We start from the raw sequence: 56,251 nt of genomic DNA, 5'->3' as shown, positions 1-56,251 counted from the left end.
ACCGCGCTGGCGTTCCTGCCGGCGGGCCTGCTCGTGGCGGTCACCTCGACCAAGATGGGCGACTTCGCCGACCGGTTCGGCACCGGCAAGCTCATCGTCGTCGGCGCGGCCGCGCTGGCCGGCGGCTACGCGATGTTCCTCGGCATCTCCCGCACGCCCGGCCTCTTCACCCTGGTCATCCCCGGCATGCTGCTGCTCGGCATCGCGTTCGCGCTGTCGTTCCCGGCGCTCAACATCCAGGCCACCAACGGCGTCTCCGACGACGAGCAGGGCCTCGCCTCCGGGCTGCTCAACACCTCCGGCCAGGTCGGCGGCGCGATCGTGCTCGCCGTGGTGACCGCGGTGCTCACCTCCGGCGGCGGCGAGATCTCCATCGGCTCGCTGCGCGCGGCCATCCTCGTCTCCCTGGTGCTCGCCGTCGCCGGACTGGCCCTTTCGGCCGCCGGACTGCGCGACCGCAAGCGGGCCGCCGCCGTGCCCGAGGCGAAAGCGTACGAGGTGGTGTGACCCGGACATTCGCCTGACGTCGGCCCATGCCGATCCGTTATCGGTGCGAGCTTCGCGCGGCCGTCCCCGGGAATCTTGGTGGCATGAACGCGTCACCGGGATTGAGGGCGGCCGCGGCGTGTGTGTGCGGGCTGATGCTCGTGGCGTGCGGCGCGCGGGGCACGGGCACGGGCACAGGCACGGCCACCGTGGAGCCGCCGTCGAGCCAGGGGAGCTCGGCGACGGCCACGTCCGCCGCGGCCGACCTGCCGACCAGCACCTCCGAGGTGGCCGTCGACCGCGCCGGGGCCCAGCCCGCGCTCGTCACCGGGGTGCGCGCCGGGCGCCACGACGGGTTCGACCGGGTGGTCGTCGACTTCGCCGGCTCGCTGCCCGGCTACACCGCCCAGTGGGCCGACGAGCTCGTCCAGGACGGCTCCGGCACCCCCATCGACCTGGGCGGCGGGCTGGCCCTGCACCTGCTGCTCACCCCCGCCGACGCGCACACCGAGGACGGCACGCCCACCTGGACCGACGGGCCCGACGCCGGGTCGCTGGAGGCCGTCACCCGCATCGTCAAGACCGGCGACTTCGAAGGCCGCGTCGGCATCGCGCTGATCATGCCGGGGCGCACGGCGTTCCGCGTGAAGGAATACTCCGGGCCCAGCCGCCTGGTCGTGGACGTGCGACACTGACCTCGTGGTGAGAAAGATCGAAGGACCCACCCGGATCCCGGTGCCCGGCGGCAAGACCATCGACGAGCACGTCGGCCGCGTCAACAGCGGCGACGAGGCCGTCTCCATCGCGCACATGGTCGCCCCGCCCGGCTGGGACGAGCCCGCCCAGACGCCCGCCTTCACCGAATACACCGTCGTCCTGCGCGGCACCGTCCGCGTCGAGCACGACGGCGGCGTCACCGAGGTGACGGCCGGGCAGACGCTCGTGACCGAGCCGGGCGAGAAGATCCGCTACAGCACCGGCGACGAGGGCGCCGAATACATCGCGGTCTGTCTGCCCGCCTTCAGCCCCGAGTCCGTCAACCGCGACTCCTAGCCCCATATCATGGGCGGATGAGCCCCACGTACGAGGAGATCCGGCGCGCGCCCAAGGTGCTGCTGCACGACCATCTCGACGGTGGTCTCCGGGCTGAGACCATCGTGGAGCTGGCGCGCGAGAGCGGTTACGACCGGCTGCCGGCCGACGACCCTGACGAGCTGCGGCGCTGGTTCGAGGAGGCGGCCGACTCCGGGTCGCTGGAGCGCTACCTGGAGACGTTCGCCCACACCGTCGGCGTCATGCAGACCCGCGAGTCGCTGGTGCGGGTGGCCGCCGAGTGCGCGGCCGACCTGGCCGACGACGGCGTCGTCTACGCCGAGGTGCGCTTCGCGCCCGAGCAGCACACCACCCGCGGGCTGAGCCTCGACCAGGTCGTCCAGGCCGTCCTGGACGGGTTCCGGCAGGGCTCCGAAGGGCGCGGCATCCGCATCGGCACGCTGCTGACCGCGATGCGCCACCAGGCCCGCTCCATGGAGATCGCCGAGCTGGCCGTGCGCTACCGCGACGTGGGCGTGGCCGGGTTCGACATCGCCGGCGCCGAGGCGGGCTACCCGCCCACGCGCCACCTCGACGCGTTCGAATACCTCCAGCGGGAGAACGCGCACTTCACCATCCACGCCGGCGAGGCGTTCGGGCTGCCGTCGATCTGGCAGGCCATCCAGTGGTGCGGCGCCGACCGGCTCGGCCACGGAGTGCGCATCATCGACGACATCACCGTGGCCGGCGACGGCTCCGCCAAGCTCGGCAGGCTCGCCGCCTACGTGCGCGACAAGCGCATCCCGCTGGAGATGTGCCCCACCTCCAACCTGCAGACCGGGGCCGCCGACTCCATCGCCGAGCACCCGATCGGGCTGCTGCGCCGGCTCCACTTCCGGGTCACGGTCAACACCGACAACCGGCTGATGAGCTCCACGACCGTCTCGCGGGAGTTCGCCAAGCTGGTCGAGGCGTTCGACTACGGGTGGGACGACCTGCAGTGGTTCACGGTCAACGCGATGAAGTCCGCGTTCCTGCCGTTCGACGAGCGGCTGGCGCTGATCAACGGCGTGATCAAGCCCGGGTTCGCGCGGCTGAAGTGGCAGCCGTGAAAGAGGTCTTCCGGTCCAAGACCGCGTTCGTGCTCGGCTGGGTGTGGGTGGCGTTCGTCGCCTTCAACGTGTGGGACCTGACCGCCCGCTACAACGGCAAGGCGTCGATGGTGGCGCTGGCCGTGCTGGGCGTGCTCACCGCGCTCGTCTACGTCGTCGCCATCCGCCCCGCCACCGTGTTCACCGAGCAGGGGCTGGTCGGGCGCAACCCGCTGCGCACGACGGTGGTGCCGTGGGCGTCGGTGCGGGAGGTCACGGTCTCCCACTCGATCAACGTCGACCACGGCGAGGGCCGCGTGCTGCGGCTGTGGACCCCGATGAGCTCGGCCCGCGAGCGCGCCAGGGCCCAGCGCCGTGGCCAGGCGGTCAAGCAGCGCGGCCGGTTCAGGACCGAGCCGACGCTGACCAAGGGCGAGCAGGCCGCCGCCCAGGCGTTCTCCGGCAAGACGCACGCCGACTGGGTGGGCGAGCAGATCAGCGACCGCGCCGACAAGGCCAGGATCCGCAACGAGGAGCCCGGCCCCGCCCGCGCCACCTGGGCCTACGACTCGCTGGCGATCGGCGTCGTGGCCCTGGTGCTGGTGGTCGCCGCCCTGCTCGTGCCCTGACCGGCCGCGCTCACCGCCTGCGCCGGTTGACGAAGCGTTCCATGCCCGCCCGGGCGATCCCGGAGTCCTCGACCTGGCGGGCGGCCCGCGTCTCGGCGGCGAAGGCGCGCTCGACCTCCTCCAGCGACGGGCGCAGCAGCCTGAGGTGCACCTCGGTGGCCGTACCGGGCAGCGTCCAGCGGTGCACCAGGCCGATCGCCGTGTCGACCAGCGTGTCCGCCTCGACGACCTGGTCCAGCAGGCCGAGCGAGTGAGCCTCGGTGGCGCTCAGCCGCGCCGAGCCGAGCACCAGCCCCAGCGCCCGGCCGCCGACCAGGCGGCGCAGCAGATGGCTGGCGCCGTTGGAGATCGACAGCCCGATGTGGTTCTCCGGCAGGAAGAACTCGGCCGACGGCGTGCCCAGCCGGGCGTCGAAGCAGAGCGTCCACTCCGCCGCGCCGCCCACGGCCAGCCCGTTGACGGCCGCCACCACCGGCACCCTGGTCTCCAGCACGGCCCTGGTCAGGTCGTGGAAGAGCTCGACCTCGTCGATCAGCGACAGCCCGACGGCCTGGTCGATGTCCTCGCCCGCCGAGAACGCCCGCCCGGCGCCGGTGACGACGACGCCCCGGGCCGCCTTGCCATCACCGTGCTCGCGCACCGCCGCGGCGAGCTGCCGCCGCATGCCGGCGGTCAGCGCGTTGAGCTTCCCGGGCCGCTGGAGGGTGATCACCGCCACCTCGTCCCGTACGGTCACGTCGATCATGCTCGCTCCTTGTCCGACGGCAGGGTTACGCGGAACGCGCCCGTCCGCTGGTCGGGGCGCATCAGGTGGCGCTTCTCGATCCGCGCCGAAGGGGTCAGCCGGAAGCCGTCGACGAACTCGACGAACGCCGGCACCTTGAACGGGGCCAGCCGCCGCGCGGCGTGCTCGGCCACGCTCGCCGCGGTCGGCCCGCTCGCCTCATAGCCCGGCCTGAGCTGGACGAACGCCTTGGGCAGCTCGCCGAACAGCTCGTCCGGCACCGGCACCAGGGCGACGTTCAGCACCGCCGGGTGCTCGCCCAGCACCCGCTCGACCTCGGCGCAGGAGATGTTCTCGCCGCCCCGGCGCACCATGTCCTTCAGCCGCCCGGCGTGCCGGATCTGCCCGTCGGGATTGCGTACGCCCAGGTCGCCGGTGTGGTACCAGCCGCCGCGGAAGGCGTGCGCGGTGGCCTCCGGGTGGTTCCAGTAGCCGGTCATCATCGGCTCGCCGCGCACCAGGATCTCGCCCGTCTCCTCGTCGAGCGTGACCTCCTTGCCGGGCGGCGGCAGGCCCATCGAGCCGGTGCCGACCTGGTCGCGGGCGTCCGGGGCGGACAGCAGGTCCGGGCCGCTCTCGGTGGACCCGTACAGCTCCCGCCAGGGCGCGCCCCAGCGCTCCTCGAAGGCGGCGTGCAGGCGCGGGGCGATGCCCGAGCACAGCACGAGGCGCATCCTGTTGTGCCGGTCCAGCGGGTCGGGCGGCTGCTTGTACATGAGCATGGGCATCGTGCCCAGCACGTACGTGAGCGTCGCGCCGTGCTCGCGGGCCGAGCGCCAGAAGCCGGAGGCGGAGAAGCGGGGGAGGACGACCTGCGGGATGCCGCCCATCAGGCACAGCAGGGTCGTCCACTGGGGATCCATGTAGGAGTACGCCTGGGCGATCAGCATCACGTCGTCGTCGCGCAGGTCCACCAGGTCGGCGACGACCCGGGCGGTGCGTAACCAGTAGGCGTGGGTGAGCATGCAGGCTTTGGGAAAGCCGGTGGTCCCCGACGTGTACTGAAAATTCGCCACATCGTTCGGGCTGGGCGATATTTCGGGGGCAGGGTGGGAGCCGGCGAGCGCGTCCAGGGTGTGCGCCACATGGCCGGCGCGCGAGACGTGCCCGGCGTGCTCCGCGCTGGTCACGGTGGCGACGGCGCCCGAGTCGCGGAGCACGTGCTCCAGGTCGGCCGCCCGGTAGCGGACGTTGACCGGGACGGTGACGGCCCCGGCCTTGAGGACGGCCAGCCAGCTCAGCGGCCAGCCCGGGACGTTGTCCAGCATGACGGCGACCCGGTCGCCGGGCCGGACGCCGGTGGCGGCCAGGGCCCCGGCCAGGCGGTCGCTCTCCGCGTGCACCTGGGCGAAGCTCAGCGAGACGTCGGGGAAGCGGAGGAACTCGCGGTCACCGAAGCGGGCGGCGGCCCACCGGACCAGGGCGGGGACGGTGTCGGGAACATCGGAGCGACGGTCAGCCATGCGGCGGCTCCCAGGGGAAGTCGGGCAGCAGGGAGAAGTCGGGCAGCAGGGACAGTCCGGGTGCGCGGACGGCGGCCAGGCCGATCGCCACGAACTCGGCGCACACCTGCTCCAGCGTGGAGTCGCCGTCGGGGCGGTACCACTCGCCGGTGCCCGTGCACATCGACATCAGGGCCAGGCGGGTCAGCTTCTGGTCGGCGACCCGGAACACGCCCGCCGCGACGCCGTCGGCCAGCGCCTGCCGCCAGAAGTCCTCGTACGCGTCGCGGAGGGCGATGATCTCGTCGTGGGCGGCACCGCCGGGGGTGAGCGAGCGCAGTTCGCCGTCCATGACCCGGGTCGTCATGGGGTTGAGCGCGTGGATGGCGGTCAGTGAGCCGATGAGCAGCGCCAGCCGTTCGGCCGGGCCGCCGACGCCGGCCAGGAGGCGGCGGGTGGCGTCGATGAGGCCCCGGTGCCCGGCCTCCATCAGGTCGGCGAGCAGGGCTTCCTTGCTGGAAACGTGGTAGTAGACGCCGGCGTTGGTGAGGTTGACGGCCCTGGCCAGGTCCCTGACGCTCGTGGCGGCGTAGCCCTGCTCGGCGAACAGCCGCACGGCCGCCGCCCTGATCCGCAGGCCGGCATCGACATCCCGGGCAGTCTTCATGGGACCTACCGAACGTTCGGTTACGGTGATATTTCGCAGCATAACCTGTAGAGGTGGACTCTGACACCGTGTGAGGCCGTACATCTGGAGAGGTCATGTTCAGCATCGGAGACTTCGCCAGGCTCGGGCTCGTGTCGGTGCGCATGCTGCGGCACTACGACGCGATCGGGCTGCTGCGGCCCGCGCACGTGGACCCGGCCACCGGATACCGCTCCTACCAGGCCGCCCAGCTCGCGCGGCTCAACCGGCTCGTCGCGCTCAAGGACCTCGGCTTCACGCTGGAGCAGGTCAAGACGATCCTCGACGACAAGGTGAGCACCGAGGAGCTGCACGGGATGGTCCGGCTGCGCCGCGCCGAGCTGGAGGCGCGGATCAGCGCCGACCTGGCCAGGCTGCGCGGCGTCGAGTCGAGACTGCGCAGCATCGAGACCGAGGGCCGCATGGGGAGCGTCGAGGTCATCGTCAAGGAGGTGGCCCCGGTCCGGGTCGCCCAGCTCAGCGGTGTGGCCGCCAGTTACGGGCCCGAGCACGTCGGGCCCGTCATCCAGCCGCTCTACCAGGAGCTCTGCGACCGGCTGGAGGCCGCCGGGCTGCCGATCGCCGGCCCGGGCATCGCCCACTACCAGGCCCGCGAGGACGGGACGGTGCTGACGCACGCCGCCTTCCCCGTGGCGGCCTGGCCCGGCACGCACGACGGGCTCCAGGTCGTGGACCTGCCCCGGCTGCCGGCCGCGGCGACGGTCATCCATCATGGTTCGATGGACCAGGTCGGCACCACCTACCAGGAGCTGGCCCACTGGATCGAGGACAACGGCCACCGCGCGCTCGACCTGGGCCGCGAGGTCTACCTGCACTGCCCGGACGACCTGGCCGAGTGGGTGACGGAACTGCAGATCGGGATCGAACCACATGGACCTGGACGGCCACCGCGCTGAGCTGACCGGCTACTGCTACCGGATGCTCGGCTCGGTGTACGAGGCCGAGGACGCGGTGCAGGAGACGCTGGCCAAGGCGTGGCGCGGCCGTGACCGGTTCGACCCGCTCCGGGGGCCGCTGCGGGCATGGCTGTTCCGCATCGCCACGAACGTCTGCCTCGACATGCTGCGCGGCAGCCGGCGCCGGGCCCTCGCCGCCGGCCTGGGCCCGGCCGCCGAGCCGGGCACGACCCTGGGGGAGCCGCTGCCGATCGAGTCATGGGTCTACCCGGTGCCCGACCGGCTGCTGGACCCGGCCGAGCTGGCGGTGTCGCGGGAGAGCGTGCGGCTGGCGTTCGTGGCGGCGTTGCAGCACCTGCCGCCCCGGCAGCGGGCCGTGCTGATCCTGCGCGACGTGCTGGGCTGGTCGGCGGCCGAAGTGGCCGGCCTGCTCGGCGCCGGCGTCGCGGCGGTCAACAGCGCCCTCCAGCGCGCCCGCGCCGCGCTGCCCGTCACCGAGCCGGGTGACGACGCCGTGGACGAGAAGCTGCTCGCCCGCTACGTCGACGCCTTCGAGCGCTACGACGTCGAGACGCTGGTCGCGCTGCTGCACGAGGACGCCACCTCGTCGATGCCGCCGTTCGCCTGGTGGCTGCGCGGGCGCGAGGACGTCCGCCGGGTGCTGGCCGCCGCCGGGGCGCCCTGCGAGGGCTCGCGCCTGGTGCGCACCGCCGCCAACGGGCGGCCCGCGTACGGGCAGTATCTGGAGGGCCGGCCGTTCGCGCTCGTGCTCGTCGAGACGGCGGGCGGCCTGATCACCGGCATCACCACGTACCTGGACCCGGGGCTGTTCTCCTTCTTCGGACTCGCCGATGAGTTCCGGGGCGCCGATTCGTAGTAATGGGTGAAGGAGGAAAACATGCCAGAGATCATCGAGTGTCCCGAGCGTCACTACCTCGGGATCCGCAAGACCATCACCATGACGACCTTCCACCTGGTCGCCGACCGGATCGGCGAGCTGTACGGCCGGCTGGCCGAGCGGGGCACGCCGCCCGCCGGCGGGCCGTTCTTCCGCTACCTGGTCATCGACCTGGACGGCGACCTGGTGGTGGAGGCCGGGGTGCCGGTGCACGAGCCGGTGGCGGGCGAGGGCGAGTTCGTCGCCGGGGTGCTCCCGGCGGGCCGTTACGTCCGGACCACCCACGTCGGCCACCCCGACAGCCTCATGGCCGTCACCGGCGAGCTGCTCGACTGGGCGCGTGAGCGGGGGCTGCGCTTCGCCATGAGCGAGGAGCCGGACGGCGAGCACTGGGACAGCCGCCTGGAGCTCTACCACACGAACCCGGAGGAGCAGCCCGACATGAACAAGTGGGAGACCGAGCTGCAGTTCAAACTGGCCTGACGGCTTCCAGACCCTAGGCCGCAAAATTCTCTTTGCAAAATTTGCTTTGCGGTCTAGGGTGACGGCATGGACGACGTGTGCCGCCGTTACGCCCTCGTCAGCTTTCTCACCTGGCTGCCCGCCGGGCTGATGATCGCGCCGCTGGTGCTGCTCATGCTGGACCGGGGCCTGACCATCGTGCAGGTCGGCGTGGTCATGACCGTCTACTCGCTGGTCATCGCCGGGCTGGAGCTGCCCACCGGCGGGCTGGCCGACGTGGTGGGGCGCCGGGTGGTGCTCGCCGCCTCCGCCGCCTGCACCGCCCTGGCGCTGGTGCTGCTCGCGGTGGCGGGCACCTGGTGGGCGTTCACGGTGGCCGGCGCGGTGCTGGGAGTGGCGCGGGCGCTGTCCAGCGGGCCCGCGGAGGCGTGGTTCGTGGACACGCTGCACGCCGTCGAGGGGCCCGGCGCCGACCTGCGGCCTGGCCTGTCTCGGGGGCACGTCATGGAGGACGTCGCGCTCGGCGTCGGCGTGCTGGCGGGCGGCTTCCTCCCGCTCGCAGCCGAAGCCGCCGGGATGGACAGCGGCATGGGGGCCGGCGTGGGGACCGGCATGGCGGGGGCCGGGTGGCTTGACCCGCTGGCGTTGCCCGCGCTGCTCGGGGCGGTCGCCGCGCTGGTGTGGCTGGTGGTCGTGCTGATCGCCATGCCGGAGCCGCCCCGGCCGCCTGCCTCGGTGGCGGTGGTGCTGCGCGGCGTGCCGGTCACGGTGGCAGCCGGGGTGCGGGTCGCGGTGCATGACGGGCCGCTGCGGCGGCTGGTGCTGGTCGCGGCGGTGGTCGGGATGGCGCTCACCTGCATCGAGCTGCTGGTGCCCGGCCACCTGGCCGAGCTCACCGGCTCGGGCGAAGGGGGAGCCACCGCCTACGCGATCGTGTCCGCCCTGGGCTTCGCCGGCAGCGCCCTGGGCAGCGCCCTCGCTCCTACCCTGGCCCGCCACCTCACCCCCACCCGCCCAGCTACGACCGCCCTCCCCCCAACGACCGCCCTCCCCGCTACGGCCCCCGATCCCGCTACGGCAGCCGACGTCGCTACGGCCCCCGGCCCCGTTACGGCGGCCCACTGCCCTGCGGGCGGTCCTGCCTCTGCGACTGCCGACCCCGCTACTGCGGTCCAGAGGGGCACGGAGGCTGGGGACGGCACGGCAGCCCAGGACAGCGCGGCCACCCGGAGCGCCGAACTGGACGGGGACGGTGGGGCTGCTCGGGGCGGAGCGGCTCCGGACGCTGGGGAAACCCGGGAGGGTGAGCCCGCCGGGAAGGGCGGCGCGGCACCGGAGGGCGGGACTGTCCGGGGCGAGGACATGGTGCGGGGGACGGTGCAGGGGTCGGTGCGGGGGTCGGTGCGGGGGGCGGTGGGTGGGTTGCTGGTTGCGGCGGTCGCGCTGGGTGGGCTGGGCGGGGCGGCGGCCGTCGGTATGGGGGGAGTGGCGGGGGTGGTGCTGGCGGGTGTGCCCTACGTGGGGTTCTTCGTGGGGTTGGGAGCGTACGGCGTGCTCAGGGCGGAGCTGGCTCACCATCGAGTCGGCTCGGACGAGCGGGCCACCGTGGCCTCGGCCTCGTCGTTGGCCGGGTCCGGGGGCGCGGCTCTGGCGAATCTGACGCTGGCGCCGCTGGCCATGAGCCTCGGGGCCGGGGCGGCGTGGTGGGTGGTGGCGGCTGTGGTGCTGGCCGCTGCCGCGGGGTTCGCCCGGCTGCCTGAGCGGGCGCCGAAGGCGTGAGCATGGGAGCCCGGGAGGGGGCGTTCACCAGTGCCGGTGCACGGCGCACGTTCAGCCGGGAGGTCAGCTTGGTGGCGCGCCGGACCCGCTCGGCCATCGCCAGGAACTCGGGGCTGTGGACGCGTATCAGCCGGTCACCGGGCATGGCCCACCTCCTCGTGCGTCGCAGCGGCCCAGGACGGCAGCCAGGCGGGCTCGGGCGGCCCCGGCAGGCTCGCGAGGTGGGCGATGATCCCGTGCAGTCCGGGGTGCGGATTGGCCCGGGGGAGGATGAGCGAGAGCGGATACACGAGGGCCGGGCCGGCGATGGGGATGCGGCGCAGGTCGTGGCCCGCCGGCCACACGTACCGGTCGCGCACCCCGACGAGGGTGGCCACGTCGGCGGAGTCGGCGAGGGCGTCGAGCAGCACCTCGTCGCCGAAGTGCGGGCCCGCCGCGTCGATCCGCAGGTCGAACGCGGTGGCGAGCTCGTCGTAGAACTCCGACCACTCGCTGCGCGGCGCGATGCCGGGCATCCAGATCCGGTGCTTGCGCAGTTGCGCCGGCGTGAGCCGGCGGGCGGCGGCGAGCGGGTGGCGCGGGCCGGTGAGGAGCTGCAGCGGTGAGGAGAACGCGTGGATCATGCGCAGGTCGCGCGGCAGCGCGGCCGGGTCGGTGACGGTGCGGAACGAGGCGTCCACCTCGCCGGCCTCGACGGCGGCGGCGGCCGCGCGCGGGTCGTCGACCCGGAGCGTCACCACGTCGAGGTCGGTCCCGGGGCGGGCGCGCCAGTAGTCGTGCAGGACGACGGCCTGCGCGCTGCGCCTGCCGAGGACGTCGATCCGCAGGGCGCGCGAGCCCGGCCTGACCGCGGCGACGGCGCGGTCGATCCCGGCGACGACGCCGCGCGCGTGCGGGAGGAACGCCTGGCCGTCGAGCGTCAGCTCGACCCCGCGCGGGGTGCGGGCGAACAGCCGGACCCCCAGCTCGCGCTCCAGGGCGGCGATCCGTTTGGAGACCGCCTGCTGGCTCACGCCCAGCTCGTCGGCGGCCTGCTGCACCTGCCCGAGCTCGGCCGCCCGGACGAACGATCGCCATGCCTCGGTGTCCACGCGGACACCCTAGGGGCGCACAACCGATGGTTGTGTCCGGCTGTGCACCGGTTGTGCGCGCCCCGGGGTCAGAGGCCCAGCGCCTCCGCCACGTCGGTCTTCAGCGCGGCGAGGTCGCGGTCGGCCTCGGCGCGGGCCTCGGCGACCTCGCCGGTCACCGGGACCACCACCTCCAGGTAGCACTTGAGCTTCGGCTCGGTGCCCGACGGGCGGACCACCACGCGGGCGTCGCCCGACAGCGTGAACCGGAGCCCGTCCGTCGGCGGCAGCCCGCCGTCGCCCCGGCTCAGGTCGTCGACCCGCGTCACCGTACGGCCACCGAGCTCGGACGGGGGCGCGGCGCGCAGGCGGGACATGGCGCCGGCGATCAGCGACAGGTCGTCCACCCGGACGGAGAGCTGCGAGGTGGCGTGCAGCCCGTAGCGGCGGGCCTGGTCGTCGAGCAGGTCCAGCAGGGTACGGCCGGCGCGCTTGGCCTCGGCGGCCACGGCGGCGACGGTGAGGGCGGCGCCGATGCCGTCCTTGTCGCGCACCGGCAGCCCCTCGGCCGAGCCGACGCTGTAGCCGATCGCCTCCTCGTAGCCGAAGACCAGGCCGGGACCCGCCTTGATGATCCACTTGAAGCCCGTCAGCGTCTCGCCGTAGCGGACGCCGTGGGCGTGGGCGATCTTGGACAGCAGGGTCGAGGAGACGATCGTGGTCGCCACCATGCGGTCGCCGGTGGTGTGGGTGATGACGTGCTCGGCGAGCAGGCCGCCCACCTCGTCGCCGGTCAGCATGCGGAACGCGCCGTCGCCGAGCGGCACGGCCACGGCGCAGCGGTCGGCGTCGGGGTCGTTGGCCAGCACCAGGTCGGAGCCCAGCTTGCGGGCCAGGGCGACGGCCAGGTCCATCGCGCCCGGCTCCTCCGGGTTGGGGAACGCCACGGTGGGGAAGTCCGGGTCGGGGTTGCGCTGCTCCTCGACGGCCATCGGGGTCTCGAACCCGGCCGCGAGGAAGGCGCCGGTCAGCGTGGCGGAGCCGACGCCGTGCAGCGGCGTGTAGGCCACGCGCAGGTCGCGGGCGTCGCCGAGCGGCAGCGCGACGACCGCGTCGATGTAGTCGTCGACGATGGAGTCGCCCAGCTCCGTCAGCGAGCCGGGGCCGTGCAGCGGCAGCTCGTCCACCGGGCCGACGGCGTCGATGGCGGCGGAGATCTCGCTGTCGATCGGCGGCACGATCTGGGAGCCGTCGCCCCAGTAGACCTTGTAGCCGTTGTCGCGCGGCGGGTTGTGGCTGGCGGTGACGGTGACGCCGGCGTCGGCGTCGAGGTGGCGCACGGCGAAGGCGAGCACCGGCGTGGGCAGCGGGCCGGGCAGCAGCGAGGCGTGCAGCCCGGCGCCGGTGAGCACGGCCGCCGTGTCGCGGGCGAACACGTCGGACTTGTGGCGGGCGTCGTAGCCGATCACCACGTGCTTGCCGGGGCCGAGCACCCGGGCGAGCCCGGCGGCGGCGCGCATGACCGTGACCCGGTTCATCCGGTTGGGGCCGGCGCCGAGCTCGCCGCGCAGCCCGGCGGTGCCGAACTCCAGCTTGGCGTCGAACCGGTCGCGCAGGGCCGCGGTGTCGCCGCGCTCCAGCAGGGCCGACAGCTCGGCGCGCGTGTCGGGGTCGGGGTCCTGCGCCAGCCAGGCGCGGGCCCGGTCGGTGAGGCTCACAGCCGGTCGACCACCTTGGCCAGCAGCTCGCCCATCCGGGTGGCGGTGGCGCGGCCGACCTCCAGGACCTCCTCGTGGTCGAGCGGGTCGCCCGCCAGCCCGGCCCCGGGGTTGGTGACGAGGGAGACGCCGAGCACGTCCAGCCCGGCCTCGCGGGCCGCGATGGCCTCCAGCACGGTGGACATGCCGATCATGTCGCCGCCCAGCGTGCGCAGCATGCGGATCTCGGCGGGCGTCTCGTAGGTGGGGCCGCGGAAGGCCACGTAGACGCCCTCGTCGAGGCTCGGGTCGATCTCGCGGACCAGCTCGCGCAGCCGCTTGGAGTAGACCTCGGTCAGGTCGAGGAACGTGGTGCCGGTGATCGGGTTGACGCCGGTCAGGTTGATGTGGTCGCTGATCAGGACGGGGTCGCCGACCTTCTGCGTCTCGGGCCGCAGCCCGCCGGCCGCGTTGGTCAGCACGACCGTGCGCACCCCGGCCGCCGCGGCGGTGCGCACGCCGTGGACGACGGAGTCGACGCCGCGGCCCTCGTACAGGTGGCTGCGGCCGAGGAAGACCAGCGCGTGGCGGCCGCCGTCGGTGCGGATGACGCGGATCTTGCCGCCGTGCCCGGCCACGGCGGGCGCCGAGAAGCCGGGCAGGTCGGTGAACGGGATCTCGGCGACCGTCGCGCCGATCGCGTCGGCGGCCGGCACCCAGCCGGAGCCCATCACGAGGGCCACGTCGAAGGTGTCGAGACCAGCCGCGGCCTTCAGCGCCGCGGCGGCCTCCCCGGCCAGGGTGTACGGGTCGTTAGTCACCCTTAGTAGTTTAGGAGGAGCCTGTCCAGGACCCGCACCCCGAACTGCAGGGCCTCGACCGGGACCCGCTCGTCCACGCCGTGGAACATCGAGGCGAAGTCCATGTCCGCGGGCAGCCGCAGCGGCACGAACCCGAACCCGCGCACCCCCAGGTCGGCGAAGAAGGTCTTGTTGTCGGTGCCGCCCGACATGCAGTAGGGCACCGCGCGGGCGGTCGGGTCCTCGGCCTTGAGCGCCTCGATCATCGACTCGACCAGGGCGCCGTCGAACGTGGTCTCCAGCGCGATGTCGTGGTGCACGAACTCGCGGCGCACCTTCGGCCCGATGAGCGTGTCGATGGTCTTGAAGAAGTCGTCCTCGTGGCCCGGCAGGAAGCGCCCGTCGACCACGGCGGTGGCCTGGCCGGGGATGACGTTCGACTTGTAGCCGGCGTCGAGCTGGGTCGGGTTGGCGGTGTGGTTGAGCGTGGCGCCGACGAACCGGACGAGCGGCCCGATCTTGTCCAGGATGGGCGCCGGGTCCGTCTCGTCGAACGGCAGCCCGAACGCGTCGGCGACCTCGGTGAGGAAGCGGCGCACGGTCGGCGTGAGGGTGATCGGCCAGTCGTGGGCGCCGATCCTGGCCACGGCCTTGGCGATCTCGGTGACCGCGTTGTCGGAGTTGAGCATGGAGCCGTGGCCAGCGGTGCCGTCGGCGATCAGCTTCATCCAGGCCAGGCCCTTCTGGGCGGTCTCGATGAGGTAGAGCCGCAGCGACGGGTCGACCTCCAGCGAGTAGCCGCCGACCTCGCTGATCGCCTCGGTGACGCCCTCGAACAGCTCGGGGTGGTGCTTCGTCAGGTGCTTGGCGCCGTAGACGCCGCCGGCCTCCTCGTCGGCGACCCAGGCGAACACCAGGTCGCGGCGCGGCCTGCGGCCCTCGCGCTTGAGCTGGCGCAGCACGGCCAGCATCATCGCGTCCATGTCCTTCATGTCGACCGCGCCCCGGCCCCAGATGTAGCCGTCGCGCACCTCGCCGGCGAACGGGTCGACGGTCCAGTCGGCCGCGTTGGCGGGGACCACGTCGAGGTGGCCGTGCACGAGCAGGGCCGGGAGCGACGGGTCCGAGCCCTCGACGCGGGTGATCACGTTGCCCCGGCCGGGGGCGCTCTCGATGTAGGTGGCCTCGACGCCGACCTCGGCCAGCCTCGCCATCACCACCTCGGCCGCGGCCCGCTCGCCGGGGCCGGAGCCGTCCCCGTAGTTGCTGCTGTCGACGCGGATGAGCTCCACGCAGAGGTCGGCTACCTCGTGCTCGGCAGGGGTCATGGTGTTCTCTCCAAGGTGAGCAGGCCGGACTTGTGCAGATGCCCGCGCTTGTAGGCGCGGGTTATGAGAGTGACATTGACGTCGGTGACCTCGTCGAGCAACCCGACGACGCCCGACAGGAACCGGTACAGGTCGGCCTCGTGCGCGGTGGCGACCTGGACGATCAGCGCGTGCGTCCCGGTGGTGGCGGCGCAGTAGCGCACGTTGGGGTGCGCGGCCAGCGTCTGCCCGACCCGGTCCAGCCCGTACGGGCGGACCTTGAGCCAGAGCTGGGCCTCGACGGCCAGGCCGATCAGCGCGGGCTCGACCTCGGCCCGGGGGAGCAGCACCCGCCGTTCGAGCAGGGAGGCGACGCGGCGCCTGGCGGTGGGCACGGACAGGTCGAGCCGTTCGGCGATCGTGGTGAACGCGATCCGCCCGTCGGCGGCCAGCAGTTCGGCGATCTCCTGCTCCAGCGGGGACAGGCCGTCCTCGTCGGGCAGGCACTCGGCGGGCGGCGGGGGCCGCAGCTCGGCGACCTCCTGCTCGGTGAGGTAGGGCGCGTGCCATTCGGCGACGGTGCGGAAGGTGTGCAGGACGACCTGGGTCTGCGTCTGGGCGACGCCGTCGATGGCGCTGATCTGCGCGGACAGGATGTCGTGCAGGTCCTCGCGGGAGGGGGCGACGAGCTCGCTGCCGACGTCGGTGGCGCCGGTCAGGGAGTAGACGGACCGGGTGTCGGGCCGGGCGGCGAGGGCTTCGGCGACCTTGCGCGCCATTCCGGGGCGCACCTGGGCGTGCAGGTGGACGGGACGGCCGTGACCCGAGCGCAGGTCGTCGTAGATGGCGGTGACGCGCACCACGCCCTCGGCCAGGAGCCGTTGCAGGCGGCGGGCGACGGTCCGTTCGTGCTCGCCGATCGCCCGGCCGATCTCGCCCCAGGGGGCGCGGGGGCTGACCTGGAGTGCGGCGATCAGCCGCCGGTCGAGAACATCCACAGAGAGCCTTATCTGTGTCGGGTTCGTAAATATATGGCGAGATATTTGACTGTTTCGGTCGTCCGAATGCACAGTAGGCCATCTCCGCTCTGTTCAGCAAAGGAGCCCACGTGGCGACCTCCCCCCTTGCCTCTTCGCCCATCGGCATTCCGAAGAGCCGCGTCCGCCAGTTGTTCGCCGCCAGCGTCGGCAACGTCGTCGAGTGGTACGACTGGTACGCGTACTCGTTCCTGGCGGTGTACTTCTCGCAACAGATCTTCCCCGACAGCGGCAACCCCCTGGTCCCGGTGCTCAGCGCGTTCGCCGTGTTCGCGGTCGGCTTCTTCATGCGCCCGCTGGGCGGCCTGCTGGTGGGCGCGTTCGCCGACCGGTTCGGCCGCAAGGCGGCGATGACGTTCACGATCATCCTGATGGGCGTCGGTTCGCTGATCCTCGCCGTGACGCCCACGTACGCGCAGGCCGGGGTGCTCGCGCCGATCATCCTCACGCTGGCGCGGCTGATCCAGGGCCTGTCGGTGGGCGGCGAGTTCGCCGCCGCCACCACGTTCCTCGTCGAGTCGGCGCCCTCCGGCCGCCGCGGCCTGTTCTCCAGCTTCCAGTACGTGAGCACCACCATCGGCCAGCTCCTCGCCTCCGGCCTGGCCGCGCTGCTCGCCACGCTGCTCGCCGAACCGGCCATGGACTCCTACGGCTGGCGCATCCCGTTCCTGTTCGGCGCGCTGATCAGCCTCGTCGGCCTGTGGATCCGCAAGGGCGCCGAGGAGACCAGCACCGTCGCCACCGACATCCAGGAAGGCCGGGCCGAGCGGCCCAAGCTCTTCGAGTTCCTGGTGCGCTACCCGAGCAAGGCCGCGCTCATCGTCGGCATCACGATCGCCGGCACCGTCGCCTACTACACGTGGACCACGTTCCTGCCGACCTACGCCCAGCAGAACGTGAACTTCGACAAGGCCGACTCGCTCACCGTGGGCACGATCTCGCTGGTCTTCTTCATGGTGCTGCAGCCGCTGCTCGGCATGCTGTCGGACAAGATCGGGCGCAAGCCGATGCTGATCACCTTCGGCCTCGGGTTCACGATCCTGCCGGTGCCGCTGCTCGGCCTGCTGACCGACGCGTTCGCCAGCCTGCTGGTCATCCAGCTCATCGGCATGGTCTTCCTCGGCTGCTTCACCTCGATCTCGGCCGCGGTGAACTCCGAGCTGTTCCCGACCCGGGTCCGGGCGGCCGGCGCGGGCTTCCCGTACTCGCTGACCGTGGCGATCTTCGGCGGCACGGCGCCGCTGATCGGCACCGCGATGAAGGACGCCGACGCCTCCTACCTGTTCCCCTGGTACATGTCCGCGCTCGCGCTGATCTCCACGCTGGTGTACGTGTTCGCGCTGAAGGAGACGAAGGACCAGCCGCTCAGCTAGGCGAGCTCTTGCAGGGCCGGCCGCGCAGCTCTTTGACGTAGTCGTCGGGCGCGCCGGCCCGCTCGGCGGCGTCGGCCAGCACGCCGAGGTAGCGCGCCGACGGCAGGCCGCCCTCGTAGCCGTCGAGCACGTAGACCCAGGCCACGACCTCGCCGTCGAGCGTCTGCACCCGCAGCCGCACCTTGTGGAACAGGCCCCGCGAGGCGCCCTCCCACTGGTCGAGCGAGGTCTCGTCGAACTCCGGCACGTCATAGAGGACGACGAAGACGTGGTCCTCCGGGTCCTCCACGATGGTGGCGATCGCGCCTTCCCAGCCGAAGATCTCCCCGCCGAAGGTCAGACGCCAGCCGGGCAGCCAGCCCACGCCCCGCACCGGGGAGTGAGGGGCGCGCATGGCCATCTGCTCCGGGTCCATGTTGCTGCCGTAGGCGGCGTAAACAGGCACAGCAGCCAAGAGTAGCGCGCGGTGGCCCGCCCCGTTCGTCAGCAGCTCAGGCGATGCGGGACAATGGGAACGTGACGAGGATTGCGATCATCGGTGGCGGACCAGGCGGCTACGAGGCGGCGCTGGTGGCCGCGCAACTAGGCGCGCAAGTCACGATGGTCGAGCAGGACGGCCCCGGCGGCGCCTGCGTGCTGACCGACTGCGTGCCCTCCAAGACGCTGATCGCCACCTCCGTCCGCAAGCAGGCGCTGCTCGACGCGCCGTCGCTGGGCGTCGCCTTCACCGGCGGCGCCGACGGCGACATCGGCGCGGCGCACGTCGACCTGCCGCTGGTCAACAAGCGCGTCAAGGAGCTCGCCCAGGCGCAGTCGGCCGACATCGCCACCCGCGTCCAGGCCGAGGGCGTCGAGATCATCAAGGCCCGGGGCCGGCTCGTCGACCCGCAGGTGGTCAAGGCCGGCGACCGCACCATCCGCGCCGACGTGGTCCTGATCGCCACCGGCGCGACCCCGCGCATCCTGCCGGGCGCCGAGCCCGACGGCGAGCGCATCCTCAACTGGCGCCAGCTCTACGACCTCGACAAGCTGCCCGAGCACCTGATCGTCATCGGGTCCGGCGTCACCGGGGCCGAGTTCGCCGGCGCCTACCGCTCGCTCGGGGCCGAGGTCACGCTGGTCTCCAGCCGCGACCGCATGATGCCCAACGAGGACGCCGACGGCGCCGAGGTGCTCGAAGAGGTCTACCGCCGCCGCGGCATGAACGTCATGGGCCGCACCCGCGCCTCCTCCGTCAAGCGCACCGCCGACGGCGTCGTCGTCACCCTGGAGGACGGCCGCACCGCCGAGGGCTCCCACGCGCTCATGACCGTCGGCATGGTGCCCAACACCGGCGGCATCGGCCTGGAGGAGGCCGGCGTCCAGCTCGACCGGGGCGGGTTCGTCAAGGTCGACAAGGTCTCGCGCACCTCCGCGCCCGGCGTCTACGCGGCCGGCGACTGCACCGGCGTGCTCATGCTCGCCTCCGTCGCAGCCATGCAGGGCCGCATCGCCGTGTGGCACGCGCTCGGCGAGGCCGTGCAGCCGCTCCGGCTGGCCACGGTGGCCTCCAACATCTTCACCGACCCGGAGATCGCCGCCGTCGGCGTCGCCCAGCGGGCGATCGAAGCCGGTGAGATCGAGGCGAACGTGGTCAAGCTGCCGCTGGCGACCAACGCGCGGGCCAAGATGTCGGGCTTCAACGACGGCTTCATCAAGCTGTTCTGCCGCCCGCACACCGGCATCGTGCTCGGCGGCGTCGTCGTGGCGCCCCGGGCCTCGGAGCTGATCCTGGCCGTGTCGGTGGCGGTGCAGCAGCGCCTGACGGTCGGGCAGCTCGCCCACACGTTCGCCGTCTACCCGTCGCTGTCGGGCTCGATCACCGAGGCGGCCCGCCGGCTCATGCAGCCCGAGGCGTCCATCGGCATCTGACCCCCGGCCCCCGAAGCCTGGATGAATGACGCCATAGGGGGGAATGTCCAGGTCACAGTCTCTGCGCAGGCAGGGGCGGAAGACTTCGGGGGGAGTCATGACTTATCAGAGCAGGCCCGTGACGGGCTGGGTGGGCTGGGTGTGGTTCGCCGGCCTTCTGATGATCATGTCGGGGGTGTTCAACATCATCGGCGGGCTGTCGGCGGTCATCAACGACGACGTCTACGTGCGCACGCCGCTGCGGCTGCTGCTGTTCGACGTGTCCACCTGGGGATGGCTGCACCTGCTCTTCGGCATCGTGCTGTTCTTCGCCGGGCTGGCGGTGACCGTCGGGCAGACGTGGGCCCGGGTGGTCGCCGTGGTGCTGGTCATGCTGAACGCGATGACCCAGCTCACCTGGATCGGCGTGAACCCGTGGTGGTCGCTGGCCGTCATCGCGGTCGACGTGCTGGTCATCTACGCGCTGATCGTGCACGGCCGCGAGGCCAAGGAGATCTGACCTCCGGGTTCACGGCCGTCGTAAGGCGCCCTGAAGGGAAGCGTAAGCGGCGTCCGGCAGACTTCAGGTGTCACAAGGAAACGCGACACGGACCTGGAGAACAGCCATCATGCGCAAGCTCATCAGCTCGACCTACATGTCCCTCGACGGCGCCATCGAGGACCCCTCCTTCACCATGCCGTACTTCGACGAGGAGGCCGGCGCGCTCGCCGGTGAGCAGACCGCGGCGGCCGACGCGCTGCTCATGGGCCGGCGCACCTACGAGGGCTTCGCCGCGACGTGGCCCGAGCGGGACGAGAACGACCCGGAGACGGGCGCCGCCTACTTCAACAACGTCAAGAAGTACGTGGCCTCGACCACCCTCACCGACCCGGCCTGGAAGAACACCGAGGTGCTGCAGGGCGACCTGGTCGAGGCGGTCACCGCGCTGAAGGCCCAGGAGGGCGGCGACATCCTCATGTACGGCTACGGCGAGGTCACCCACGCCCTGGTCAAGGCCGGGCTGGTGGACGAGGTCCGGCTCTGGATCCACCCGGTGTTCGAGGGCGGGCCGTCGCTGTCCGCGCCGCTGAGCGACGTCCGCACGACGTTCGAGCTGATCGACGCCAAGGTGATGAAGAGCGGCGTGATCGTCGCCACCTACCGGCCGGTCGCCAAGTAGCGTTTCAGCACCCCGGCCAGCGGCCGCTCGGCCAGCACGTGGATCGCGTACGCGACCAGGCCCATCAGCGCGATCGTGCCGCCCAGCAGGACGTACGGCGGCACGCGGTCGCCGAGCCCGGTGAAGATCACGAAGCCGACGTGCGCGTGGACGAGGTAGAGCGGGTACGTCAGCGCGCCCGGCACGGCGAACCAGGGGCGGCCCAGCGGCCGGGTGACGCGCAGCGCGATCAGCGTCATCACCACGAAGATCGCGACGATGACGGTCACCACGACGACCGGCGCGATCTCCGTGCCGTAGCGTTCGCCGACCTTGCCGGCGAAGGCGACGCCCCGGTGGAGCGCGTTGCCCAGGCAGAGCCCGATGATCAGGCCGAGCTGCGGCGTCAGGCCGTCGCGGTAGACCAGGCACAGGGCCATGCCGGCGATGAAGTAGTGCGCGAACTCCGACTGCACCACCAGGTCGGCGACCGGGGGCAGCACGCCGGCCTGCACCAGGAACGTGAGCGCCAGCCAGCCCCACAGCATCACGGTCACCCGGCCCCGCGTCACGCCGAACCAGGTCAGGGCGAGGATGAGCGCGTAGAACCTGATCTCGGCCCACAGCGTCCAGTAGACGACGTCGACGTTCGGGATGTCGGGCAGGGCGTTGAACATCGTCAGGTTGGCGGCGTACTGGACGAACGTGACGGGGAACTGCCCCTGGGAGAGGGTCGCCGAGACGACGGCGGTGATCGTGACGGCGACCCAGTAGGCGGGGTAGAGGCGGACGATCCGCGACACCAGGAACGCCCGGGGCCCGCGGTCCCAGGCGTTGAGCAGCACCACGAAGCCGCTGATCATGAAGAACAGGTCCACGCCCAGGTAGCCGTACCTGGCGACCTCGCCGGCGGCGGGGAAGGAGAGCGGGCTGTCGCCGCTCTCCGGGCCGGAGAAGACGTAGTGGTAGACGACCACCGCGACGGCCGCGCTGATGCGCAGCGCGTCGATCTCGTACAGCCGGTCACGCCTGGCCTGCTCACGGTGGAGACGGTGACGTCCGTGACCGGCGGCCGGGTGGTTCGTGAGGGGCACGATGACCTCGTGGGGACGGGCGTGGGACGCCGGGTGGGCTGCCGGTGATCAAGCACACCAGCCGGCGCCCCCACGGGTCTTTCCCGCACGCGCCCGGAACCGGGGTACAGCAGGTGGTAAGGCCGCCGGGCAGCCCGCACCACCGAGGTCGTCGTGTGCCTGGTCAGGCCCCCTGCGGCGAGCAGAGCTGGGCGCGTAGCGTGCGGGTGGCCCAGCGCTCCCAGCGCTCGCGCGGCCAGCCGCGCTCGCGCACGAGCAGCAGGTAAAGCTCCGGGCTGAGCAGCGCGTAGAGCACGTCGGCGGCCTCGTCCGCGGGCACGTCCGCCCGCGCTCCCGGCTTGCCGGTCAGCGCCTCGGCCGCCTTCCGGTGGACGGCGTGGCGGGGGTTCGCCACGCCGGGCCAGAGGGCGGCGACCTCCGGGTCGCTCGCGACCGCCCCGGCGAGGACCTTGCCGATCGGGGCGACCCGCTCCAGGATCGAGGTGGTGCCGGTGACGTAGGCGGCCAGCAGGTCATCGGCGGTGGCGGCGGCCAGCGCCTCGGTGAACCACGGCCGGTCCATCGTGGCCACGGGCTCGTCGTCGCCCGCGATCGTCACGTCGACCAGCTCTTTCAGCAGGGTGCGCTTGTTGCCGAAGACGAAGTAGATCGTCTGCACCGCGACCCCGGCCAGGGCCGCGACGTCCTGGAGGTTCGTCGCGCCGTAGCCGTCCCGCGCGAACAGCTCCAGGGCGGCCTCCAGGATGCGCCGGCGCGTCTCCTGCGCCTTCTGCGTCCGCTTGCTCACGCGCTTGACATCGCTCATGGCTAGAGTTTATCTCTAGATTCAGTCACTAGAAGTCAACTCTAGAGAGAAGGTCCAGCCATGCCGGTCATCGCTGTCACCCGATTCCAGGCCGATCCCGCCGACGCCGAGCGGCTCCGGGCCCGGCACGCCGACCTCGTCGCCGCCACCCGGGCGGTCGTCCCCGGGCTCACCGAGGCACGCCTCGGCCGGCTCGACGACGGGACGTGGGTCGGCGTCTGGCGCTGGGAGTCCGCCGACAGCCTGCGGGCCGCCCGCGAGGCGGTGCCCAGCACCCCCGAGGCCGTCGCCGGCTTCGCGCTCACCCGCGACGTCACGGCGGAGGTGATCGAAATCCTGGACGAGCACTGACCCGTCCGGCCCCGCGCCCGGCGGGGGCGCGGTCAGAGGGCTGACAGGCTCGCGGCCAGGTATTCGCCCAGCTCTTCGATCCGGGTGTCAGGCAGCCGGCTGGACGGCCCGGAGATCCCGGCCGCGCCGATCAGGTTGCCCCGGATGCGGGCGGGCACCGCCACGCACCGCACTCCGTCGAAAGTCTCGTCCCGATCCACGGCGTAACCGGCCTTGCGCGACTCCTCCACGCGGCGCCGCAGCTCGGCCGGGGTCTTCGAGGCCCATTCGGTCCCGCTGGCGTACGACAGCCGGGCCAGGTGGGCGTCGAGGTTGTCGGGATCGAGCGCCGACAGGTAGGCCTTGCCGAGCGCCGAGCAGTGGATCGGCCGCGTGGTGCCCAGCTGCTCGGAGACGGCCACCATGTGCCGGGTCGGGAAGAACGACAGGTAGACCATCATGTCGTTGGCCGAGACCGCGAGCATGGTGGCGTCGCCGCACTCGTCGCGGACCGCCGCCAGGACGGGGTCGATGATCTGGCTCCAGTCGGTCTCCGGAGCCCGGACCAGGCCGTAGAACTTCGCGGGGACGGTCGCGTACCGCTTGGTCGCCGGGCTGCGCGCGATGTAGCCGGTGGCGACGAGCTCGGCGAGCAGCCGCAGCGCGGTGCTGCGGTTGACGTCCAGCTCGCGGGCCAGCTCGGCGGCGGTGAGGGGCTGGGCACCTGTCCGGAGCGCAGCGCGGTGAGCGCGTCGTTCGCGGCGGACAGCGGCCATCGGGCGATCCGGGGAAGCTGGATGCGGCCCGCCGCGGCCAGCGTGATGATCGATTCGAGGTCCTCGCGGCGGCCCGACCTGACACCGCGGATCTCGGCCTCCTTGCGGGAGACGATCGCGAAGTCCACGTCGGGCACCCGCGCGTACCCGGCGAGCACGTAGGCGCCGTGCGGCGCGAGGGCGTGCAGGCCGGCCATGAGGACCGAGGGCGCGCCGGTGCAGTCGATGACCGCGTCCACGGGCGCGACGGCGGCCTCGACCGAGTCCACGACGTCGTGGCCGATGGCCCGCAGGGCTTCGCGCCGCAACGGGTTGGGCTCGACCGCCTGCACGGGGACGCCGTGCACCCGCAGCAGCTCGGCGCAGAGGTGGCCGATCGGGCCGGCGCCGAGGACGAGCACGCGGCCCGGTTCGCGGGCGAGCGTGACGCGGACGCTGTTGGCGGCGGTCGCCCCGCCGTCGACCAGGTGGCCATCCAGCGCCGGGCCGCCGAGGCCGGGGTGCACTTCATGGTCGCCGAGAACTCCCGCTACATCGCCGCCTACCAGACCGTGCACCGGCTGCTCCAGGAAGGCGCGATCGGCGAGGTCATCCACGCCAGGACCTACCTGCGCTCCAACGAGAAGGCCCACCTGTCGATGCCCGGCTACTGGCGCACCCAGTACGCCCTCGGCGGCGGCCTCGTCATGGACACCGGCGCCCACTCGTTCTACCTGCTCAAGTGGCTGCTCGGCGAGTTCGACGAGCTGACCGGCATCTCCAAGAAGGTCTTCCCGCTCGACAACGAGATCGAGGACACCGCCGAGGTGTACGGCCGGATGCGCAGCGGCGCCCACTTCTCCTGCGGGTTCACCTCGGTGTCGGAGGTCCCCCACAGCGAGCGCCTGGAGCTGTACGGCACCGAAGGCGGCATCCTCGTCGACCAGATGTCCGAGCCCGTGGTCAAGCTCTTCCGCGGCCAGCACGACTACAAGGGCGAGGCCGTCGACGGCGTCCCGTTCGGCCCCGACGCCTGGCATCCGGGCGGCTGGCACTACGAGTCCGTCCTCACCGAGGTCACCGACTACGTGCGCTCGCTGGTGGAGCGCCGCGCCCCGCTGATCGACTCCGGCGACACCGTCTACGCCATGCGGATCGTGGAGGCCGCCTACGAGTCCATCCAGTCGGGCAAGACCGTCAGCCTCCCGGCGGACCTGTGACCTCCCTCCCCACCCACCCCTGAATCTGGAACCCTCATGCGACTCATGCGTATCGGCGACCAGGGCGCGGAGCGTCCGGTCGTCGCCATCGACACCGACACCTACGTCGACGTGTCCGACGTCGTCACCGACTTCGACGGGACCTTCCTCGCCACCGGCACCACCGGCCTCGCCACGCTCGCGGCCACCGTCGCCGAGCGGGCCGCCGCCGGGGACGTCCGGCGGTTCGCCGGCGAGCGCGTGGGCGCGCCGATCGCCCGGCCCCACCAGATCCTCTGCGTCGGCCTCAACTACGCCGACCACGCCGCGGAGTCCGGCAAGGAGCCGCCGCAGGAGCCGATCATCTTCACCAAGGCCCCGAACACCCTCGTCGGGCCCGACGACGACGTGCGCATCCCGCGCGGCTCCACGGCCACCGACTGGGAGGTCGAGCTCGGCGTCGTCATCGGCAAGCGGGCCCGCTACCTCGACAGCGACGACGAGGCCCGCGCCTCGATCGCCGGCTACGTCCTGGTCAACGACGTCAGCGAGCGTGACTTCCAGCTCAACCGCGGCGGCCAGTGGGTCAAGGGCAAGTCCGCCGAGACGTTCAACCCGTGCGGGCCGTGGCTGCTCACGGCGGACGAGGCGGGCGACGTCAGCGGCCTGGGCATGTGGCTGGACGTCAACGGCGTCCGGCGGCAGACCGGCTCGACGGCGGACATGCTCTTCGACCCCGTCCACGTGGTCCGCTACCTGAGCCAGTTCATGGTCCTCGAACCCGGCGACCTCATCAACACGGGGACCCCGGCGGGCGTCGGCCTGGGCTTCGACCCGCCGGTCTACCTGCGGCCCGGCGACCGCATGGAGCTCGGCATCGACGGCCTCGGCCGCCAGACCCAGGCCGTCGTCGCCGCCCCCTGACCCCGTCCCCAGGAGCGGGCCTCATGTCTGCTCCTGGAGGCGGCGCCTGGTGAAGTGGGCGCGGCAGTGGGCGCAGCAGAAGCCGTACGTGGTCCCGTCGATCTCGGTGACGACGGCCTCCCCGGCCGGTACGCGGGCGCCGCAGACCGGGTCGACGAACATGCCCTCCGGCGCCTCCTCGGGGCGCCGGGACTTCGCCCGGTCGATCAGGTCCAGCACATCGGTGGAGCGGCGGACCTTCCCGGCGAATCCGTAACCGCCGTCGGGCACCCCGATCACGTGGACCAGCGCACGCGGCTCCCGGAAGAGGCGGTCCGGGTCGCCCTCCGCCTCACCCAGCCTGCGGGTGATCTCCCGTACGAGGTGCTCGCCGATCTCCTTGGCCCAGGCGGCGACGTACACGTTGACGACGTAGCAGGGCGGATCCGCCCGCGGCGCCGGCGCCTCGTGGACGACGACGTCGCTGAGCGACTCGTACAGCCTGATCACGCCGGGATCGGCGCCGGGATCGCTGTCGTCGCCGGTGAGGATCTTGCGCGAGGTCAGCTGCCCGGCGAGGCGGCGGCGCTCGTCCGGGCCGAAGACCCCGCTGGGCACGAAGAGTTCGATGAACAGCATGGGAGCCTCGATTCCGCCGGTGCCCGGCGGTGGGTTCGGATGCGGGCGTGCCCGAGCATGCCGAGGCGTCCTGTCATCGGACGTGCAGATTCCTGTCAGCCCGGCACGCCGGTCACGCCCGCGTACGTGCCCCGGCGCGCCCGGCCGGTCGTCTCGTACTCCAGGAGCAGCAGCCCGCTCGGCGTGGCCTCGTGGTGGACCAGGCGCAGTCCCGACGTGGCGTCGTCCCGGGCCCCGGGGCCGCCGGCCAGGAGGCGGCGGCCGGTCCTGAGCACGGTGGGCGCGACCACCAGGCGCAGCGCGTCGACCAGGCCCGCCGACAGCAGCGCGTCGCCCAGGCGGGCGCTGCCGTGAATCTGGAGCTCCCGGCCGGGACGGGCCTTGAGCTCGGCGACCGTCCGTACGGGATCGCCCCTGAGCACGGTCGTGGGGTGCCAGGCGCCCTCGGCGAGGGTGCTGGACACGACGTACTTCGGCAGCGTGTTCATGCGCTCGGCGAACGGGTCGCCCGGGTCGGTGATCTTCGGCCAGTCGCGGGCGAACGCCTCGTACGTACGCCGTCCGAGCAGCAGCCCGTCGGCCAGATCGAGCCGGTCGGAGGTGTAGCGGACGAACGCCGCGTCGAGATGGGGCACCAGCCAGCCGCCGAGGGCGAAACCGTCGCTGGTGTCCTCGTCGGGGGAGCCTGGCCCCTGGCTGACGCCGTCGAGCGTGACGAACTCCGTCAGGACGAGCCTCATCGCGGCCCCCCTGCCTCGGCGAAGCCCGCCAGCTGGGCCGTGACCGTGCCCCAGCCGTCGGCGAAGCCGAGCTTCTCGTGCAGGGCGCGGGCCTCGGGGTCGCGGTGGCGGACGAGCAGCCGGTAGGCCGTGCCCTCGGGATGGTCGCCGAACGTGATCGTGGCCGTCATCGGGATCGGGTCGGGGTTCGCCGGGCGCCAGGTGCTGTCGATCGCGTTGGTGAACACGATCCGCTCGAACTCGTCCACGGCCAGGAAGCAGGCGTCGAGATGCGGGACGAACTCGGCCCCGTCCTCGCTCAGCCGCGTCACGAACGCCCCTCCGGGCCGCACGTCCAGCCGGTGCACCCGGCAGCGGGCCGGAGCCGGGACCCACCACTGCTCAAGCTGGGACGGGTCGGTCCACGCCCGCCACACGGTCGCGCGCGGGGCGCGGATGACCCGCTCCAGGGCGAGGTCGAGATCGGGGTCGAGCTTCATCGGAGGTCCTCCTCTTGGTCGGTCTGGTCTGCTTGGTCCCGCACGAACCGTTCGAGGCGGTCGGTGTGCTCCTCCCAGATCCGGCGCTGCTCGGCGAGCCAGTCGTCGAGGAGGGAGAGCTGCCCGCGATTGAGCACGCAGGTGCGCACCCGGCCGGACTTGACCGTGCTGATCAGGCCGTTCGCCTCGAGTGTGCGGATGTGCTTCATGAACGAGGGGAGGGTCATCGGGAACGCGGCGGCGAGGTCGCCGACGCTCGCGGGCCCGCGCCCCAGCCGCCGGACGACGGCGCGCCGGGTCGGGTCGGCGAGCGCTACGAGCACCCCGTCCAACTGGGCCGAATACTGTGCCACACGGCTAAGTATTGTCCTGGTTCAATGGTTAGCGCAAGGGCTAAGTGTTGTGGCCGTCGTCCGGTTTGCCGGGTCACGCCGGAGAGTGGTCAGGGCGTTCTGGCCGCGGGGCTCCGTGGCGGAACCTGGCCTTCTTCATCTGGTTGCCGCAGTAGTTCATCGAGCACCAGCGCCGGCTGCGGCCCTGGCTCGTGTCGACATACAGGCCGCCGCAGTCCGGGTTCTCGCAGGTCTTGACCCGGCCGCGCTCCTCGCCGCCGAGGATGACGACCGCGTCGGCGGCGACCAGGCCGAGGCTCGCCTCGACGTGGTTGTCGGCGTCGCTGAGCCAGCGCATCCCCGTGCGCGTGAGCGCCGGGTAGGCCCGTGCCTCGCGGGCGAGGGTGTTGAGCAGGGTCAGGTCGGCCCGCTGGATCGTGGCTCCCTGGGCGACGTCGGTGCCGGCGCGGTGGATGGCCTCGCGCAGCCGCCGGGCCAGGGCCAGGTCCGACGGGGTGGCCCGGTGGCTGCTCAGCCGCAGGTCGTTCGCGGCGAGCCAGTCGTCCAGGCGCCCGGGGTCGGGAAGGCGCTCGACCGGCACGCCGCCGCGGTCGCTGAGCGTGGCGGTGAACCGGAACGCCAGGCGCTCGTTGTCCAGCCGGAACGCGGGCTCGCGCTTCCCCGTCGACGTGCTCATGGAACCACCTTAGCCGGTTCGCGCTCCTGTCGTCGGCGTGCTCCTGGAACTACCTGAGCCGGTTCGCGATTTCCCCCGCCGGCGTGCTTTTGGAACTGCCTGAGCCAGTTCCACAAACGGCCGGAACCTGTAGTGTGGAACCGATTGAGATGGTTCCATTCGGGAAGGTGATGGAGATGGCCGATGTGACAGTGGTGGGCACGGGAGGCATGGGCGCGGCGATCGCCCGCAACCTCATCGGGGCCGGGCACCGGGTGGCGGTGTGGAACCGCGACCGGCGCAGGACGGCCCCGCTGGTCGAGGCGGGCGCCGTCGAGGTGGGACATCCGGGGGAGCTGTTCCTCTCCTCGCCCGTGGTGTTCTCGGTGCTCGCCGACGACGCGGCCGTACGCGAGGTGTTCCTCGACAGCGGCGCGCTGGAGGCGGCACCGGCGGGCGCGGTCCACGTGAACCTCGCCACGATCAGCCCCGCCCTCGCCGAGGACGCCGCCGGGCGGCACGCCGAGCACGGCGTCGGGTACGTGGCGGCGCCGATGTTCGGCGGGGTCGCGGTCGCCGAGGCCGCCAGGCTCAACGTCGTCACCGCGGGCGACCCCGCCCTGATCGACCGGGTGCGGCCGCTGCTGGACGCGATCAGCGCCCGCGTGTGGCAGGTCGGGACCGAGCCGAGGCAGGCGAACGTGGTCAAGGTCGCCGGCCAGGTGCTGATCGCCTCGGCGATCCAGTCGCTGTCCGAGGCGGTGGCGATCGCCGAACGGGGCGGGGTGGATGCCGCGACCGTGGTGGACCTGTTCACCGCCACGATCACGCCCGGTCCCGTTTACACGAACTACGGCCGGCTCATCGCCGCCGGGACGTTCCAGCCGGCCGGGTTCACCCCGGTGCTCGGCCGCAAGGACGTCGACCTCGCCCGCGCCCAGGCCGCCGCCACGGGGTTGCGCCTGCCGGTCGGCGACCTGCTCTCGGCGCTCCTGACCGAGGCGATCGAGGCCGGGCACGAGCGGGACGACTGGGCCTCGCTGGCCGACGTGCAACGCCACCGCGACCTGCCCGAGCCTGCCGCCGCCCGCTGACCACACGGCCGGGCCGGGGTCCTTCGGGTCCTTCGGGGGTCCTTGGGGTTTTCCCGGCCCTCCGGTCCACCCGGCCCTCCGGTCCACCCGGCCCTCCGGTCCACCCGGCCCTCCGGTCCACCCGGCCCTCCGGTCCACCCGGTCCTCCGGTCCACCCGGTCCTCCGGTCCACCCGGTCCTCCGGTTCTCCCGGCCCTTCGGGTCTTTCCGGTCTTCCCGGCCCTTGGGTCTTTCGGGTCCTTCGGTCGCCGGGCACTTGACCGGCGAACTCCCGCTGAGGCCCGCCGAGGGACCCCGCCCGCGCCGGAGGCTGACGATGACGCGGGCCGGAGCCTGCCACCAGCAGGACCGAGACCCCCGGCTGGGGCCTGCGGCTTGGGTGTCTACGGCCGGGGATCTACGGCTGGAGGTTGCGCTGGTACCAGGTGCCGGTCTTGCCGCTGAGGTCGCCCGGTCCGGCCGGGCCGACCGGGACGAACCCGGCCTTGGTCAACACCCTCTGGGACGCGACGTTGTCGTGCGAGCTGGCCGCCCGCAGCGTGCGCAGCCCGTGCCGGGTTGCGGCGATCCGGCACAGCTCCCGGACGGTCGCGGTCGCCACGCCGCGACCTGCGACCTGCTGTGCGACCCGATAGCCGAGTGTGGCGGTGCCGTCCTCGAAGTCGTACAGATTGAACCGGCCCAGCACCGGGCCGTCATCGGCGACGAGCACGTAGAAGGCGCTGATGCCGGCCTCCTGCTCGGCCAGCAAGGCGCTGTGCCGGTCGGCGAACCGGTCGAAGTACTCGTCGCCGCGATCCGGGACCGACAGGGCGAACCAGGCGCGGTTCGCCAGCTCGAAGGCCAGGACCGCCGAGGCGTGATCGGCATGCAACTGCTCCAGCTCGGGCACCGCCCAACCCTACCCAGACCGTGCGGTACCAGCCCTGGTCCCCGCATGTGCCGGTACGCCCCGGACGCGGCTCACACCGCAGGCAGGGACGGGTCGGGGGTCCAGGGGGTCGGTGCGGTGATGGACCACCGTTCGTGGTCGCGCCAGGCGCCGTCGATGTAAAGGTATTCGGGGGACAGCCCTTCATAACGGAAGCCCAGACGCTGAGCGAGGGCCAGGGACGCCTTGTTGCCCGGCTGGATGTTGGCCTCCAGCCGGTGCAGCCGCAGCTCGGTGAAGGCGTACCGCAGCGCCGCCTTGAGCCCTTCGGTCATGTACCCCTTCCCGGCGTACGGAACAAAGGCCGCATACCCAAGGGACGCGCCCTGGTAGCGGCCCCGGATGATCGAGTTGATGTTGACCATGCCGGCCGTCTCCCCGTTCTCCCGGACGCGGATCAGGAGGCCCAGGTTCGTGCCGTCATCGAAGCGGCGCATCCACGCCTGGAAGTCCTCGGGGGTGGCGGGCAACTGCATGTAGGGCCCGTGCAGCTCGGCGCTGGCCTGCACGAGGGAGCAGAGCTCGTCCTGATCGGAGAGAGTGAGCGGGCGCAATTCCACCCGTGATGGCATTTCGGACATGTGGCAACGTTAGGGCGTGCCCGGGGGTTTCCGCTCCCGGTTGTGCACCCCTTCTGGCCATCCCCCCTCGCCCTGGTGACCGGACCTCGCGCTTCCGGTGCTGCGCTTCGGCCACGCGCTCCCTGTGCGGTGCCTTCCACCCCGGCCCCCCGGCCCTCGGTCCCCGGCCTCCGGTGTCGGGCCTCCGGTTCCCGGCCCTCAGCTTCCCGTCCCCGGTTCGGCCCTTAGTCTGGCCGTGGTCCGGCCCCCACCCGCCTTACGCCCTGGTCCCGCGTCTTCCGGCCGAGTGCCGCGACCTCCCGGCCCGCCCCCGCCTCCGACCGTGTCCCGGGCCCGGCCCCCAGCCCGCCTGCCTCTAGCCCGCCCCGCCTCCAGCTCGCACCTGCGGCTTGCGTCTCCACGGTCAAGCGCCCTCCGCCCGGCACTCCCTACCGCCCAACTTCCCGCCCCGCGCAACCCCCGGGGGTGCAGGGGGCCGGGAGGCCCCTTGCCAGGGGGTGTGGGGGGCTGGGCCCCCACTGAGAGGAGTCCGAGCAGGCGAACGCGCGGAGCGCGCCACGGGCGAGGCCCTTGCCCTACGCCCACGGGCGAAGCGCCCCCGCCAAGGGCCCGGACCCTTGTCCTGAGCCGAGTTGGGATGGGGAGTAAACGAATTACCCGTTGACCTTTGTTGGTATGGACAGCAAACTAATTCAGGAGTTTCGCACCCCTTGAAGGAGCATCCATGCCCTATCGCCCGCCCCTGGTCGCGCATGAGTACTTCGTGGCCGACCCGCCCGAGCTGCCGGTCCGCGCGCACGGCGAGGGAGGGCTGTCCGCGTTGACCGCCGCCGAGCTGGTGGCCGCCGACGGCGCGGGGGTGATGCTGAAGGCGGTCACCACGGCAGAGGAGACGCTGGTCGTGCAGGTGGGCGTGGCCGGTGAGGGCGTGATCCGGGTACGGCTGAGCGAGGACGCCGATGCCCGGCCCCGGTCGGAGCGGGCGATCGCGCTGGTGCGGCCGGGCACGTTCGCGGGGGCGCGGGCGGAGAGCACGGCCGACGGGCGGATCGTGGTGGACGCGGGGTCGCTGCGGGCGGAGATCCGGTTGGCGCCGTGGGAGCTGCGGTTCACGGATGCCGCCGGGGTCACGCTGGTCGAGCAGGACCGGGGCCATGTGGACATCAGCGGACGGATGCGGACGCTGCCGTTCGGGCGGTCGTCGGCGGGCGGCGGGCCGGTGGCCTATCACGAGAGTTTCGTCGCCGCGCCCGATGAGGCGTTCGCCGGGTTCGGGGAGTCGTTCGCGCGGCTGGACAAGCGCGGGCAGCGGCCGGTGATGTGGAACTTCGACGCGTTCGGCGCCGAGTCGCAGCGCGCCTACAAGAACGTGCCGCTCTATCTGTCGAGCCGGGGCTACGGGGTGCTGGTGGACAGCGGCGCGCCGACGGAGTTCGACGTGTGCCAGTCGACGCACAGCGCCGTGCAGATCGTGGTGCCGGACGACGTGCTGGACTACTACGTGATCGCCGGGCCGACGCCGCCGGAGGTGCTGGAGCGCTACGACCGGCTGACGTGCCGGCCGGAGCTGCCGCCGAAGTGGGCGTTCGGCACCTGGATCTCCTCGGGCTTCTGCGTCGACAGCCAGGAGCGGGTGCTGGCCAGGGCGCGGACGATCCGGGAGCGCGGGATCCCGTGTGATGTGCTGCATCTGGACACCTACTGGCAGGCCGACGGGCACTGGTCGGATCTGCGCTGGGACCCGGTGAACTTCCCGGATCCGGCGGCGATGCTGGCGGAGCTGGACGGGATGGGGTTCAAGGTCTGTCTGTGGATGAACCCGTACATCTCCCACCTGAGCCCCGCGTTCGCAGAAGCCGCTAACGCGGGATATTTCCTGAAAAATGGGGCGGGGGAGGCGTACGTCGCCGACACCTGGCACGGATCGTTCCCCGCCTGCGGCATCCTCGACCTGACCCGCCCCGCCGCGAAACGCTGGTTCCAGGACCGGCTCCGGGCGCTGCTGCGCCAGGGCGTGCAGGCGTTCAAGACGGACTTCGCCGAGGGTGTGCCCGCCGACGCCGTCGCCTACAACGGCATGACCGGCACCGACCTGCACAACGTCTACACGCTGCTGTTCAACGACGCGGTCGCCGAGGTGACCCGGGAGGTGCACGGGCACGGCCTGGTGTGGGCGCGCTCGTCGTTCCTGGGCGGGCAGCGGCACAGCGCCCAGTGGAGCGGCGACACGTACACGAGCTATGCCGCGATGGGCAGCACGATCCGGGGCGGGCTGGCGCACGGGCTGTCCGGGGTGCCGTTCTGGAGCCATGACGCCGGCGGGTTCACCGGGAGGCCGAGCGACGACCTGTTCGTGCGGTGGACGCAGTTCGGCGCGCTGTCGCCGCTGGTGCGGCTGCACGGCACGACGACGCGGGAGCCGTGGGAGTTCCCGGCCGTCGAGGAGCAGGCGGTCGACGCGCTGAGGCTGCGCTACCGGCTGATGCCGTACCTCTACTCGGCGGCCGTCGAGGCGGCGCGGACGGGAGCGCCGATGATGCGCGCGCTCTGCGTGGACCACCCGAAGGACCCGGTCGCCTGGCAGGCCGATCTGGAGTACCTGCTGGGGCGGGACCTGCTGGTCGCGCCGATGACCTCGCCCGGCGGCACGCGGGACGTCTACCTGCCGGATGGAGAGTGGGTGGACTACTGGACCGGCGAGACGCACGGCGGCAGGCGGTACGTGCGCGTGACGAAGCCGCTGGAGCAGATCCCGCTGTACGTGCGGCGCGGCGCGCTCGTCCCGATCGCCGAACCGGGCGAGACCGTGACGACGCCGGACACGATCACGCTGGTCGCCTTCGGGGGCGGCGACTGCCGGATGCGGATCCACGACACCGACGGCGAGACCGCCGTCGTGGCCACCCGGGACGGCGACACGCTGCGCGTGACCGTCACCGGGCCGAAACGGGTCGCCGCCGTCGAGTTCGCCCCGGTGGCGGGCGCTCCCGGCAGGGCCGTCATCACCCAGGAGGGACCATGATCAGGAAGACTGGCGTGGCGGCGCTGGTGGCCGTGACGCTCGCGCTGTCGGCGTGCGGTGGTGGCGGCGGTGAGCCGGCGGCCGACCCGGGTCAGCCGCGCGTGCTCAAGCTCTGGCACTACGAGGCCGCCGAGAGCGCGATGGGCAAGGCGTGGGCCGAGGCGATCAAGAAGTTCGAGGCCACGCACCCGGGCGTCAAGGTGCGGTTCGAGGAGAAGAGCTTCGAGCAGATCCAGAAGACGGCGAGCATGGTGCTCAACTCCGACGAGGCGCCCGACCTCATGGAGTACAACAAGGGCAACGCCACCGCCGGCCTGCTGTCCAAGCAGGGCCTCATCGCCGACATGAGCGAGGAGGTGACCAAGCGCGGCTGGGACAAGCTGCTGCCGGGCGGCCTGGCGACCACGGCCCGCTACGACGACCGGGGCGTGATGGGCTCCGGCAACTGGTACGGGCTGCCCAACTACGGCGAGTTCGTGATGGTCTACTACAACAAGGACCTGTTCGAGAAGCACAAGGTCGAGGTCCCGGCGACGTACGAGGAGTTCACGGCCGCGCTGGACGCCTTCGTCAAGGCCGGCGTGACCCCGGTGTCGCTGGCGGGCGCCGAGTACCCGGCCCAGCAGATCGTCTACCAGCTCGCCCTCAGCAAGGCGGACCGCGCCTGGGTCGACGCGTACCAGTCCTACCAGGGCAAGGTCGACTTCCAGGGCCCGGAGCTCACGTACGGGGCGACGACGTTCGCCGACTGGGTGAAGAAGGGGTACGTCGACGAGAAGGCGTCCGGGCTGAAGGCCGAGGACATGGGCGTGGCGTTCATGAAGGGCGACTTCCCGATCATGATCAGCGGGAGCTGGTGGTACGGCCGGGTCGCCGAGGAGGCCAAGGGGTTCGAGTGGGGCCACTTCCTGTTCCCCGGCTCGACGATGGCGCCCGGCTCCAGCGGCAACCTGTGGGTGGTGCCGGAGAAGTCGGCGAACAAGGACCTGGCCTACGACTTCATCGACATCACGATGAGCAAGGAGATCCAGAACCTGCTCGGCAACTCGGGCGGCGTCCCGGTCGCGGCCGACCCGGCGGCGATCACCGACCCGAAGAGCAAGGAGCTCATCGAGACGTTCAACAAGCTGACGGCGGCCGACGGGCTGGCCTTCTACCCCGACTGGCCCGCGCCCGGCTACTACGACGTCCTGGTCGCCGGCACGCAGCAGCTCATCAACGGCGCCAAGTCGCCGGCCGAGGTGCTGACCGAGATCGCCGGGCCGTACGAGGACAACCTCGCCGACCTCGGCAACTGAATGAGAAGGAGAGGCTACTGGCCCTACCTGGCGCCCAGCCTGCTGCTGTTCCTGGGCGTCATCGTGGTGCCGTTCCTGATGAACCTGGGCGTGAGCTTCACCCGCTGGTCGGGGGTGGGCACGCCCAGGTGGGTCGGCCTGGACAACTACGCCAGGCTGCTGGAGGACGAGCGCTTCTGGCTCTCGTTCCGGAACAACGTCGCGCTCATCGTGGCCATGGCGATCGTGCCCACGGTGATCGGCCTGGTGCTGGCCGCCGCGCTGTTCGACTACGTCGGCAAGCGGTTCGGGACGCGGACGGCGGCGGCGCTGCGGGCCATGTACTACCTGCCGCAGGTGCTGCCGGTCGCGGTGGCGGGCGTGGTGTGGGGCTGGATGCTGCACCCGTCGTACGGGGCGGTCAACCGGGCGTTCGGGCTGGAGCTCGACTGGCTGGGCGATCCCGATCTGGCGCTGGCGACGGTGATGGCGGTCATGGTCTGGTTCCAGCTCGGCTACCCCGTGGTGATCTTCATGGCGGGGTTGCAGCGCGTGGACCCGGCCTACTACGAGGCGGCCGAGCTCGACGGGGCGTCCTGGTGGCGCCGGGTGTGGCACATCACGGTGCCGCAGATCCGGCCGGAGATCTTCGTGGTGCTGCTGACGTGCACGATCGCCGCGCTGAAGGTGTTCGGGCCGATCTTCGTGCTCACGCGCGGCGGGCCGGGCAACGCCACGATGGTGCCGTCGTACTTCTCGTACCTGAACTTCTTCCAGAAGAGCAACGTCGGGTACGGGTCGGCCATCGCCACGGTGCTGGCGCTGATCATCGTCGTGGTGACGTTCCTGTTCCTGCGCGTGCAGGAGCGTGAGCGATGAGGGGGCCGGGGCGCTGGGCGGTGCTCGCGGCGCTGGTCGTGCTGGCCGTGGTCATGGTGTTCCCGTTCCTGGTCGTGGCGCTCAACGCGGTCAAGTCGCCGGAGGAGTACAGCTCGGAGGGGCCGCTGAGCCTGCCCGGCGGCCTCCACCTCCAGGGCGTCGTGGACTTCTGGGAGCGGGTGGACTTCGGCGAGAAGCTCGTCAACAGCCTGCTGATCAGCGGCTCGGTGGCGGTGCTGGCGGTGGTGCTGTCGGTGCTCAACGCGTACGCGCTCGGCATCGGGCGGGTGCGCGGCCGGCTGTCGATCCTGGTGCTGTTCCTGGTGGCGAACACGCTGCCGCAGGAGGCGCTCGCCTACCCGCTCTACTACCTGGCCAAGGAGCTCGGGCTTTACGACACCCGGCTGTCGATGATCATCATCTTCACCGTGATCCAGGCGGCCTTCGGGACGTACCTGCTCAGCGCGGTGCTGGGCCAGTTCCCGAAGGAGATCCTGGAGGCGGCGGAGATCGACGGCGCGGGGCGGTTCCGGGCGCTGACCCGGATCGTGGTGCCGATCAGCCGGCCGACGCTGAGCGTGCTGATGATCTTCTTCTTCATCTGGACGTGGAACGAGTTCTTCCTCCCGCTGATCTTCCTGATCTCCAACGACAACCAGACGGTGCCGGTGGCGCTCGGCGTGCTGCAGGGGGAGCGGTACATGGACGCGACCATGTCCAGCGCCTCCGCCCTGCTGGGCATCGTCCCGGCCGTCGCGTTCTTCCTGATCTTCCAGCGCACGCTCACCCGAGGCATCACGGTCGGCGCCGTGAAGTGAGCCTCCCATTCCCGAGGAGACACCCCCCATGTCCTTACGGTTACTCACCGCGGCCGTGCTGGCCGCCTCGCTGCTCACCGCGCCGGCCGCGCACGCGACGGCCGAGCCCGCCTTCCGCGACCCGGGGCTGCCGCTGGAGCAGCGGGTGGCCGACCTGCTTGGCCGGCTCACGCTCCCGGAGAAGCTCGGCATGCTGCACCAGTCGCAGCCGGCCATCCCCAGGCTGGGCATCCCGTACCACAAGAACGGGACCGAGGCGCTGCACGGCGTCGCCTGGTCCAACCACCGCGACGACAACTGGAACATGAAGCTCGCGAGCGGGACCGTGTTCCCGCAGGCCGTGGGCCTGGCCAGCACCTGGGACCCGGCGCTGGTCAAGCGGGTCGGCGACGCCGTGGGCGACGAGGCGCGCGGCCACAACGCGCTCGACCCGGTCCTGTGGGGGCTGCAACTGTGGGCGCCCGTCGTGGACCCGCTGCGCGACCCGCGCGCCGGCCGCAACGAGGAGGGCTATTCGGAGGACCCGCTGCTCAGCGGCACGATGGCCACCGCCTACGGCAAGGGCCTCCAGGGTGACGACCCGTTCTACCTCAAGACCGCGCCCGTGCTGAAGCACTATCTGGGCTACAACAACGAGACCGACCGCAGCCTGACCTCGTCCAACCTGACGCCCCGGCTCAAGCGCGAATACTACGAGCAGCCGTTCAGGCAGGCGATCTCGGCCGACGCCGCGACCGGCGTGATGGCCTCCTACAACCTGGTCAACGGCCGCCCCAACCACGTCAACCGGGACCTGGACGAGGTCGTCCGCTCCTGGACGGACCGGACGCTCTACAACGTGAGCGACGCATGGGGGCCGCACGCGCTCACCGACCCGGAGAAGTACTTCGACGACAAGCCGGAGGCGTTCGCCGCCGTGCTCAAGTCGGGCCAGGACAGCTTCACCATCGACGGCGCCGACTCCGGGCCGCTGGTCGAGAACCTGACGATCGCGCTGGAGCGGGGCCTCATCACCGAGGCCGACGTGGACCGGGCGGTGGGGCACGCGCTGTCGGTGCGGTTCCGGCTCGGCCACTTCGACCCGGACGGCGGCCCGTACCGGGACATCGGTCCCGAGGTGATCGACAGTGCCGAGCACCGGCGGCTGAACCGGGAGGCCGCGGGCAAGGCGGCGGTGCTCCTGCGCAACTCCGGCGTGCTGCCGCTGCGCGACCCCGGCTCGGCGGCCGTGGTGGGACCGCTGGCCGGCAAGCTGTACGGCGACTGGTACGCGGGCAGCATGCCGTACCAGGTGACGCCGCTCGACGGGATCAAGGAGCGCGTCAAGGACGTGACCACCGCCCAGGGCCTGGAGCGGATCGCCCTCAAGCACCTCGGCTCCGGCAAGTACGTCACCGCGACGGCGGGCAACACCGCGCTGGCCGACACCACGCCCACGGCCGCCTCGCAGTGGGACCTCACCGACTGGGTGAGCGGCGTCTCCACGCTGCGCAACGCCGGCAACGGCAAGCTGCTCGGCGGCAACTGGCGCTCGCTCGACACCGACGACGACGAGCCCAACGGCTGGTACGTCCAGCAGCAGTTCGCGCTGGAGAAGCAGGCCGACGGCAGCCATCTCGTCCGTTACGCCGGGTTCGAGAGCGTGGAGAGCTGGTACGGGCTGCGCGACCCGTACGTGACCGTCAACGCCGACGGGACGCTCGGCCTGGCCCCCAAGGCGCAGGCGGCGCGCTTCACCAAGGAGATCGTCTCCGACGGCGTCGCCGAGGCCGCCGAGCGGGCCCGCAAGGCCGACGTGGCCGTGGTGGTCGTCGGCAGCCACCCGTGGGTGCACGGCCGCGAGTTCCACGACCGCGACGACCTCCGGCTCGGCGAGGGGCAGCTCCGGCTCGTCAAGGCCGTGCGCGCGGCCAACCCGAGGACGGTCGTGGTGCTGGAGACCAGCTACCCGGTGATCGTGGACGCCCCGACGCTGCTGTGGACCACGCACGCCGGCGCCGAGACCGGGCACGCCGTGGCCGACGTGCTCTTCGGCGACGTCAACCCGGCCGGGCGGCTCACCCAGACCTGGTACGCCACCGACGACCTGCCGAGCATCCTGGACTACGACCTGGCCAAGACCGGCATGACGTACCTGTATCACCGGGGCGGCGAGCTCTACCCGTTCGGCCACGGCCTCAGCTACACCACGTTCGGCTACCAGGGGCTGCGGGTGCGCGGTGACGAGGTGAGCGTCAAGGTCACCAACACCGGCGACGTGGCGGGCGAGGAGGTCGTCCAGCTCTACACCCGCCAGCGCGCGTCGCGGTTCGACCAGCCGGTCAAGCGGCTGCGCGGCTTCGAGCGGATCGCGCTGGCGCCGGGCGAGTCGCGTACCGTCACCTTCCGGCTCGCGCGGGCGGACCTGGCCGTGTGGGATCACACGCGGGAGCGGTGGGCCGTCGAGTCCGCCACCCACGACGTGCTGGTCGGCTCCTCGTCCGACCGGATCCGCCAGCGGGCCACGCTGCGTGTCAAGGGGGAGACGATCCCGCCGAGGGATTTGTCGCGGACGACCCGGGCGATGAACTTCGACGACTACTCGGGCGTCGCGTTCGCCGACGAGAACAAGGTCGCCGGTGACGTCGTCGCGGGCTCCTCCGGCGACTGGATCTCCTTCACCGACGCCGTGTACGGGGGCGCGCTGACGGCCGGCGTCGCGTCGGTCGCGGGCGGCTCGATCGAGGTGCGGCGCGGCTCCCCGGCCGGCGCCCTGCTCGCCACCGTCACGGTCCCGGCGACGGGCGGCGTGTACGCGTGGGGCACGGCCACGGCGTCGCTCAAGGCGGGGAAGGGCGATCTGTACCTGGTGTTCCAGGGTGACGTCCGATTGCGAGACGTGGCATTTAAGTTCGTTGATTAACCAAACTATTGACCTCGATCGCCGCCTGTGTGAGCCTCTGTGGTAGCTCATGCGCGCGAGGCGCGGCGACGGTCAGGGTCCTGCAACCTGGTTCGTGCATGGCGCTCTGTCTGTTCGTCCTCGGGTGCGCTTCCGGCGTGCCCGGAAAGGGAGAGCCGCTCATGCGAAAGGCATTGCTCAGCCTGATCGCGATCACCGCCGTGCTGATGGTCACGGCGGTGGTCCGGATGGCGCCGGTCTCCGCCGTGTCGGCGGACCCGTACACCTACAAGAACGTCAGGATCGACGGCGGCGGGTTCGTGCCCGGCGTCCTGTTCAACCCCGGCGAACGCGACCTGATCTACGCCCGCACCGACATCGGTGGCGCCTACCGCTGGAACCAGTCCACCAGGTCGTGGAAGCCGCTGCTCGACTGGGTCGGCTGGGACAGGTGGGGCTGGAACGGCGTGGTCAGCATGGCCGCCGACCCGGTCGACACCGACCGGGTCTACGCCGCCGTCGGCATGTACACCAACGACTGGGACCCCGGCAACGGGGCCGTCCTCCGCTCCACCGACAAGGGCGACTCCTGGCAGGCCGCCGAGCTGCCGTTCAAGCTCGGCGGCAACATGCCCGGGCGCGGCATGGGCGAGGCGCTGGCCGTCGACCCGAACAAGAACAGCGTCCTGTACCTCGGCACGCCCAACGGCAACGGCCTGTGGCGCAGCACCGACCACGGCGCGACCTGGGCGAAGGTGGCGAGCTTCCCCAACCCCGGCGACTACGCCCAGGACCCGGACGACCCCAACGGCTACCTCAGCCACCGGCCCGGCGTCGTCTGGGTGACCTACGACCCGCGCTCCTCGTCGCCGGGCAGCGCCACCCGGACGATCTACGTGGGCGTCGCCGACAAGGACAACACCGTCTACCGCACCACCGACGCCGGGGCCACCTGGGAGCGGCTGGCCGGGCAGCCGACCGGCTACATCGCGCACAAGGGCGTGCTCGACACCGAGAACGGCCACCTGTTCGTCGCCACCAGCGACACCGGCGGCCCGTACGACGGCGCCAAGGGCGACGTGTGGCGGTACGCGACCGCGACCGGCACGTGGACGCAGGTCAGCCCGGTGCCGTCGGCGAGCGCCGACGACTACTTCGGCTACAGCGGCCTCACCCTCGACCGGCAGGACCCGGGCACGCTCATGGTCGCCACGCAGATCTCCTGGTGGCCCGACGTGATCTTCTTCAGGAGCACCGACTCGGGCGCCACCTGGACCCGCGTGTGGGACTGGACCTCGTACCCGAACCGTAGTTTCCGCTACAAGATGGACATCGCCGAGGTGCCGTGGCTGACGTTCGGCACCAACCCGCAGCCGCCGGAGGTCACGCCCAAGCTCGGCTGGATGACCGAATCGCTGGAGATCGACCCGTTCGACTCCGACAGGATGATGTACGGCACCGGCGCGACCATCTACGGCACCGAGGACCTCACCCGGTGGGACTCCGGCGGCCAGTTCACGATCAGGCCGATGGTCCGGGGCCTGGAGGAGACCGCGGTCCTCGACCTGGTCAGCCCGCCGACCGGCGCGCCGCTGGTCAGCGCGCTGGGCGACCTCGGCGGCTTCCGCCACACGGACCTGGACGCGGTGCCGCCGATGATGTTCACCTCGCCCGGGTTCACCTCGACCACCAGCCTCGACTACGCCGAGAAGAACCCGGCCGTCATGGTCAGGGCCGGCAACTTCACCGACGCCGACCGGCCGAACGACAGCCACGTCGCCTTCTCCACCGACGGCGGCGCGAACTGGTTCCAGGGCGGCGAGCCGGGCGGGATCAACGAGGGCGGCACGGTCGCGGCGGCGGCCGACGGCTCCCGGTTCGTGTGGGCGCCCAAGGGCGTCGCCCCGCACTACTCCGTCGGCTACGGCACCTCCTGGCAGCAGGCGCGGGGCCTGCCCACGGGCGCGATCGTCGAGTCGGACCGGGTGAACCCGATGAAGTTCTACGGCTTCGCCGCCGGCCGCTTCTACGTCAGCACCGACGGCGGCGCGAGCTTCACCGCCACGGCCGCGACCGGGCTGCCCGCCGAGGGCAACACCCATTTCAAGGCGCTGCCGGGCAGGGAGGGCGACGTCTGGCTGGCCGGCGGGACGGGCCTGTTCCACTCGACCGACAGCGGCGCCTCCTTCACCAAGCTGCCCGGCATCACGTCGGCGGTGAACGTCGGCTTCGGCAAGGCCGCGCCCGGCGCCACCTACCAGGCCCTGTACGCGGTGGCGACCGTCGGCGGCGTCACGGGCCTCTACCGGTCCGACGACGCGGGCTCGTCCTGGGTGCGCATCAACGACGACGAGCACCAGTGGGGCAACATGGGCGAGGCCCTGACAGGCGACCCGCGCGTGTACGGGCGCGTCTACCTGGGCACCAACGGCCGGGGCATCATCTACGGCGACCGCACCGGCCCCGAGCCGACGATCACCCCCACGGCCACGGTCACCCCGACGGCCACGGTCACGCCCACGGCGACGGTCACCCCGACCACCGACAAGGCGTGCACCGCCACCTACCAGCCCGGCAACCAGTGGCCGGGCGGCTTCCAGGCGGGCGTGACGGTCAAGAACACCGGCGCCTCGGCCGTCTCCGGCTGGAAGGTCACCTGGACCTTCCCCGGCGACCAGCACATCACCCAGCTCTGGAACGGCTCCCACACCCAGACGGGCGCCGCGGTGAGCGTGACCGACGCCGGTTACAACGGCGCCGTCCAGCCGGGCGCGAGCACGTCGTTCGGCTTCACCGGCGGCCACTCCGGGAGCAACACCCCGCCCGCCACGCTCACCTGCGCGGCGAGCTGACCTGACGCGAGGGGGCGGCGTGCGGGCCGCCCCCTCGCGCTCAGCCCTTGATCGCCCCCACGATCACGCCCTTGGTGAAGTGGCGCTGCACGAACGGGTAGATGATCAGCGCCGGGACCACCGCGATCACCACGATCGCCATCTTGATCGCCAGCGTCGGGGGAGCGTCGTGCCCCATGCCGCTCACGCCCAGCGTCGCGGTGGGCAGCGGGTTGGAGTCGACCACGTACTGCCGCAGGATGAGCGCCAGCGGCCACTTGCGCGTGTCGTCGATGTAGAGCATCGCGTTGAACCACGCGTTCCAGTAGCCGACCGCGTAGAACAGGCCGACGACCGCCGTGACCGCCTTGGACATGGGCAGCACGATCCGCCACAGGATGCGGAACTCGCCGGCCCCGTCGATCCGCGCGCTGTCCATGATCTCGCCGGGGATGTTCATGAAGAACGCCCGCAGCACCACGACGTTGAACGCGGACACGGCCGTCGGCAGGATGAGCGACCAGTAGCTGTCCTTCAGCCCGAGCCCGCTGACCATCAGGTAGACGGGGATGATGCCGGGGAAGAACACGAACATCAGCAGCACGCTGAACAGCAGCGGCCGGTGCGCGAACGAGCCGGGCCGCGACAGCGAGTACGCGCCCAGCACGCTGACGCCCAGGCTGATGGCGGTGCCGCCGACGGTCACGAGCGTGCTCACCAGGACGGCCCGGCTGACCACCGAATCCGAAAATATTTGGATATAGGCGTCGAAATGGATGCCTTCGGGCACCAGGACCAGCCCGCCCACCCGGTTCACGGTCGCCGCCGAGCTCAGGCTCGTCAGCACGATCGTGTAGAGCGGGAACAGCACGGCCAGCACGATCAGCGTGAGCAGCGTTCCCTTGCCGACCCGGCCCGCGGGGGAGGGCGCCTCCTCCCACGCCGCCAGCCCGGCGGGCTTCCTGCCCCGCCTCGTCGCCAAGAGCGTCATGACTTCGAATACACCCCTCGCTCGCCGAACGCGTGGGCCACCCGGTTCGCCGCCAGGATCAGCAGCAGCCCGACCAGCCCCTTGAACAACCCGGCGGCCGCGCCGTACCCGAGGTCGCCGGTGCGCAGGCCGGACCAGTAGACGAAGGTGTCGAACACCTCCGACGCCTCGCTCCCGACGGCGCTGCGCTGCAGCATGAACTGCTCGAACCCGACGTTCAGCGCGTCGCCCAGGCGCAGGATCAGCAGCAGGATGATGACCGGGCGCAGCCCGGGCAGCGTGATGTGCCACATCCGGCGCCACCGCTTGGCGCCGTCGACCGCCGCGGCCTCGTACAGGCTCGGGCTGATCGTGCTGAGCGCGGCCAGGAAGATGATCGCGCCCCAGCCCGCGTCCTTCCAGATCGTCTGGGACGTCAGCAGCAGGATGAACGTGTCGGAGTTCGTCATCCAGTCGACGCCCTCGTGGCCCCGCTCGCGCAGGAGCTGCGACAGCAGCCCGGCCCCGCCGAACATCTGCTGGAAGATGGCCACGACCAGCACCCAGGAGAAGAAGTACGGCATGTAGACGACGCCCTGCACGAACGCCCGCAGCCGGGCCGAGACCACGCTGTTGAGCAGCAGCGCCAGCATGATCGGCACCGGGAAGTAGAACACGAGCTGGAACGCGGTGATCGCCAGCGTGTTCACCATCGCGCGCAGGAACTGCGGATCCTCGAAGAGCAGCGCGAAGTTCGTGAACCCGATGACCGGGCTGCCCAGGATGCCGTCGGTGTAGGGGTTGTAGTCCTGGAAGGCGATGACGTTGCCGAGCGCCGGGATCCACCAGAAGGCCAGGACGACCAGCAGCATCGGCAGGTTCATCAGGACCAGTGGCCAGTCCCTGCGCAGCTTGGCCCGCCAGGTCAGCTCCTTGCCGGGCCTGGCGGCCCGCCTCCGGCGTGGCGTGGCGGCGGTCGCGGAGATCACAGCCTGCCGTTCTCCCGGGCGACCTTGCTGTAGAAGTCCCTGGCCTCGTTGCCGCCCTGGTCCTGCCATTCCTTCACGATCTGCTTCCACTCGGAGACCGGCCGCTTGCCTCGGTAGATCTCGTTGAGCTTGTCCTCGGTCGGCTGCGCGAGTGCGGCCATCTTCGACGGCACCTCGACGCGGAGGCCGACGAACGGGTCGTTCTCCAGGTGCTTGGAGGCGGCGGTCTGCCACTCCCACATCGCCTGGACGTAGCCGGGGTACTGGCTCTGCGAGGTGGCGCCGGGCCGGCCCGACAGGAACAGGTAGGTGGGCGCGACCTCCTTGCGCCCGAGCGCGGTGGGCGTGACCTTGCCGTCCTTGACGTCGTAGTGCTTGCCCTCGACGCCGTTGTTGACCAGCTCGTACTCCTGGGTGCCGAACGGGGCCGAACACCAGTTGGCCAGCCCGAGCAGCTCGCGGGTGCGCGCGTCGCCGAGGCCCTTCTTGATGAAGGTGAACATGCCGGCGGGCTCGTTGCGCCACACCATGATCTTGCCGCCCGGCTTGGCCGGGTAGGGGGCGACCGCCCGCATGTCGAACTTGGGGTTGTCCGGCAGGAAGCGGCCCAGCGCCTCGTGCCAGGAGCCGGGGCCGTCCTTGTAGATGACGAGCTGGCCGCTGCCGAAGGGCGCCTTCTGGTCGGCGTCCTTGTTGGCCACGACGTCCGGGTGCACCCAGCCGCTCTCGAAGAGCTTGGTGACGAACTCGACGGAGGCGGCGAACTCGTCGGTCTCGTACTTGTACACCAGCTTGCCGCCGACGTTGCGCCACTCGCGCGGGGAGTCGAAGGCGCGCTGGATCTCCTGGTCGACGGCGCCGAACGCCCAGCGCTTCTTCTTCGGGTCGGTCAGCTCCTTGCCGAGCACGAGCAGGTCGTCGGCGCTCTTGGGCTGCGCCAGGCCGAGCTCGTCGAGGATGTCCTGGCGGACGAACGTGGCGAGCGCGTACGGGTCGTTCTGCCACGGGATGCCCTGGAGGACGCCGCCGAACACGCCGTAGTGCCAGGCGGCGGTGTCGTAGTTGGCCAGCAGCGGGAACTCCTTGGCCTTGTCCCCGGCCAGGTAGGGCGACAGGTCGGCGAAGAGCTTGTTGGCGGCCTCGGTGAAGTGCGCGATCGTGATGAGGTTCCAGCCGGGGATCTGCATCATGTCGGGGACGTCGCCGCTGGCCAGGAGGGTGTTCAATTTCTGTACGTACGTGTTGCCGTCGGAGATGTTGAACCGGACGGTGCCGCCGAGCCGTTCGTTGACGGTCTCGTAGTAGGAGTTGTCGCCGAGCCCCGGAGGGACCGTGCCCCACAGCGGCGTCATCGCCGTCACCTCCTTGCCGCTGGTCAGCGGCGTGGCCGTGACCGCCCGCACCATCTGGGCCGGCCGGGTGACGAAGCCTGGGTAGACGAACTCGGAGCCCGGCAGGTCGGGCGTGAGGCCGGGGATCTCGAACGGGATCCGGTTCGGCACCAGGCTCTTGAGCTTGTCCGCGGCCACGGCCGTGCCTTTGGACAGCTCGCGCTTCTCCGCGCAGCCGGTGGTCGCCGCCAGGACGCCCGCACCTACCAGGCCGAGAAACCCGCGACGGGTCGTCTGAGGTGACATGGCTCGGTCCCTTCTCTGAGTGGGGATGGCCTCGAGAAAATTAGTTGGTATTTCGACCAAACAAATTAGTAGACTGTGACCGTACCCACAAGGGAGCGTCACGGTCACAGGTTGGTGAAGGGAGCCCGCGATGCGGCATGCTGGGGTCACTTCTCGGCGGGAACGGGGCTGATATTGATCACATCCACGACCGGCCCGCAGCCGGCCGACTTCGCGGACGTCCGGGCCACCAACCTCGCGGTCGTGCTGCGCTTCGTGCGCGAGCACGCGCCGTGCTCCCGGGCCGACATCGCGGCGTCGACGGGGCTGAACAAGGCCACCGTGTCCAGCCTGGTCGCCGACCTCATCGACCGGCGGCTGGTGCGCGAGACCGGCCTGACGGAGAACCGCGTGGGCAGGCCCGCCACGATGCTCGTGCTCGACGGCTCGCCCTACGCCGCGATCGGCGTCGAGATCAACGTCGACTACGTCACCGCCGTGGCCACCGGGCTGGCCGGGGAGCGGCTGCTCACCTGGCGGCGCTCGTTCGGCGCCGGTGACTCGGTCAACCAGGGCGTGGCCGCCGTCGCCGCGATCGTCCGGCGGGTGATCAACCGGATGGCCAAGGAGGAGCGGCAGGTCCTCGGGCTCGCCGTCGGACTGCCCGGCCTCGTCGACGTGCAGGGCACCGTGCGCATCGCGCCCAACCTCGGCTGGTACGACGCCGACATCGGCGGCGACCTGGCCAAGGCGCTGCGCGATCCCGGGTTCGCCATCCAGGTCGACAACGACGCCAACCTGGCGGCCCTGGCCGAGCAGCGGTTCGGCGCCCACGCCGGGGCCGCCGACCTGATCTACCTGACCGGCGAGATCGGCGTCGGCGCGGGCGTCATCCTCGACGGGCGGCTGCGGCGCGGCGCCCTCGGCTACAGCGGCGAGCTCGGCCACGTCCAGCTCGACCCGGACGGCCCGGAGTGCCGCTGCGGGCGGCGCGGCTGCCTGGAGGCGGTGGCCGGCATCGGCGCCGTGCTGCGCCGGCTGGACCCCTCACCGGCCGAGATCGAGGTGGAGATCGAGGAGGTCGTGCGCTCGGCCCGCGCGGGCGACGACAGCACGCTGACCCTGCTCGCCTCCGTCGGCGCCGGGCTCGGCCGGGGCGTGTCGATCATCGCCAACCTGCTCAATCCGGAGGTCGTCATCCTCGGCGGCTACTACGTGCCGCTCGCGCCGTGGCTGCTGCCCGCCGTGCACGCCGAGGTCGCCGACCGGGCCATCGCGCCGCAGGCCGGCGGCGTGCGGGTGGTGGCCTCGACGCTCGGGCACGACGCCGCCGCGCTGGGCGGCGCCGCCCGCGTGCTCGACTCGGTGGATTCGGGAAGATTGCCCGGAGGAATCTCGCGAAACTCTTGACCCGGGTTCGCGGCGACGTGCACCCTTCATGAAACTCCACGAAACATCCCCGAAACGCCCCCGGCCGGTCATCGAAGCGCTTCGACACCCCCTCAGAGGATGGCCATGCACGAACCCTTCCGCGACCCCGAGCTCCCCCTTCCCGACCGGATCGCCGACCTGTCGAGCAGGCTCACTCTGGCCGAGAAGGTGGGCCTGCTGCACCAGTACCAGGCGCCCGTCGAGCGGCTGGGCGTCGGCCCGTTCCGCACCGGCACCGAGGCGCTGCACGGCCTGGCCTGGCTCGGGCCCGCCACCGTGTTCCCGCAGGCGATCGGGCTGGCCTCCACCTGGGACCCGGAGCTGGTCCGCCGGGTCGGCGAGGCGACCGGCGACGAGGTGCTGGCCTTCCACCACAAGGACCCGACCGGCGCCGGGCGCAACGTGTGGGCCCCGGTCGTCAACCCGCTGCGCGACCCGCGCTGGGGGCGCAACGAGGAGGGCTACTCCGAGGACCCCTGGCTGACCGGTCTCATGGGCGCGGCGTACGCCCACGGCCTTCGTGGGAGCGCTCCCGTACTGAAGACGGCGCCCACGCTCAAGCACTTCCTCGCCTACAACAACGAGACCGACCGCTGCGAGACCTCCAGCAACCTCCCGCCGCGCGTGCTGCACGAGTACGAGCTGCCCGCCTTCCGCCCCGCGCTCGAACAGGGCGCCGCCGTCGCCGTCATGCCCTCCTACAACCTCGTCAACGGCCGCCCCGCCCACCTCAGCCCGCTGATCAACGAACTGCTGCGCGCCTGGGCGCCCGACGACCTGCTCGTCGTCAGCGACGCCTACGCCCCCGGCAACCTGTACGGCCTCCAGGGCTACCACGACACCCCCGCCGAGGCGTACGCGCACGCCGTCCGCGCCGGGCTCGACAGCTTCACCCAGGACGACGACCGCGCCGAGGCCACCCTCGGCCACCTGCGCGACGCCCTCGACCAAGGGCTGCTCACCGAGGACGACATCGACACCGCCGTGCGGCACGCCCTGTCGATCCGGTTCCGGCTCGGCGAGTTCGACCCCGCGACCCCGTACGACGACATCACCGAAGAGGTCGTCAACTGCCCGGCGCACCAGGAGCTCGCCCGCGAGGCGGCCCGGCGCTCGATCGTGCTGCTCGACAACGACGGGCTGCTGCCGCTGCGCGACGTCACCACTGTCGCCGTCATCGGGCAGCTCGGCGACACCGTCCTGGAGGACTGGTACAGCGGCACCCTCCCGTACGCCGTCACCGCCCGAGGCGGGATCGCCGAACGGTGCACGACCGTGTTCTGCGAAGGTGTCGACCGGGTCACGCTCACTGCCGAGGCCGGGCCCGTGACCGCCGACCCCGCCGGAGGGCCGCTCAGCCTCGGCAGCGCGGAGGCCGACACGTTCGACGTGTTCGACTGGGGCGGCGGCGCCTACGCCCTGCGCGCCGTGGCCACCGGCCGGTTCGTGTCCGTGGCCGACGGCGTGCTCGTCAACGACCAGCCGGGGCCCAACGGGTGGGAGGTGCGCCAGACGTTCCGCATGGAGGAACGCCCGCGCGGCTCGCTCGCCCTGCGCCACATCTCCACCGGCTGCTACGTCGGCGCGGCAGCCGACGGCACCCTGCGCCTCGTCGACGACGCCGACCAGGCCGTCTGGCTCGTCATGGACGTCATCAGGGACGGCGCCCGGCAGGCCGCCGACCTGGCCGCCGCCGCCGACGTGGCCGTCGTCGTCGTGGGCGACCACCCCCTCGTCAACGGCCGCGAGACCGAGGACCGCACCACCCTCGCCCTCGCCCCAGCCCAGGACGCCGTCGTCCGCGCCGTGCGCGCCGCCAACCCGCGCACCGTCATGGTCGTCACCAGCGGCTACCCGCTCACCTGGACCGCCACCGGGCTGCCCGCCGTCCTCTGGTCCGCCCACGGCGGCCAGGAGTACGGCCGCGCCCTCGCCGACGTGCTCTTCGGCGACGCCGACCCCGAAGGCCGGCTCACCCAGACCTGGTACCGCTCCGAACAGGAGCTCCCCGACCTGCTCGACTACGACATCATCACCGCCGACGCCACCTACCTCTACTTCCGCGGCACCCCCCGCTACCCCTTCGGCCACGGCCTCAGCTACGCCGCCTTCGACTACAGCGGCCTGCGCGTGACTCTGACGGGAGACACGGTCACCGGCGAGGTCACCGTCACCAACACCGGCGACCGGCCCGGCGCCGAAGTCGTCCAGTTCTACACCCACCAGCAGCGCTCCCGCGTCAAGCAGCCGCTGCGCCGCCTGCGCGGCTTCGAGCGCGTCCGCCTCGCCCCCGGCGAGAGCCGCACCGTCCGCCTCACCCTGCCCGTGACCGAGCTCGCCTTCTGGGACGTCACCCGTAGCCGCTTCGTCGTCGAGACCGCCCCGCACCAGCTCATGGTCGGCCGCAGCGCCACCGATTTGCGGCTCAGCGCCCGCTTCGAGGTCACCGGTGAGAACGTCCCGCCCCGCCGCGGCCTCCTGCGCGCCGTCGACCACGACTCCTACGACGCCGTCACCTTCACCGACGCCGCCCGCGAGAACGGCGAAGCCGTACGCGCCGAGACCGAAGGCGCCTGGATCCTCTTCCGCCAGGTCGACCTCACCGGCGCCGCCTCCTGCCTCGCCGTCGCCGGCAGCACCGAAGGCGGCGTCATCACCCTGCGCCTCGGCGACCCCCTCTACGGCAAGTCCCTCGCCACCTTCCCCGTCCCCCGCACCGGACGCCACGACCAGCACGCCATCGCCGCCTCCCTTGCGGGCGTGCGCGGCGTGCACGATCTTTATGTCGTGTTCGAGAACGACGGCATCACGCTGGCCCAGCTCGACCTCGGAGCCGGCGCTTGAGCGGGCGCACGGTCACGATCGCCGAAGTCGCCCGGCACGCCGGCGTGGCCGTCAGCACCGTCTCCTACGTGCTCAGCGGCAAACGCACCATCTCCGCCGACACCCGGCGCCGCGTCCTCGACAGCATCAACGCCCTCGGCTACCACCCCCACGCCGGCGCCCGCGCCCTCGCCAGCAAACGCGCCAACGTCATCGCCCTCGTCCTGCCGCTGCGCGCCGGCATGCACGTGCCCGTCCTCATGCGCTTCGCCAGCGCCGTCGTCACCGCCGCCCGCGGCTACGACCACGACGTGCTCCTCCTCACCGCCGACGAAGGCACCGACGGCATCCGCCGCGTCGCCGCCAGCGCCCTCGTCGACGCCTTCGTCCTCATGGACGTCGAACTCGACGACCGCCGCGTCCCCCTCCTGCGCGACCTCGCCGAACCCAGCGTTCTCATCGGCTTCCCCGCCTCACCCGCCGGCCTCACCTGCGTCGACCTCGACTTCGCCGCCGCCGGCCAACGCTGCGTCGCCCACCTCGCCGAACGCGGCCACACCCAGATCGCCCTCCTCGGCGCCCCCGCCGTCGTCTACGAACGCGGCACCGGCTTCGCCCGCCGCACCCGCGAAGGCTTCCTCGCCGCCCTCACCGTCCACCACGTCACCGGCGTCGCCCTGCCCTGCGAGGAGACCTTCGACGAGGTGTACGAGACCGTCCGCACGCTCCTGACCGACCGGCCTGGCCTCTCCGGCCTCGTCGTCCACAACGAAGCCGCCGTCGGCCACGTCCTCAGCGCCCTGCGCCAGCTCGGCAAACGCGTCCCCCACGACGTCGCCGTGGTCGCCATCTGCCCCGACGACGTCGCCGAACGCGCCAGCCCGCCGCTCACCTCCGTCCTCATCCCCGCCGAGGAGGTCGGCCGCGAAGCGGTGCGCCTCGTCATGGACAAACTCGCCGGCAAGCCCGCCCCCCAGGCCACCCTCCTCCCCCCACACCTGGCCCTCCGCGCCAGCACCTAGGCCCCAGGCCCCCTCCCTTTGAGACGCCGGCCGTAGCGGGCGCGGCCTTTCCAGGGAGGGCGGCGGCTGCCCCGAGCCGCCGCGCGCCGCCCCCTCCCAGAGAACCGCCCGCCGCAGCGGGGCCTCGCCTTGTCGCAGGGGCGTGGGCTCCGGGGAGGCGGTGGGACTGTCTCACCAGGACGCGCCGTCGTCGGGCCCGCCCGTGGCCCCCGGGGGCTCGCATCCTCACCAGGCCCGCCGTCCCCTCCTCGGAGAGGTCCCGCCTCCCTCCCCGAAGAGACGCCCACCGTAGCGGGACCTCGCCTTCTCAGGGGCGTGGGTTTCGGGGAGGCGGTGGGGTCACTTCCTGCGAAGGCGTGCGCCGTCGTCGGGCTTGCCGGCTCGTCGGGGGGCCGTCAAAGAATCAAGAAAGCCCCGAAAGCTCCCAGCAACACGGCGGGCACCGCTGGGGACAGCCAGGTGTGCCAGGCGGGGGGCCGGGAGGCGAGGGGCAGGGTGGGCCAGCGAGTGAGGGTGGCGGCCGTGGCGGCGGCGAGGGTGGCGGCGCCGAGGGCCCAGGTGAACGGGGGGACGGGACCCCAGGCGCCGGCGCGGTGGCCGAGCCAGAGGAACAGGGCCGCCCAGAGGATGCGGCTGACGGCGGAGACCCGGTCGAGGGCGGGGTTGCGGAAGGCGGAGTAGAGCAGCCCGAGCCCGATGAAGGGGAACGTGAGGGCGAAGAGGAGCTCGCGGATCGGGGGTCCGTCGCCGTCGGGCGGGGTGACGCCGAGGAGGCGCCGGCCGAGGTCGTCGACGTCCTTGCTGGTGTTGCCGAGGACGACCACGCCGCGCCCGCTCGCGGGGTCGAAGCCCGCGTAGGTGCTGTGCCCGCCGGTGGCGCCGTTGTGCCAGGTGATCTGGCGGTCGCCGTAGGCGGTGGTGAACCAGCCGTAGCCGATGCGCCGGTGCTCGCCGGCGGGGAAGCGGGGCTTGGCGGCGTCGGCGCCGGGGGCGGTGCCCGCCATGACGGCCTGGACGAGGCGGGCGATGTCGCGGGAGGTGGACCAGACGGCTCCGCCCGCCCCGGCGTGGCCGTGGTCGCGCCAGGGGTCCATCGGCTGGCCGTACTGGCTCCGGCCGTGCGCGTGCCCGGCGGGGAGCGGTTCGCCGGGCTGCAGGACGACGGTGGAGGTCATGCCGAGCGGCCGGAGGAGCCGGTCGCGCAGCAGGGTCTCGTAGTCGGTGCGGGCGTGTTCGGCGAGGGCGAGGCCGAGGAGTGAGACGCCGAGGTTGGAGTAGGACACTTCGCCCCGGCCGGAGGCGGAGACGGCGGCGGCGTCGGCGAGTGCCTGCTGGGGCCCGGCGGCCGCGTAGGGGTCGGCGCCGCCGAAGACGTACAGGTAGGAGCGGAGGAAACCGGCCGGGGTGGTGCGCACGCTGGGCACTCCGGCGCGGTGGGAGGACAGTTCGGCGAGGGTGGCGGAGCCGACGGCGGGGTCGGAGAACGGGACGGCGGGCAGCAGGTCGCGGACAGGGGTGTCGGGGGAGAGGCCGAGGTCGGCGAGCAGCATCCCGGTCATGGTCTTGGTGATGGAGCCCAGCTCGTAGGCGGTGCCGGGGCCGACGGGGCGGGGGTCGGGGCCGCCGGTGTCGCCGACTCCGGCGTGGCGGACGCGGCCGTTCTCGATGAGGGCCACCGACAGGCCCTGGTGTCCGGCGTCGCCGGCGGCACGGCGTACCTGCTGGGCGAGGGCGGGGTCGCCGGTCGTGGCGGGGCTCAGGGCGGGCGGGCGGGGGGCGATGAGCAGGGCGAGCGCGGCCACGACCAGGGCGGAGAGGACAGCTACTCGCTTCATATTTCCGATAATACGTAATTCCGAAGTTCGGTGCGAAGGCGCCGGAAACGCGAAGGGCGCGCCCCCCCGAAGGGGACGCGCCCGGAAAGGGTCGTGCGGGCTGTTACCAGTCGCCTCCGCCGAAGTCTCCGCCACCGAAGTCTCCGCCGAAGTCGCCCCAGCCGCCACCGCCCATGTCGCCGCCGAAGTCGCCGCCACCCGCGTCGGACATGCCCTCGGCATAGCCGGCGCCGTAGCCGCCCATGCCCCAGCCGCCCATCATGCTGCCCATCATGGTGCCGATGAACATGCCGGTCATGATGTCGCCGAAGCCGCCGTAGTAGCCGTAGGCGTAGGGCTGGTAGGCCGGGCCCGCGTCGTAGTAGGGGCGGCGCTGGCCGTTGACCATGACCTCGCGCATCTGCGGGTCGAAGCCGCGCTCGACGGCCTCGGCGTCGGCGGCGCAGGCGGGCACGTCACGCGCCACCCCGCCCTGCGGCGCCCAGCGCACGTCGCGCACCGACGGGCCGTGCTGCGGGTTGAAGAAGCAGGGCGCCCGGCGCTCGGGCACCGGCTGGTTGTTGACCCGGGCCTTCACCACGGCCAGCGCGTAGCGGCCGTCCTCCAGCGTCTGGGTCACGTCGCGCACCTGGTCGGGCCGCTCCACCGCGTTGAGCTGCGTCTTGGCCTTCTCGTAGGAGTCGAGAGCCTGCTGCCACTCCTGGATGTGGCTGCCGCCCTGGCCGGCGAGCGTGACGTCGGTGTCGAGCGCGGCGATCTCCTCGCCGAGCTTGGTGACGTCCTCCTCGACGGTCTGCTTGACCGCGGCCAGGTCCTTGGCGTTCTGGATGGCCTGCTTCTTCTTCCTGTTACGCGAGTAGAGGAAGTAGCCGCCGCCGCCCGCGAGCGCGAGCACGCCCAGCGTGGCGAGCACGCCGGTGCCGCCGCCGCTGCCGCCGACCGGGCCGGAGGTGAGCGCGGAGGAGCGCTTGTTGGTGGCCAGCAGGTTGACCCGCTCGACGAAGTCCTTCATGCCGTCGGACAGGTTGTCGTGGTTGCGGGTGGACAGGTTGGCGGCCTGCCCGGTGTAGCGGCTGAAGTTGGACGCGGCGAACAGCGACTTGCCGTCGAGCACCGCGATCGTCACCTCGCCGCTCTTGGCCGCGGACACGGCCTCGCCGAGCTGCTTCAGGTAAGGGCCGGCGGCGGCGTTGGAGGCCAGCGTGCCGTCGGGCAGGGCGGCCACGTAGATGCTGCTCTTGGAGTCCTTCAGCGCCTCGCGGATCGCCGACTGCTCGTCGGAGGTCAGCGGTGAGCCGGACTGCACGAAGAGCGGATCTTTCTGGTCCTTCCAGTGGGCCAGCACCGATTGGGCGTCAGGGGGCGCGGCGGCCGCGTTGGCGGCAGGGGACAGCGCGAGAACAACGAGTAGACCGGCGATCAGAGCCGCGATCGCGGCCCCTGCACGGCGCAGCGAATGGGTCATTGGCAGCAAGCCTCCTTCGCCCATGAGGACGAACGGGCGGTCGGCAAAGTTCCTCACTGCGCACGTTACCCGCCCGGCGCGCTCCGGGCGCGCCCCGGTGCGGGCATCCTGGCGGGTCCGGACGCCCGCGCCGCGAATCTTTGCCCTCGATCTCGGCGCCGGTGACGCTCAGGCGTCCTTGATCTCGCAGATCACGGCCCCCGAGGTGATCGTCTGGCCGACCGCCGCGGAGAGCCCGGTGATGACGCCGGATTTGTGCGCGGTCAGCGGCTGCTCCATCTTCATGGCCTCCAGCACCACCACGGTGTCGCCCTCGGCCACGGTGTCGCCGTCGGCGGCCACGACCTTGACGATCGTGCCCTGCATCGGCGTGACGAGGGAGTCGCCGCCGGTGGCGGCCGTGCGGGCGCCGCCCCCGGACCGCCTGGGCTTCTTGTTCGCCGAGGGCGTAGCGACGCCCGCGCCGAGCCCGGCAGGCAGCACGACCTCCAGGCGCTTGCCGCCGACCTCGACCGTCACCGTCTCCCGCGACACCGGCTCGGCCGTCTCGGGGGCGCCGGCGTAGGGCGGGATCGTGTTGTCGAACTCGGTCTCGATCCACCGGGTGTGGACGGCGAACGGCTCGCCCGTGAAGGCCGGGTCGGTCACGACCGCCCGGTGGAACGGCAGCACGGTCGGCATCCCGTCGATCTCGAACTCGGCCAGCGCCCGGCGCGCGCGCTCCAGCGCCTCCCGGCGGGTGCGGCCGGTCACGATCAGCTTGGCCACCAGCGAGTCGAACGTCTGGGGCACGGTCATCCCGGCGTCGTAACCGGAGTCGAGCCGTACGCCGGGACCCGACGGCGCGCGCATCGCGGTGAGCGTGCCGGGCGTCGGCAGGAAGTTGCGGCCCGCGTCCTCGGCGTTGACGCGGAACTCGATGGAGTGGCCGCGCAGCTCAGGGTCGCCGTAGCCGATCGGCTCGCCGTCGGCGATGCGGAACATCTCGCGCACCAGGTCGACGCCCGCGACCTCCTCCGACACCGGGTGCTCGACCTGGAGCCTGGTGTTGACCTCCAGGAACGAGATCGTGCCGTCCTCGCCGACGAGGAACTCACAGGTGCCGGCCCCGACGTAGCCGGCCTCCTTGAGGATGGCCTTGGAACTGGAGTAGAGGATGTCGACCTGCTCCTGGGTGAGGAACGGCGCGGGGGCCTCCTCCACCAGCTTCTGGTGGCGGCGCTGCAGGGAGCAGTCGCGGGTGCTGATCACGACCACGTTGCCCTCGCGGTCGGCCAGGCACTGGGTCTCGACGT

General features: G+C 71.9%; 51 protein-coding genes and 1 pseudogene (2 of these 52 cut by a window edge). 26 read left to right on the top strand and 26 right to left on the bottom strand.

The features are described 5' to 3' along the window. The 5 genes from ACBI99_RS12555 to ACBI99_RS12535 form a co-directional block, all read left to right on the top strand. Window positions 1–507: the 3' portion of an MFS transporter gene (locus ACBI99_RS12555; RefSeq protein WP_357584215.1), read on the top strand. The gene continues 897 nt to the left of window position 1, outside the view; 507 of the gene's 1,404 nt are visible here — the last part of the coding sequence; its start codon lies beyond the left edge, outside the window; the stop codon is at window positions 505–507. 83 nt (window positions 508–590) lie between these two features. Continuing rightward, window positions 591–1,181, top strand: a complete 591-nt coding sequence (locus ACBI99_RS12550; protein ID WP_357584213.1) for a hypothetical protein — start codon at window positions 591–593, stop codon at window positions 1,179–1,181. A gap of 4 nt (window positions 1,182–1,185) precedes the next feature. Continuing rightward, complete coding sequence (locus ACBI99_RS12545) at window positions 1,186–1,539, top strand: cupin domain-containing protein (RefSeq protein WP_219500738.1); 354 nt, start codon at window positions 1,186–1,188, stop codon at window positions 1,537–1,539. A gap of 17 nt (window positions 1,540–1,556) precedes the next feature. Further along, window positions 1,557–2,630 (top strand): adenosine deaminase, encoded by a 1,074-nt coding sequence (locus ACBI99_RS12540; RefSeq protein WP_364173406.1) that lies wholly within the window; start codon window positions 1,557–1,559, stop codon window positions 2,628–2,630. Continuing rightward, window positions 2,627–3,238 (top strand): PH domain-containing protein, encoded by a 612-nt coding sequence (locus ACBI99_RS12535; protein ID WP_219500750.1) that lies wholly within the window; start codon window positions 2,627–2,629, stop codon window positions 3,236–3,238. Before ACBI99_RS12540 ends, ACBI99_RS12535 begins: the two co-directional genes overlap by 4 nt. Window positions 3,239–3,248: 10 nt before the next feature. Here the strand turns inward: ACBI99_RS12535 and ACBI99_RS12530 are convergent, their stop codons facing one another. Genes ACBI99_RS12530 through ACBI99_RS12520 form a run of 3 tightly spaced genes read right to left on the bottom strand, consistent with a single transcriptional unit; the run spans window position 3,249 to window position 6,131 of the window. Then, on the bottom strand, window positions 3,249–3,983 hold the full coding sequence (locus tag ACBI99_RS12530) for an enoyl-CoA hydratase/isomerase family protein (RefSeq protein WP_375072344.1): 735 nt from the start codon (window positions 3,981–3,983) through the stop codon (window positions 3,249–3,251). Then, a complete protein-coding gene (locus tag ACBI99_RS12525) occupies window positions 3,980–5,485 on the bottom strand; it encodes an AMP-binding protein (RefSeq protein ID WP_375072343.1) in 1,506 nt (501 codons plus the stop codon). The genes ACBI99_RS12530 and ACBI99_RS12525 overlap by 4 nt, the downstream gene beginning before the upstream one ends. Beyond that, window positions 5,478–6,131, bottom strand: coding sequence for a TetR/AcrR family transcriptional regulator (locus ACBI99_RS12520; RefSeq protein WP_375072342.1), 654 nt, complete (start codon window positions 6,129–6,131; stop codon window positions 5,478–5,480). The genes ACBI99_RS12525 and ACBI99_RS12520 overlap by 8 nt, the downstream gene beginning before the upstream one ends. Before the next feature lie 95 nt (window positions 6,132–6,226). Between ACBI99_RS12520 and ACBI99_RS12515 the strand changes: the two genes are divergently transcribed. The 4 genes from ACBI99_RS12515 (at window position 6,227) to ACBI99_RS12500 (ending at window position 10,205) form a co-directional block, all read left to right on the top strand. After that, window positions 6,227–7,066 (top strand): MerR family transcriptional regulator, encoded by an 840-nt coding sequence (locus ACBI99_RS12515; RefSeq protein ID WP_375072341.1) that lies wholly within the window; start codon window positions 6,227–6,229, stop codon window positions 7,064–7,066. Further along, on the top strand, window positions 7,041–7,943 hold the full coding sequence (locus ACBI99_RS12510; RefSeq protein ID WP_375072340.1) for a sigma-70 family RNA polymerase sigma factor: 903 nt from the start codon (window positions 7,041–7,043) through the stop codon (window positions 7,941–7,943). The genes ACBI99_RS12515 and ACBI99_RS12510 overlap by 26 nt, the downstream gene beginning before the upstream one ends. Before the next feature lie 21 nt (window positions 7,944–7,964). Further along, window positions 7,965–8,447, top strand: coding sequence for a GyrI-like domain-containing protein (locus tag ACBI99_RS12505; RefSeq protein WP_375072339.1), 483 nt, complete (start codon window positions 7,965–7,967; stop codon window positions 8,445–8,447). Window positions 8,448–8,513: 66 nt separating this feature from the next. Further along, window positions 8,514–10,205 (top strand): MFS transporter, encoded by a 1,692-nt coding sequence (locus ACBI99_RS12500; protein ID WP_375072338.1) that lies wholly within the window; start codon window positions 8,514–8,516, stop codon window positions 10,203–10,205. A gap of 134 nt (window positions 10,206–10,339) precedes the next feature. Here the strand turns inward: ACBI99_RS12500 and ACBI99_RS12495 are convergent, their stop codons facing one another. From ACBI99_RS12495 to ACBI99_RS12475, 5 genes are all read right to left on the bottom strand, one after another. Continuing rightward, on the bottom strand, window positions 10,340–11,296 hold the full coding sequence (locus tag ACBI99_RS12495; RefSeq protein WP_219499930.1) for a LysR family transcriptional regulator: 957 nt from the start codon (window positions 11,294–11,296) through the stop codon (window positions 10,340–10,342). 68 nt (window positions 11,297–11,364) lie between these two features. Next, on the bottom strand, window positions 11,365–12,993 hold the full coding sequence (locus ACBI99_RS12490; protein ID WP_219499928.1) for a phospho-sugar mutase: 1,629 nt from the start codon (window positions 12,991–12,993) through the stop codon (window positions 11,365–11,367). After that, complete coding sequence (locus ACBI99_RS12485) at window positions 12,990–13,793, bottom strand: purine-nucleoside phosphorylase (protein WP_219499926.1); 804 nt, start codon at window positions 13,791–13,793, stop codon at window positions 12,990–12,992. Before ACBI99_RS12485 ends, ACBI99_RS12490 begins: the two co-directional genes overlap by 4 nt. A 2-nt stretch (window positions 13,794–13,795) precedes the next feature. After that, a complete protein-coding gene (locus ACBI99_RS12480; RefSeq protein WP_219499925.1) occupies window positions 13,796–15,100 on the bottom strand; it encodes a M20/M25/M40 family metallo-hydrolase in 1,305 nt (434 codons plus the stop codon). Then, entirely contained in the window at window positions 15,097–16,077 is a 981-nt protein-coding gene (locus tag ACBI99_RS12475; protein ID WP_357584191.1) for an Lrp/AsnC family transcriptional regulator, read from the bottom strand. Before ACBI99_RS12475 ends, ACBI99_RS12480 begins: the two co-directional genes overlap by 4 nt. 110 nt (window positions 16,078–16,187) lie before the next feature. On the opposite strand from ACBI99_RS12475, the gene ACBI99_RS12470 reads away from it, so the two are divergent. Next, entirely contained in the window at window positions 16,188–17,489 is a 1,302-nt protein-coding gene (locus tag ACBI99_RS12470; protein ID WP_375072337.1) for an MFS transporter, read from the top strand. Here ACBI99_RS12470 and ACBI99_RS12465 read toward each other — a convergent pair. Beyond that, on the bottom strand, window positions 17,482–17,934 hold the full coding sequence (locus tag ACBI99_RS12465) for a gamma-glutamylcyclotransferase (RefSeq protein WP_219499922.1): 453 nt from the start codon (window positions 17,932–17,934) through the stop codon (window positions 17,482–17,484). The two genes, ACBI99_RS12470 and ACBI99_RS12465, sit on opposite strands and share 8 nt — an antisense overlap. A gap of 71 nt (window positions 17,935–18,005) precedes the next feature. Between ACBI99_RS12465 and ACBI99_RS12460 the strand changes: the two genes are divergently transcribed. The 3 genes from ACBI99_RS12460 to ACBI99_RS12450 all read left to right on the top strand — a co-directional run bounded on the left by ACBI99_RS12460 (window position 18,006) and on the right by ACBI99_RS12450 (window position 20,560). Then, entirely contained in the window at window positions 18,006–19,400 is a 1,395-nt protein-coding gene (locus tag ACBI99_RS12460) for an NAD(P)H-quinone dehydrogenase (RefSeq protein WP_219499921.1), read from the top strand. Between the two features lie 97 nt (window positions 19,401–19,497). Beyond that, entirely contained in the window at window positions 19,498–19,899 is a 402-nt protein-coding gene (locus tag ACBI99_RS12455) for a hypothetical protein (RefSeq protein WP_246643787.1), read from the top strand. 109 nt (window positions 19,900–20,008) lie between these two features. Continuing rightward, window positions 20,009–20,560, top strand: coding sequence for a dihydrofolate reductase family protein (locus ACBI99_RS12450; protein WP_357584189.1), 552 nt, complete (start codon window positions 20,009–20,011; stop codon window positions 20,558–20,560). Here the strand turns inward: ACBI99_RS12450 and ACBI99_RS12445 are convergent. Together ACBI99_RS12445 and ACBI99_RS12440 are read right to left on the bottom strand one after the other, a co-directional pair. Continuing rightward, entirely contained in the window at window positions 20,539–21,633 is a 1,095-nt protein-coding gene (locus tag ACBI99_RS12445) for an acyltransferase family protein (RefSeq protein ID WP_375072336.1), read from the bottom strand. The genes ACBI99_RS12450 and ACBI99_RS12445 overlap by 22 nt on opposite strands. A 163-nt stretch (window positions 21,634–21,796) precedes the next feature. Beyond that, entirely contained in the window at window positions 21,797–22,438 is a 642-nt protein-coding gene (locus ACBI99_RS12440) for a TetR/AcrR family transcriptional regulator (protein WP_219499914.1), read from the bottom strand. Window positions 22,439–22,498: 60 nt separating this feature from the next. Here ACBI99_RS12440 and ACBI99_RS12435 point away from each other — a divergent pair, with 60 nt between their 5' ends. Next, window positions 22,499–22,789: an antibiotic biosynthesis monooxygenase gene (locus ACBI99_RS12435; RefSeq protein ID WP_219499911.1), complete on the top strand. Its 291-nt coding sequence runs from the start codon at window positions 22,499–22,501 to the stop codon at window positions 22,787–22,789. A gap of 32 nt (window positions 22,790–22,821) precedes the next feature. Here the strand turns inward: ACBI99_RS12435 and ACBI99_RS12430 are convergent, their stop codons facing one another. Together ACBI99_RS12430 and ACBI99_RS12425 are read right to left on the bottom strand one after the other, a co-directional pair. After that, a complete protein-coding gene (locus ACBI99_RS12430; protein ID WP_375072335.1) occupies window positions 22,822–23,544 on the bottom strand; it encodes an IclR family transcriptional regulator in 723 nt (240 codons plus the stop codon). Between the two features lie 8 nt (window positions 23,545–23,552). After that, a pseudogene (locus tag ACBI99_RS12425) lies at window positions 23,553–23,945 on the bottom strand (zinc-binding dehydrogenase); the annotation flags it as partial. 108 nt (window positions 23,946–24,053) lie between these two features. On the opposite strand from ACBI99_RS12425, the gene ACBI99_RS12420 reads away from it, so the two are divergent. Both ACBI99_RS12420 and ACBI99_RS12415 read left to right on the top strand, forming a co-directional pair. Next, entirely contained in the window at window positions 24,054–24,743 is a 690-nt protein-coding gene (locus tag ACBI99_RS12420; protein ID WP_375072439.1) for a Gfo/Idh/MocA family protein, read from the top strand. A 36-nt stretch (window positions 24,744–24,779) separates the two neighbouring features. Then, a complete protein-coding gene (locus tag ACBI99_RS12415) occupies window positions 24,780–25,646 on the top strand; it encodes a fumarylacetoacetate hydrolase family protein (protein ID WP_364173333.1) in 867 nt (288 codons plus the stop codon). Window positions 25,647–25,667: 21 nt separating this feature from the next. Here ACBI99_RS12415 and ACBI99_RS12410 read toward each other — a convergent pair whose 3' ends face one another. The 5 genes from ACBI99_RS12410 to ACBI99_RS12390 form a co-directional block, all read right to left on the bottom strand. After that, window positions 25,668–26,264: a hypothetical protein gene (locus ACBI99_RS12410; protein WP_375072334.1), complete on the bottom strand. Its 597-nt coding sequence runs from the start codon at window positions 26,262–26,264 to the stop codon at window positions 25,668–25,670. A gap of 95 nt (window positions 26,265–26,359) precedes the next feature. Beyond that, a complete protein-coding gene (locus ACBI99_RS12405) occupies window positions 26,360–27,004 on the bottom strand; it encodes a dihydrofolate reductase family protein (protein ID WP_357584177.1) in 645 nt (214 codons plus the stop codon). Continuing rightward, window positions 27,001–27,483: an SRPBCC domain-containing protein gene (locus tag ACBI99_RS12400; RefSeq protein WP_219499907.1), complete on the bottom strand. Its 483-nt coding sequence runs from the start codon at window positions 27,481–27,483 to the stop codon at window positions 27,001–27,003. The genes ACBI99_RS12405 and ACBI99_RS12400 overlap by 4 nt, the downstream gene beginning before the upstream one ends. Then, window positions 27,480–27,836, bottom strand: coding sequence for a metalloregulator ArsR/SmtB family transcription factor (locus ACBI99_RS12395; RefSeq protein ID WP_308125593.1), 357 nt, complete (start codon window positions 27,834–27,836; stop codon window positions 27,480–27,482). The genes ACBI99_RS12400 and ACBI99_RS12395 overlap by 4 nt, the downstream gene beginning before the upstream one ends. A 73-nt stretch (window positions 27,837–27,909) precedes the next feature. Then, window positions 27,910–28,512: an ABATE domain-containing protein gene (locus ACBI99_RS12390; RefSeq protein WP_219499906.1), complete on the bottom strand. Its 603-nt coding sequence runs from the start codon at window positions 28,510–28,512 to the stop codon at window positions 27,910–27,912. Between the two features lie 176 nt (window positions 28,513–28,688). Here ACBI99_RS12390 and ACBI99_RS12385 point away from each other — a divergent pair, with 176 nt between their 5' ends. Then, window positions 28,689–29,585: an NAD(P)-dependent oxidoreductase gene (locus ACBI99_RS12385; protein ID WP_375072333.1), complete on the top strand. Its 897-nt coding sequence runs from the start codon at window positions 28,689–28,691 to the stop codon at window positions 29,583–29,585. A 397-nt stretch (window positions 29,586–29,982) separates the two neighbouring features. On the opposite strand, the gene ACBI99_RS12380 is transcribed toward ACBI99_RS12385, so the two are convergent. Further along, on the bottom strand, window positions 29,983–30,477 hold the full coding sequence (locus ACBI99_RS12380) for a GNAT family N-acetyltransferase (RefSeq protein ID WP_375072332.1): 495 nt from the start codon (window positions 30,475–30,477) through the stop codon (window positions 29,983–29,985). A gap of 71 nt (window positions 30,478–30,548) precedes the next feature. Continuing rightward, window positions 30,549–31,097, bottom strand: a complete 549-nt coding sequence (locus ACBI99_RS12375; protein WP_375072331.1) for a GNAT family N-acetyltransferase — start codon at window positions 31,095–31,097, stop codon at window positions 30,549–30,551. A gap of 724 nt (window positions 31,098–31,821) precedes the next feature. Between ACBI99_RS12375 and ACBI99_RS12370 the strand changes: the two genes are divergently transcribed. The 6 genes from ACBI99_RS12370 (at window position 31,822) to ACBI99_RS12345 (ending at window position 42,826) form a co-directional block, all read left to right on the top strand. Continuing rightward, window positions 31,822–34,119: a TIM-barrel domain-containing protein gene (locus ACBI99_RS12370; protein ID WP_375072330.1), complete on the top strand. Its 2,298-nt coding sequence runs from the start codon at window positions 31,822–31,824 to the stop codon at window positions 34,117–34,119. Next, window positions 34,116–35,417, top strand: coding sequence for an ABC transporter substrate-binding protein (locus tag ACBI99_RS12365; protein WP_375072329.1), 1,302 nt, complete (start codon window positions 34,116–34,118; stop codon window positions 35,415–35,417). Before ACBI99_RS12370 ends, ACBI99_RS12365 begins: the two co-directional genes overlap by 4 nt. Further along, on the top strand, window positions 35,418–36,275 hold the full coding sequence (locus ACBI99_RS12360; protein WP_375072328.1) for a carbohydrate ABC transporter permease: 858 nt from the start codon (window positions 35,418–35,420) through the stop codon (window positions 36,273–36,275). After that, the gene (locus ACBI99_RS12355; protein WP_357584159.1) at window positions 36,272–37,093 is read left to right on the top strand and encodes a carbohydrate ABC transporter permease; all 822 of its coding nucleotides are present in this window, start codon (window positions 36,272–36,274) and stop codon (window positions 37,091–37,093) included. The genes ACBI99_RS12360 and ACBI99_RS12355 overlap by 4 nt, the downstream gene beginning before the upstream one ends. Before the next feature lie 28 nt (window positions 37,094–37,121). Next, window positions 37,122–39,995 carry a glycoside hydrolase family 3 C-terminal domain-containing protein gene (locus ACBI99_RS12350; RefSeq protein WP_375072327.1) on the top strand — a complete coding sequence of 958 codons (2,874 nt, stop codon included), beginning with the start codon at window positions 37,122–37,124 and terminating at the stop codon, window positions 39,993–39,995. Between the two features lie 161 nt (window positions 39,996–40,156). Continuing rightward, window positions 40,157–42,826 carry a cellulose binding domain-containing protein gene (locus tag ACBI99_RS12345; protein WP_375072326.1) on the top strand — a complete coding sequence of 890 codons (2,670 nt, stop codon included), beginning with the start codon at window positions 40,157–40,159 and terminating at the stop codon, window positions 42,824–42,826. A 40-nt stretch (window positions 42,827–42,866) separates the two neighbouring features. Here ACBI99_RS12345 and ACBI99_RS12340 read toward each other — a convergent pair whose 3' ends face one another. Genes ACBI99_RS12340 through ACBI99_RS12330 form a run of 3 tightly spaced genes read right to left on the bottom strand, consistent with a single transcriptional unit; the run spans window position 42,867 to window position 46,401 of the window. Next, window positions 42,867–43,796 (bottom strand): carbohydrate ABC transporter permease, encoded by a 930-nt coding sequence (locus tag ACBI99_RS12340; RefSeq protein WP_375072325.1) that lies wholly within the window; start codon window positions 43,794–43,796, stop codon window positions 42,867–42,869. Further along, window positions 43,793–44,764, bottom strand: a complete 972-nt coding sequence (locus tag ACBI99_RS12335) for a sugar ABC transporter permease (RefSeq protein WP_219499890.1) — start codon at window positions 44,762–44,764, stop codon at window positions 43,793–43,795. The genes ACBI99_RS12340 and ACBI99_RS12335 overlap by 4 nt, the downstream gene beginning before the upstream one ends. Next, window positions 44,761–46,401, bottom strand: a complete 1,641-nt coding sequence (locus tag ACBI99_RS12330) for an extracellular solute-binding protein (RefSeq protein ID WP_357584151.1) — start codon at window positions 46,399–46,401, stop codon at window positions 44,761–44,763. Before ACBI99_RS12330 ends, ACBI99_RS12335 begins: the two co-directional genes overlap by 4 nt. A gap of 174 nt (window positions 46,402–46,575) precedes the next feature. Here ACBI99_RS12330 and ACBI99_RS12325 point away from each other — a divergent pair, with 174 nt between their 5' ends. The 3 genes from ACBI99_RS12325 to ACBI99_RS12315 all read left to right on the top strand — a co-directional run bounded on the left by ACBI99_RS12325 (window position 46,576) and on the right by ACBI99_RS12315 (window position 51,656). Beyond that, entirely contained in the window at window positions 46,576–47,790 is a 1,215-nt protein-coding gene (locus ACBI99_RS12325; RefSeq protein WP_357584149.1) for an ROK family transcriptional regulator, read from the top strand. 105 nt (window positions 47,791–47,895) lie between these two features. Continuing rightward, the gene (locus ACBI99_RS12320) at window positions 47,896–50,655 is read left to right on the top strand and encodes a glycoside hydrolase family 3 C-terminal domain-containing protein (RefSeq protein ID WP_357584147.1); all 2,760 of its coding nucleotides are present in this window, start codon (window positions 47,896–47,898) and stop codon (window positions 50,653–50,655) included. Then, window positions 50,652–51,656: a LacI family DNA-binding transcriptional regulator gene (locus ACBI99_RS12315; RefSeq protein ID WP_375072324.1), complete on the top strand. Its 1,005-nt coding sequence runs from the start codon at window positions 50,652–50,654 to the stop codon at window positions 51,654–51,656. Before ACBI99_RS12320 ends, ACBI99_RS12315 begins: the two co-directional genes overlap by 4 nt. Before the next feature lie 395 nt (window positions 51,657–52,051). Here ACBI99_RS12315 and ACBI99_RS12310 read toward each other — a convergent pair whose 3' ends face one another. From ACBI99_RS12310 to ACBI99_RS12300, 3 genes are all read right to left on the bottom strand, one after another. Next, a complete protein-coding gene (locus tag ACBI99_RS12310; protein ID WP_375072323.1) occupies window positions 52,052–53,491 on the bottom strand; it encodes a serine hydrolase domain-containing protein in 1,440 nt (479 codons plus the stop codon). 103 nt (window positions 53,492–53,594) lie between these two features. Then, window positions 53,595–54,956, bottom strand: a complete 1,362-nt coding sequence (locus tag ACBI99_RS12305) for a hypothetical protein (RefSeq protein WP_357584143.1) — start codon at window positions 54,954–54,956, stop codon at window positions 53,595–53,597. A gap of 168 nt (window positions 54,957–55,124) precedes the next feature. Beyond that, window positions 55,125–56,251, bottom strand: the 3' portion of a protein-coding gene (locus ACBI99_RS12300) for an acetyl/propionyl/methylcrotonyl-CoA carboxylase subunit alpha (RefSeq protein WP_375072322.1). It continues 619 nt past the right edge of the window; only the last 1,127 of its 1,746 coding nucleotides appear in the window; its start codon lies beyond the right edge, outside the window; it ends in the stop codon at window positions 55,125–55,127.

It is taken from the genome of Nonomuraea sp. ATR24 (genome assembly GCF_041950485.1).
Classification (GTDB): domain Bacteria; phylum Actinomycetota; class Actinomycetes; order Streptosporangiales; family Streptosporangiaceae; genus Nonomuraea; species Nonomuraea ceibae.
Note: the sequence above shows the minus strand (reverse complement) of the source record. Positions and strands in the feature narration are given on the sequence as shown.

Excerpts from the sequence above, each read along its gene's own strand:
- ACBI99_RS12350 (WP_375072327.1), top strand. The coding sequence starts at position 37,122 with ATGTCCTTACGGTTACTCACCGCGGCCGTGCTGGCCGCCTCGCTGCTC.
- ACBI99_RS12365 (WP_375072329.1), top strand. The coding sequence starts at position 34,116 with ATGATCAGGAAGACTGGCGTGGCGGCGCTGGTGGCCGTGACGCTCGCG.
- ACBI99_RS12440 (WP_219499914.1), bottom strand. The coding sequence starts at position 22,438 with ATGAGCGATGTCAAGCGCGTGAGCAAGCGGACGCAGAAGGCGCAGGAG.
- ACBI99_RS12370 (WP_375072330.1), top strand. The coding sequence starts at position 31,822 with ATGCCCTATCGCCCGCCCCTGGTCGCGCATGAGTACTTCGTGGCCGAC.
- ACBI99_RS12515 (WP_375072341.1), top strand. The coding sequence starts at position 6,227 with ATGTTCAGCATCGGAGACTTCGCCAGGCTCGGGCTCGTGTCGGTGCGC.
- ACBI99_RS12510 (WP_375072340.1), top strand. The coding sequence starts at position 7,041 with ATGGACCTGGACGGCCACCGCGCTGAGCTGACCGGCTACTGCTACCGG.
- ACBI99_RS12355 (WP_357584159.1), top strand. The coding sequence starts at position 36,272 with ATGAGGGGGCCGGGGCGCTGGGCGGTGCTCGCGGCGCTGGTCGTGCTG.
- ACBI99_RS12310 (WP_375072323.1), bottom strand. The coding sequence starts at position 53,491 with ATGAAGCGAGTAGCTGTCCTCTCCGCCCTGGTCGTGGCCGCGCTCGCC.
- ACBI99_RS12520 (WP_375072342.1), bottom strand. The coding sequence starts at position 6,131 with ATGAAGACTGCCCGGGATGTCGATGCCGGCCTGCGGATCAGGGCGGCG.
- ACBI99_RS12525 (WP_375072343.1), bottom strand. The coding sequence starts at position 5,485 with ATGGCTGACCGTCGCTCCGATGTTCCCGACACCGTCCCCGCCCTGGTC.
- ACBI99_RS12455 (WP_246643787.1), top strand. The coding sequence starts at position 19,498 with ATGACTTATCAGAGCAGGCCCGTGACGGGCTGGGTGGGCTGGGTGTGG.
- ACBI99_RS12305 (WP_357584143.1), bottom strand. The coding sequence starts at position 54,956 with ATGACCCATTCGCTGCGCCGTGCAGGGGCCGCGATCGCGGCTCTGATC.
- ACBI99_RS12400 (WP_219499907.1), bottom strand. The coding sequence starts at position 27,483 with ATGAAGCTCGACCCCGATCTCGACCTCGCCCTGGAGCGGGTCATCCGC.
- ACBI99_RS12530 (WP_375072344.1), bottom strand. The coding sequence starts at position 3,983 with ATGATCGACGTGACCGTACGGGACGAGGTGGCGGTGATCACCCTCCAG.
- ACBI99_RS12375 (WP_375072331.1), bottom strand. The coding sequence starts at position 31,097 with ATGTCCGAAATGCCATCACGGGTGGAATTGCGCCCGCTCACTCTCTCC.
- ACBI99_RS12405 (WP_357584177.1), bottom strand. The coding sequence starts at position 27,004 with ATGAGGCTCGTCCTGACGGAGTTCGTCACGCTCGACGGCGTCAGCCAG.
- ACBI99_RS12435 (WP_219499911.1), top strand. The coding sequence starts at position 22,499 with ATGCCGGTCATCGCTGTCACCCGATTCCAGGCCGATCCCGCCGACGCC.
- ACBI99_RS12360 (WP_375072328.1), top strand. The coding sequence starts at position 35,418 with ATGAGAAGGAGAGGCTACTGGCCCTACCTGGCGCCCAGCCTGCTGCTG.
- ACBI99_RS12480 (WP_219499925.1), bottom strand. The coding sequence starts at position 15,100 with ATGACCCCTGCCGAGCACGAGGTAGCCGACCTCTGCGTGGAGCTCATC.
- ACBI99_RS12420 (WP_375072439.1), top strand. The coding sequence starts at position 24,054 with ATGGTCGCCGAGAACTCCCGCTACATCGCCGCCTACCAGACCGTGCAC.
- ACBI99_RS12385 (WP_375072333.1), top strand. The coding sequence starts at position 28,689 with ATGGCCGATGTGACAGTGGTGGGCACGGGAGGCATGGGCGCGGCGATC.
- ACBI99_RS12415 (WP_364173333.1), top strand. The coding sequence starts at position 24,780 with ATGCGACTCATGCGTATCGGCGACCAGGGCGCGGAGCGTCCGGTCGTC.
- ACBI99_RS12505 (WP_375072339.1), top strand. The coding sequence starts at position 7,965 with ATGCCAGAGATCATCGAGTGTCCCGAGCGTCACTACCTCGGGATCCGC.
- ACBI99_RS12550 (WP_357584213.1), top strand. The coding sequence starts at position 591 with ATGAACGCGTCACCGGGATTGAGGGCGGCCGCGGCGTGTGTGTGCGGG.
- ACBI99_RS12340 (WP_375072325.1), bottom strand. The coding sequence starts at position 43,796 with ATGACGCTCTTGGCGACGAGGCGGGGCAGGAAGCCCGCCGGGCTGGCG.
- ACBI99_RS12540 (WP_364173406.1), top strand. The coding sequence starts at position 1,557 with ATGAGCCCCACGTACGAGGAGATCCGGCGCGCGCCCAAGGTGCTGCTG.
- ACBI99_RS12500 (WP_375072338.1), top strand. The coding sequence starts at position 8,514 with ATGGACGACGTGTGCCGCCGTTACGCCCTCGTCAGCTTTCTCACCTGG.
- ACBI99_RS12410 (WP_375072334.1), bottom strand. The coding sequence starts at position 26,264 with ATGCTGTTCATCGAACTCTTCGTGCCCAGCGGGGTCTTCGGCCCGGAC.
- ACBI99_RS12390 (WP_219499906.1), bottom strand. The coding sequence starts at position 28,512 with ATGAGCACGTCGACGGGGAAGCGCGAGCCCGCGTTCCGGCTGGACAAC.
- ACBI99_RS12430 (WP_375072335.1), bottom strand. The coding sequence starts at position 23,544 with ATGGCCGCTGTCCGCCGCGAACGACGCGCTCACCGCGCTGCGCTCCGG.
- ACBI99_RS12450 (WP_357584189.1), top strand. The coding sequence starts at position 20,009 with ATGCGCAAGCTCATCAGCTCGACCTACATGTCCCTCGACGGCGCCATC.
- ACBI99_RS12345 (WP_375072326.1), top strand. The coding sequence starts at position 40,157 with ATGCGAAAGGCATTGCTCAGCCTGATCGCGATCACCGCCGTGCTGATG.
- ACBI99_RS12320 (WP_357584147.1), top strand. The coding sequence starts at position 47,896 with ATGCACGAACCCTTCCGCGACCCCGAGCTCCCCCTTCCCGACCGGATC.
- ACBI99_RS12330 (WP_357584151.1), bottom strand. The coding sequence starts at position 46,401 with ATGTCACCTCAGACGACCCGTCGCGGGTTTCTCGGCCTGGTAGGTGCG.